Genomic DNA, 57671 nt, shown 5'->3' with positions numbered 1-57671 from the left:
CATTACATGACATGACGATGTGTAATAACGCAGGTGCTCTATATGGAGGGTTAATATTTGCAGAACAATCTATCAGAAAAGTAAGTTTAGATCATGCATATACAATTAAAAATAATACTAATATGAAAATTGTTGGTGTTTTTCAAAACCAACCAATTGATTATGTGAAGTATGTTATTAAATCAATTGGTATCAGACATATTCAACTTCATGGCCATGAAACTGAGGAGTACATTCTATCTTTAAAATCATACAACCCTGAATTGGTTATATGGAAAGCATATGGAATCGCTAATAATTTTCCCAGACTTATGAGATCTATTGACACACATGTTTTAGATAATAGGGTTGGGGAAAAATTAGGTGGTACAGGAAAACCATTTCAATGGAAACTAATCCCAAAAAAAACAGATCTATCAAAAATAATTATTTCGGGAGGTCTATCAATTGATAACATTAGACAAGCATTAGCGTTGGGAGCTAAAGGTCTTGATTTTAATTCAAAGCTAGAAAAAATGCCAGGTGTAAAAGATATATCAAAGGTTAGTGAAGTGTTTCATATAATTAAACAGGGGTTAAATTAAAGAGTTTTCTTGTATATTATTCCTAGTTGGAATCAGAAAGAATATCGAAGAGAACTCTTCTTTATTTTATAATTGAGATTGAAGATAGTTTTCAATACCAATTTTATCAATCAGGCGAAGATGTTGTTGTAACCAAAAAATATGGTCAGTTTCTGTATCATTCAGCAGCTCAACTAAAATATTTCTAGAAACATAATCATTTTCTTTTTCACACAAGGAGATCCCCTTTCTTAAGTTTTCTGCAACTAAATATTCCCCATCGAGATCATTTTGTAGCATCTCAACTGGTTTTGTTGAAATATTAACTTTTTCTCTGGAAATAGTATCAGGCTCTCCACCAAGAAAAATAATTCTTTCAATTAACTGTTTAGAGTGAGCAAGTTCTTCTTCATGCTCATGTAACAATTTTTCATGTAATTTAGAAAGTCCAAGATCATCATAAATTTTAGCATGCGCTAAATATTGGTCCATTGAAGTTAATTCAAGTGTCAATTGAGAATTTAAAAAATCAATTACAGACTTTTTACCATTCATTTTATTTCTCCATCATTGATTGTTGATAGTTTTTAATATTTATATTACCAATTAGTTCTTGTTGAACAATGAGCCAATCATAATACTCTTCTTCTTCTTCTAAAATTTTTTCTATAATATCTCTAGAAACAAAATCTTTTGCATCTTCACAAGCTTGGATAACTTGCTTAAGTAGAGTAAGTTCTGAATTTTCTAATTCAAGATCTGCTTGAATAATTTCTTCAGTATCTTCTCCAATATTGACTTTATTTAAAAGTTGTAGGTTAGGCAGACCCCCTAGAAATAAAATTCTTTCTATTAATCTATCAGCTTGTTTCATATCTAAAATGGATTTTTTATATTCCTTAGAATTTAAGCCTTCAAGACCCCAGTGTTTAAAAATTCTAGCGTGGAGAAAATATTGATTAATAGACGTTAATTCAACAGTTAATATTTTATTAAGTGCTATAATTATATTTTGATTTTCAGTCATATCACACCTTTAATAATGAGAATGATTTTCATTGTTTTTTCTATATAAATTAATTAGTTATTTAAATCATTATAGTATAATTTTATCTATAAAACTATTTAATAAAACAGATTTATTTTTTTATTGTGGTTTTTCTAAAAAAATTCAGTATATTAATTATTTTAATTATTAGCTAACAAATATGAACGCATTAATCGAGTTTATACCTTTAATTATATTTTTGTTTTTTTCAAATTATATGATATTTACACTGCAACTATAGCCCTTATTATAGTTACGTCACTTCAATTATTAATAACATGGTTTATCACTAAAAAAGTTAAGAAAGCTCTTTTATTTAGCTTGATTGCTCTTGTAATTCTTGGTGGCCTGACGATTTTTTATAAAGAACCAAAGTTTTTAGCTTGGAAGTTATCTGTTGTTTATTTTGTTTTCAGTATAGGTTTATTCTTCTCCGCACTTTTTAACCATAATCTGATTAAGAAAATGTTAGCAAAAGAATATTCTTTGGAAAAAAAACAATGGGATACACTTTCTAATATTTGGTCTATTTACTTCTTAATTGGCTCTATCCTGAATTTAATAATATTCTATAATTTTTCTTTGGATATTTGGGTTGATTTTAAAGTTTTTGGTTTTTTAATTTTAATGTTTATACCTATAGGAATAATGGTGTTCTGCATGACGAAGTGGCTAAAAAAGAAGGAGAAAAATTAAATGTATTACTCTATATATGCATTAGATGCCCCCAACAAAGAAGAAGATAGAGTTAAATTTAGGCCTGATCATATCAAACGTATCAATGAACTAAATGAATCCAAGAACCTACTGCTAGCAGGTCCAATATTAGATAAAGATCATTGCGAAAAAGATTCTAAATCAATTGGATCTATAATAATTGCTAAGTTTGATGATATCAAGTCAGCTAAAAATTGGATAAATAAAGATCCTTTTGTACTGAATGAAGTGTATGGAAGTGTAATAGTCAAACCATACTTAATTTCGGTTAAAAGTCACAATTTTTGAATTATTTTTTTTTTTGATAGATAAAGCCAAAATTACAATATATGATTAAATTGAAATTATTTAATAATTTAATGGCTTATCATGAAAAAGATATTTGTATTTCTATTCCTAGTATTCATGATTGGGGGTTGTTCAACCACCAATCAAAATGAATTAAATACACTAGCTCTCTATAGAAGTGCATCTCTTAATAACAGCAAGTCAGTTAGTTATAATTCATTGAAATTTATTAATGCTAAATCTTCAAAAAATCTAATTACACTAAACTTCTTATATTCTGGGGGGAACCCCAATTATGCAAAAAAATTTACCGAACAATACTCAAAAAGTTTCTGTCAAAATTTAAAATTAAAAGAAATTATTCAAAAAGGAATACAATATAGAATCCAAGTTTTAACAATGAATGGTCAAAAAATTTCAGTAAAATTTATTTCATCTTGTTAAGTTTTAATTTTTCTTTAGTATTTAACAGTTGTTCCATTATTATTTCTTTTTGCCAAAGTAAACCTATTTTTGGAGCACATTGAAAATTAAAATCTGCTCCTTTATAATTGAAAGACAAGACTAGTGAGTGTAGATACATTCTATCTTCATCCCCACTACCATAGATTTTATCTCCTATAATTTCAGCACCAATACTTTTTAATGCAACTCTTATCTGATGTGTTTTTCCAGTAAGTGGATAACAAAAATAATGTCTGTATTTATTGTTTGAAGCTCCGGCTGAAATAAATTTTGTTATTGCTGGATTTTGATAAGTTTTTTTAAGTATCCAAGATTTATTCCTACTTTTTGACATATCTCCTTTGATGATGCCCATTTTCTTTTTTATTTTTTTTTTACCTAATGCAATATATATTTTTTGAATGCCCTCATTTTTAAATAAGTAATAAAAATCCTGAGCAACCTTTTTACTTTTACCCAAAACCATCAAGCCAGATGTATCCTTATCTAATCGATGTAACAAATATATATCATTAAAATTTAAATATCTTTTAATACTCTCTAACAAAGAGTATTCATTACCTTCATAGTGAACGTTGACTCCAGGATGTTTATCAACAACAATAAAGTCCTCGTTTTGAAAAATTAAATTAAACACAGGAATTGATTTATTTATTTTTTATATAAAAGTCTATAATATATTATTTATTTATTTTTATGAAATTTATTTATAAGACTTCTGTATATGGAAAAAATTTATCAAGTAATTACTTGGCTTTCACTATTTTCTTATTGGCTTTTATTAGCATTTATTACCGTCCGTATCATTTTTAAAAGAAGAGAAGTGTCATCCGCTTTTGCTTGGTTACTTATTATATATATAATACCTCTATTCGGTTTGATAATTTATTTATTAATTGGCGAGCTTGGCCAGGGTTATATCCGTAATAGCAAAACAAAACTAATGTTTTTTCCTTACATTGAATGGTTCAGAAAATTAAAGGGAAAAAAAATAACAACTGATAACTTTCATCATGATTCTTCTTCTTTCATCAATAAATTATGCTTAAATAAATTATTTATACCAAGCCTAACTTACAACAACCTTGAAATTTTAAACCATCCAAACAATATATTGTCTTCCATTCTTAAAGATATTCGTCAATCGAAGTCATTTATCCACTTTGAGTTTTATATATGGTCAGCAGGTGGAGTAACCAATGTAATCGCACAAGAATTAATTAAGTCATCTAGCAGAGGTGTTAAAGTAAGAATTCTACTTGATGCTGCCGGATCGAGGAAATTTTTTAAAACAAAATGGCCACAAATATTCCAATCAAATAATATAGAAATAAAAGAAGCTCTTAAAGTACAACCTTTAAGGATGTTTTTTAGACGTCTTGATTATCGCCAACATAGAAAGATTATTGTTATTGATAATGAAATAGGTTACACCGGCTCCATGAATATGATTGATCCAAGATACTTTAAAAAAAGTAGCCATGTGGGGCAATGGATAGATTTAATGGTTCGAATGAAAGGACCAGCAGTTTACATTTTACATGCTATTCAATCATGGGACTGGGAAATCGAAACAAACCAACGTATTTTAAAGAAAGAAGATTTCATTCCAATAAATAAAGACTATCTTTCTTCAGTTCAAGTTATTCCATCAGGCCCGATGTTTGGAAGTATTATTTCGCAAGTATTAGTTCTAGCTATCCACAATGCTAGGAATGAAATTACTATTACTACACCCTATTTTGTGCCAAGTGATCGTATAATACATGCTTTAAAAACTGCTGGTGAAAGGTGCATAAAAGTTAATATCATTATTCCAAATAAAAATGATTCAATAATGGTGGAATGGGCAAGTCGTGCTTTTTTGAGGAATTATTAATGTCTGGTGTTCGTATCTTTCGTTATACTGAAGGGCTTTTACATACTAAATCAGTTGTAATTGATAACAATCTTTCACTAGTTGGTACAGTCAATATAGATGTGAGAAGTTTACAAATAAATGATGAATTGACACTGGCAATAGAAGATTCAGAATTTACCAAAAAATTAAATAGCATTCAGCAGGAATATATTAGAAATTCAATTGAAGTTTCAGAAAAATCTTGGAAAAAAAGAAGTTTTGGAAAAAAGGTTCTAGAACAATTTTTTTATTTATTTAGTCCGCTATTATAATAAATAAAGACCTATCAATTGTAGTTACTATTTAAATCACAAGAAAAATTTTTTGAGTTGGCGGTGAGAGAGGGATTCGAACCCTCGATACGTTTCCGTATACACGCTTTCCAGGCGTGCTCCTTCAGCCACTCGGACACCTCACCTAAATTTGAGCAATTAATATAAAACTATTTTATGATATCGTCAAATACAAATTTTAAAAAAAAAATCAAATGTTTTTATTTTAATCAATTTTTAAATTTTAACATTCTATCTAATGATATTAAAGCTTTAGGTATAAGGGCCTCATCAACAAAAACTTCATTAGAGTTAATATTAGTAGTTAAAGCTTCTTTTAATTTTTTTAATGTATTCATTGCCATCCAGGGACAGTGAGCACAACTCCTACAAGTAGCTCCATTACCAGCTGTAGGTGCTTCGATCAACTCTTTTTCAGGTACTGCTTTTTGCATTTTATAGAAAATACCCTTATCTGTTGCAATTATTAGTTGTTTTTGCATTAATGTTTTAGCTTTTTCTATAAGTTGACTGGTTGAACCTACTACATCAGCTAACTCCACAACACTTGCAGGGGACTCAGGGTGGACCAATACAGCAGCATCAGGGTATAAATATTTCATATCCTTTAGTAACTTTGATGAAAATTCATCGTGAACAATACATTCAGAGTCCCACAAAAGCATATCCGCTTTGGTTTGTTTTTGAATATATGACCCTAAGTGTCGATCTGGTCCCCAAATAATTTTTTTCCCTAATTGATCTAAATGTTCTATTATTTGGATTGCATTACTGGATGTAACAATCCAGTCAGCTCTTGCTTTAACTGCAGCTGATGTATTGGCATAAACAACAACCATTCTATCAGGATGTGAATCACAAAAGTCATTGAATTTTTTTGGTGGGCAACCTAAGTCTAAAGAACACTCAGCTTCTAATGTTGGCATAAGAATTTTCTTTTCAGGACTTAATATTTTAGCAGTCTCCCCCATAAATCGTACACCACAAATAACCATAGTCTTTGAAGGATGTTCTTTACCAAACTTTGCCATTTGAAGGGAGTCACCAATGAAACCATTAGTTTCATCTGTTAACTTTTGTATAATGGGATCTGTATAGTAGTGTGATATTAAAACCGCATTTTTATCTTTAAGTAAGATTTTAATTTCATTAATTACCTTTTCGGATTCTTTTTCCGATAGAGGTTTTTCCTTAGCTGGAAACTTATAATTTTCCAATACATTTAACATTACGATAGGACCACTAATTCAAATATAAAAGAAAATTATAAATTAAAAATAATTCATTGCAAATGAATTATTTACTTAAACCTAAGTCTTTTTTAGCTTTAATTGCAATATTTGACTGAGGGTAATTTTTAATTACTTCTCGAAGATATTTTTTTTCGGAAGTTTTATCTCCTTTTTGCTGGTATATCTGGGCAATACGATATGTTGCTTCAGGCGCTTTAGATGAACTTGAATCAGCAGCTACAATCTTAAAGTTAGTTAGCGACTTTGAAAACTTCTTATCAACATAATATAACTGCCCCAACCAAAAATGAGCATTAGTGTTATATTTAGAATTAGGGTATTTACTCAAAAAACTTTCCAATTTAGAAGTTGCTGTTTTAAAATCTTTCTTTTTTAAAATCAAATCAATTGCTTGATTGTACTCTGAAGCAGCTTGCAGTGAATTTGAGTAATCTTTACCAGCATTTTTGGGAGCTTGAGAGTTACTTGATTTGTTGTTGGCAGCAATTTCTTTTTGTTGCTGTATCAGCTGTTGGATTTGGAAATTATTTTCTTGTATTTGGCCCCTTAATTCATCAACTTCCCTTTGAAGTTCGTTAATATTTCGTTGCATTCTTAGCTGTAATTGTGCTTTAGAACTTACATAAGTATTGTTATTAGAAGGTTGATTGACTGACTCATTATTAGAGTCATCTGTTACTGAATAAACAGACTGAGTTGCGTTACTAGTATTATTTTTATTTGTATCGTAGGCAGAATAAACCGGTGCTGAATTAGCAACGGCAGAAACCGTTGCCGTTGCAGCAATACTTACGACAATCATTCTACGTAATATATGACTGCACATTTTAACTTTTCCTCTGATTATTTAATCTTAATTATAGACGATTTTTGCTCTTCTATTTTTTGCATAATCAGCGTCTGTATGCCCCTGAACTAGAGGTTTTTCTTCTCCATAACTGACAGTCGAAATTTGTGAAGCATTAACGCCAAGTGCTTCTAGATAATCGGCAACAGCTTGAGCTCTCTTTTCACCAAGAGCAATGTTATATTCAGGTGTTCCTCTTTGATCCGTATTTCCTTGAATTACAATTTTTGCATCAGGGTGATTCGTCAAATAATTTGCATTCAGTTCTAGCATTTTATTATAAGAAGGATCAACGACTGCATCATTAAATGCAAACCAAACCATTGATTCTTCATCTGTTAACGAACCATTTTCAACGTTTTGGGCAAACATTTCTTGCTCTTGTTTCAAAGGAGTAACCGAAGAGTCTTGACCAGCCCCAGTCATATCAGAGTCACTGCCTGTATTTCCTGTTGAACTACAAGCAGACAATACAGCCATAGGAACTACGATTGCGAGAGCTTTCATTAATTTATTCAATTTCATTTAATTTTCCTTTTGTTTTAATTAAGAATAAATATCATTTTCCAAATGGTGACCATGAAGGAAATTTAGCATTACCTGATGAATCTGGTAATCTAGCTGCAAAACGACCATCAATAGAAACCATTGATAAATCTTGTTGATTTCCATACGTAGCTGTATAAATAATCATGCTACCGTTGGGTGCTACTGTCGGAGATTGATCCAAAAAAGTACTAGTTAAAATAGCTGTAGCGCCAGTTTCAAGATTTTGTTTAACTAAGTGGTACCCATCATTAGTTTGTCTAATATTAATTAGAGTTTTACCATCTGGCGTAATACGACCATTCTGGTTTTTTCTACCTTCAAAAGTAAGTCGTTTAACATTACTACCAGAAACATCGATCTTATAAATTTGAGGGCTTCCTCCTCTATTTGAAGTAAATACAATAGAGTTTCCATCTGGACTCCAAGAAGGCTCACTGTTAACAGATCTACCTCTTGTTAGTTGTGTTAACTGGCCAGTCATTAAATTTTTGATATAAATTTCCGCATTACCAGTTTTTGAGAGAACTAACGCAAGTTTTGTTCCATCAGGAGAAAATGACGGAGCGGAATTAATGCCTCGTGCATCTGAAATAAGTACACGCTTTCCCGAATACATATTAACAATATAAATTTTTTCTTTATTATTTTCAAATGTAGAGTAAGCAATATCTTTTAAATTTGGTGACCAGCTTGGGGATAATATTGGCTCTGAAGATGTTAATAAGGTTTTTGGGTTGTAACCATCATAATCAGCAATATTTAAAAGCCATTTTTTGTTATTAGGTTGAGTAACATAAGCGATTTTTGTATTAAAAGCACCCTTTTCATTTAAAATCTTTTGATAAATAACATTTGAAATGGTATGTGCAGCTCTTCTTAAATCTTTATCTTGTACCCTATACAATCCCTGAGCAACAACACTATTACTTTTTGTTGATTTAACAGCATCTATCAACTTATAACTAATTGCATATTGGCCTGAAGAGTCACGTTCAATTTTCCCTACCAATATATCATTTACGCCCTTATCCAACCAAGCTTGACCATTTACATTCGAAGTGAAAGAAATTTTACTTGGAAAGTCTTGTTGTGAAAGTGGCGAAAATTTGCCACTTCTTTGAAGATCTGATGATATGATCTCTGATATATTTTGTGATAACCCTTGATTACCATCAAAACTATTAATGGCTATTGGCTGTGCGGTATCTTGCCCTTTCGTTATAGTTAAAGATAATTCAGCAAAAGCTGGCAAACAAAATACAAGTGGTAAAATTGATAACAATTTTATTAATTTTTTTTTCATTATTTAAACCTCAATAGTAATGTATTCTCACTAATTAGTCGATGGACTGAAATTCAAGGTCCAACCATTTTGAAACTCTTTTGATAGCTCTGCATCTTCGGGCATTGGGAATACTCCAACTTTCCTAATTGCAACCTGCGCATCTTGGCATAAATCCTGTGGCCCACTCTGCGGAATAGCACTAATAACTCGCCCTGAGGCACTCATCCTAAAGTTTAATGTACAAGTTTTGCCATTATAAGAAGGTCTTGTAATGAATTTAGCTTCTATTAATGCAATATATTTATCTCTATAGTAGGCAATAGTACTTTGTTTTTCACTTTTTTTAGCCGCACTTAATTGATTTTTTTCTGATGCTAAACCCTGAAAAACACTATCCAATTCTTTAGCTTTTGCTGCTGCTTCCTGCTTCGCTTTCTCTGCTGCTGCTTTTGCTGCAGCATCTTTCTTAGCTTTCTCTGCTGCTGCTTTCGCTGCTGCCTCCTGCTTCGCTTTCTCTGCTGCCGCTTTAGCTGCTGCCTCCTGCTTCGCTTTCTCTGCTGCCGCTTTAGCTGCTGCCTCCTGCTTCGCTTTCTCTGCTGCCGCTTTAGCTGCTGCCTCCTGCTTCGCTTTCTCTGCTGCCGCTTTAGCTGCTGCCTCCTGCTTCGCTTTCTCTGCTGCCGCTTTAGCTGCTGCCTCCTGCTTCGCTTTCTCTGCTGCCGCTTTAGCTGCTGCCTCCTGCTTCGCTTTCTCCGCTGCCGCTTTAGCTGCTGCCTCCTGCTTCGCTTTCTCTGCTGCCGCTTTAGCTGCTGCCTCCTGCTTTGCTTTCTCTGCTGCCGCTTTAGCTGCTGCCTCCTGCTTTGCTTTTTCTTCAGCTAGCTTTGCCATTTCTTCTTGTTTTGACTTCTCATCTACAACTTTACCAGCCTGCTCAGGCTTTTTATTTTGTTTATTTTTCATCAATGCAAGTTGTTGTTCTATTATTTTAGGATCAACAACCACAGCCTTTATGGAAGATGGTGGGGTTGTATTTTTAAAAACAGGTTTATAAATCAGTAAGGCTAACAATAAAGCATGAATCAATATTGAAATAACAAAAGCAAGTTTAAAATTTTTTAGTTTCATATAATTATGCTTTTTTATTAATTAAATCTGTCATTAAACCAACTTGTTTAACTCCAACTTGCCTTAACTCATCCATAACAGTAACAATATCTGCGTATTGAGCTTCAGAGTCTCCACCAACTAAAACAGTAGAATCTGGCTTTTCGGCAAGTACTTGCTTAACTTTGTTATATATTTCATTTTTTGTTAAGTCTCTTTCTACTGGTTCATTATCAATGCTTAAACCGACGCTACCATTTTTCGTCACCTCAACGATTATAAAAGAAGCATCACTTTTGTTTCCGGAAAGCTCAGCCGCAGTTTTTGCAGTTTCTGTTTTAGGCAAATTAACATCCACACCTTGTGTAACGTATGGAGCTGTAACCATAAAAATAATAAGTAAAACAAGCATTACATCAATATATGGAACCACATTAATTTCAGCAGTGAGCTTTCTTTTTTTTCTCTTAAAAGACATTTCTTTATTCCTCAGTATTTAAAGAAGATTGTCTATGTAAAATACTTGAAAACTCTTCCATAAATGTCTCGTATAAATGCTCAATTTTCGATACTTTATTTGTTAACCTATTGTAAAACATTACAGCTGGGATCGCTGCAAACAGACCCATTGCAGTTGCTACTAAGGCCTCTGCAATACCAGGGGCAACCATTGACAAGGTAGCTTGCTTAACTGAACCTAGAGCTATAAATGAGTGCATTATACCCCAGACGGTTCCAAATAAACCTATATATGGACTTATAGAACCAACTGTTGCTAAAAAGGGTAAATTATTTTCAAGGGCATCTACTTCTTTAGAATAACTAATTCTCATAGCTCTTGTTGTTCCCTCTAAAACATATTCTGGGTTTTTGTTATGAGTTCTATGTAATCGTGCATACTCTTTAAAACCAGCGTAAAATATTTTTTCAGATCCTTGGATTTTATCTTTTTTTATTTGCGCTTCTTTAAATAAAGAAGAAAGTTCAATTCCAGACCAAAATCTTTCCTCAAAATTTTCTGTATTTTTTTTTGTTTTTTTCAAAAAAGCTGTTCTTTGTATAATTACAGTCCAAGAAAAAATAGATAAGGCTAATAGTAATAACATTACAATTTGAACAAGGTGACTTGCCTGTAAAAAAAGTTGAAGAATGGATGTATCTGAATTCACTTATTTATCTCCTGTAAAATTTGTTCAGGTATTCTTAATGGTTTTAAATTTTTAGTATGAACACATGCTATCGTAATATTTGCTTTACACAAAACTTTATTATCAGAATTAACTAAAATCTGACAAAAATTAACACTTGTCTTTTTTTTATAAAGGATATCAGTAAAAACTATTAATTCATCTTCAAAAAATGCTGGTTTCAAAAAGAAAGATCTGCCTTTGCTACTACAAAACAAATTTCATTTTTTAAAAGATCTTTTTGATATATGTTTTTATCTTGTAAATATACAGTACGTGCTCTTTCAAAAAACTTCAGATAATTTGAGTGATAAACTAATCCTGTAGCATCAGTATCATCATAAAAAATTTTAAATTTGTACTCATGTTTCATGGAAAAATTAGGATTATATCTTTTTATTTATAATACATAATGTATGTAAAACATCAATCATTGATTCTTGTTTGATAACGCAAATAAATTATTTTTTTTAAATTGGGTAATGCCAAATTCAGTAATAATTCGTCCTCTAGGTGTTCTTTGTATAAATCCTTTTTGTATTAAAAAAGGTTCAATAACATCTTCTATGGTTTCCTTAGCTTCTCCAATTGCGGTAGCTAAATTATCTAAGCCAACAGGTCCAAAATTGAACTTTTCGATAATAACAGATATTAATTTTCGGTCTAAATAATCAAAACCCAAATCATCAACGTCTAATAAATTTAACGAATCATTAGCGGTTTCTTCATTAATACAACTTCTTTGACCGACCTCAATGTAGTCTCTTACTCTTCTTAGTAACCGATTGCAGATTCTTGGTGTGCCGCGAGACCGTCTTGCAATTTCATAAGCACCATCTTCATCAATATTAACATTTAAAGACTTTGCATTATTAATTAAAATATTTTTTAAATCTACAGTATTATAAAACTCTAAGCGCTGTGTTATTCCAAATCTATCCCTTAAAGGAGAAGTTAACGCACCTGCTTTTGTTGTAGCACCTATCAAAGTAAATGGAGGTAAATCAATTTTTATGGATCGTGCAGCTGGTCCCTCACCAATTAAAATATCTAACTGAAAATCCTCCATTGCAGGATATAATATTTCCTCAATGTTAGGTGAAAGCCTATGAATCTCGTCAATAAATAAAATGTCATTTTCTTCAAGATTTGTTAATAAAGCAGCTAAATCTCCCTGTTTTTCGATAACAGGGCCTGATGTGGTTTTGAGATTTACTCCCATTTCATTTGCAATTATATGAGATAATGTTGTTTTTCCTAGGCCTGGAGGACCGAATATTAAGACATGATCAAGTGAGTCTCCCCTGTTTTTAGCTGCCTCAATAAAAACAGCCATTTGTTTTTTTACTGGTTCTTGTCCTACATAATCTTTTAGAAATTTAGGTCGTATAGCCTTATCAATGACCCTGTCGTTATCTTGTTCATTATCATCAACATTAAAAACTCTATCTATTTCCAACATAACTGAACACCCTATCAGTTTATCATACTTTTAAGTGCATATTTTATTGTGTCTTCTAAACTAAAATCTTGTTTAAAAATATTCTTGACGGTCTTTCTCGAATCAGTTTCTCGATATCCTAAAGAAACCAAAGCATTAACAGCTTCAGACTCAATATTAGAATTGTTTTCAGAGAGACTAACATCATAATTTAATCCAGCTAATTCTGTATTGAAATCTTCAAGTTTATCTGCAAGCTCAACAATTAACCTATCAGCTGTTCGTTTACCAATACCTGGTATTTTTAATAACTGTTTTGTATTTTTTTCAGAAATAGCAATACAAAATTCTGAGGCATTCATGGATGACAAAATAGCTAAACCAAGTTTAGGCCCAACTCCATTTGCTTTAATTACCTCGCAAAAAAGAGATTTTTCCAAAGATGTTAAAAATCCATATAAAAGTTGAGCATCCTCCCTAACCACATAATGAGTAAAAAGACTCACTTCTTCAGAAACCTGTGGTAAATTGTAGAAGTTAGTCATAGGTATTGAAATCTCATAACCGATTCCATTAACATCTAAAATAATATTAGGGGGGGTTTTACTCAGTAATTTACCTCGAATCTGGCTTATCATTTACTCATCCTGAACTTTATTGGAATTAATAGGTTAACTTATAGCTGTTTAAATATCCAGTAAAAATTCTATCTAAGTTCGGATATTATGAGCACAACAAATTGATATTGCTAAGGCATCAGAAGCATCTATTTGCAATTTCCCTTGTATATTCAAGAGATAGCAAACCATATGTTTTACCTGTTCTTTAGACGCTGAACCCTTGCCAACCACATGCTGCTTAATTGTGCGTGGTGCAAACTCTAAAACATCTAAGTTTTGATTTTTTGCCGCAGCTATTGCAGAGCCTCTTGCTTGACCTAATTTTAGTGCTGATCCTGGGTTTTTCCCCATAAAAACATTTTCTATTGCACAAATATGAGGCCTAAACTCCAAAATTACAGCTGTTAAGTCCTGAAAAATTTCTCCAATTTTTGAAGGAATGTCAGAAGAAGTGGTCTTAATGCAACCACTTCCTAAATAATTTAATTTATTTTTATGAAAACTAATGACCCCGTATCCAGTAACTCTAGAGCCAGGGTCTATGCCTAACACAATCATTATAGTTTTTCTGCTACTTCTTCCGATACATCACCATTATGATATACTTCTTGAACATCATCTAAGTCTTCTAATGCGTCAATTAATCTTAATAATTTTGGTGCAGTATCGATGTCTAGTTCTGCTTTTGTAGAGGGCATAAGAGTTACTTCGGCATTCTCTGATTTAAACCCTGCTTCATCTAAAGCATCTTTCACTGAACCAAAATCTTCAGGCGTGGTTATAACATCAATAGTTTTATCATCATAAACTTCCACATCATCTGCACCAGATTCAATAGCAACTTCCATAATTAAATCTTCATCCACATCATTAGAATAATTAATTACTCCTTTTTTTGTGAATAAATAACTAACACTTCCATCTGTTCCAAGATTACCTCCAGCTTTACTAAATGCATGCCTAACCCCAGATACAGTTCGATTTCTATTATCAGTCATGGTTTCTACCATCACTGCGGTCCCACCTGGTCCATAACCTTCGTAAATTACTGTTTCAAGGTTTTCATCACCGTCTCCACCTGCACCTCGTTTGATTGCACGGTTAACTGTATCCCTGGTCATATTGTTAGATAAAGCTTTATCAACAGCAGCCCGTAGTCTTGGATTATTTTCAACTTCAGGTCCACCTTCTTTAGTAGCAACAACAATTTCACGTATTAATTTTGTGAATATTTTCCCTCTTTTTGCATCTTGTGCTGCTTTTCTGTGTTTAATATTGGCCCATTTACTATGTCCCGCCATAATTCACCTCAAATTTATTCAACTGTTATCGAAAGATCCTTTAATACATTTATATCTACTGAAGATGGAGCATTCATCATTAAATCTGATGCGGAAGTGGTTTTTGGAAATGCGATAACATCTCTAATGTTATTAGTTCCAACTAATAACATCACCAATCTATCTAAACCAAAAGCTATACCACCATGAGCTGGTGCTCCGTACGATAATGCTTCGAGTAAAAACCCAAACTTATCTTGTTGTTCATCTTCATCTAAATGTAATAACTTAAAAATTGCGGCTTGTATCTCTTGTGAATGAATTCTTACTGATCCACCACCCACTTCATAGCCATTAATTACCATGTCATAAGAGTTTGAGAGTAATTCTAGAGGATTCTCTAGTATTTTATCTACACTTGTTTCTTTTGGACTTGTAAAGGGATGATGCATTGCTTGAAGATTCCCATCTTCAGAAGTTTCAAACATTGGAAAATCAACTACCCAAAGTGGTTGCCACTCATCTAAGCGTATTAAATTTAAATCGTTACCTATTTTATTTCGTAATTCGCCTAGAATATTTAATACATTTGATTTTTTATCTACACTTATAAATAAAATATCGCCATCTTCAGCATCACAAGCTTTTATTATATTATTAAGTATTTCATCTGTTAAAAACTTTTTAATGGAAGATTGGATTCCATTTAATCCATCTTTAATGTTATTTAACTTTATCCAAATTAATCCTTTAGATTTGAATGTTTTTGCGTAAGCAATATAATTATCTATTTCTTTTCTTGAAAGTTTACTTCCATTAGGAATACATAAACCTTTAACATAGTTTTCATCACTCAAAGATTCTTGAATAATACCAAGTGAACATGAAGATAATGATCTTTTAAAATCAATAATTTTCAATGGATTCCTTAAATCAGGTTTATCGCTACCATATGTTTCCATAACATAATCATATGTATAAACTGGAAATTGAGGTAATTCAATATCTAAAGTTTGAGTCCACAATCTTCTTACTAATGACTCCGCAATATTTCTTATTTCTGCAGATGTTAAGAAGGATGTTTCAATATCGACCTGAGTAAACTCAGGCTGCCTATCAGCTCTTAGATCTTCATCTCTAAAACATTTTACAATTTGATAATATTTATCAAATCCAGCAACCATCAAGAGTTGTTTATAAATCTGTGGTGATTGAGGTAAAGCATAAAAATCCCCTGGGTGGACTCTACTTGGAACTAAGTAATCCCTAGCACCTTCTGGTGTAGATTTTGATAACACTGGGGTTTCTATATCTAAAAAGTCATGCTCTTCTAGAAAATTTCTAATTATAGATGTAATTCGAGAACGTGCCTTTAATTTTTGAGACATCTCAGTTCTTCTCAAATCTAAATATCTATACTTAAGACGCTGCTCTTCAGAATTATTTTGATTAAAATCAAGTGGCAAGTTATCAGCAGAGCTGATAACTTTTAAAGTATTTGCATTTATCTCAATTTCACCAGTTGTGATTTTATGATTTATTTGTTGCTGTGGCCTTAAACGAACATGCCCTTTTATCTCTAAACAAAACTCATTTCTAATCTTAGATAAATCATCATTTGTTTCAATATGTTCAGGATCAATTACAACTTGAACAATACCCTCACGGTCTCTCAAGTCAATAAAAATCAAGCCTCCCAAATCTCTTCTTTTTTGCACCCATCCATTAAGGGTAATAAATTGATCTTTATGAGATGTATCAAGACGACCACAGTATTGCTTATACATAATTTAATTCCTATAACTCGCTATTTTGAAAGTCATTATAAACGATAAAGAGAAAGAATAAATAAAAAAAAACCAGCCATTGGCTGGTTTTTCAAAAAATTTTTAAGTCTTTATTAAAGCTTAGTTACATTAGCAGCTTGAGGACCTTTTTGACCTTGCTCTAACTCAAAAGATACTTTTTGACCTTCATTTAAAGTTTTGAAGCCTTCAGATTGAATAGAACGAAAATGTACGAAAACATCTGCATCACCATTATCTTGAGTAATAAAGCCAAAACCTTTACTTTCGTTAAACCATTTTACTGTTCCAGTCATTTTAGACATATTTAGTCTCCTATTTTTTACTATAAAATTTGTACGTTCAAGCCAAACTTAGAATTATTTATAACTAACTAACATTTATGATTCAAAGCTTCTTACTTTATACTATTTATAATAAAAACTCGAAGTATTTACTAAATCTCAATCATGTAGCAGATAAATAGGTCTGATTATCAGGCCGTTAAACAAGTAAAGTATATCATTTATTTTTACAAATTTATACCTTAAAGTTTAAAAAAATTAATTATTCATGTGAAATATATTCTTTAGTTCTTTGATCTTGAGGCGATTCAAAAAAATCTTTAGTATTTCTGTACTCAATAATTTCACCTTTTATCATAAAACAAGTTTCGTCCGCTACTCGCATAGCTTGTCGTAAATTATGAGTAACTAAAATTACAGTATATTTATTTTTTAGATTAACTAAAAGTTTTTCAATTTTTTTTGTAGATGCTGGATCTAAAGCAGAAGTTGGCTCATCAAGAAGCAGTACATCAGGTTCAGTAGCCAAAGTTCTAGCAATACAAAGTCTTTGCTGCTGTCCACCGGACAAGCCTGTGGCTGGTTTATGAAGCTTATCCTTAACTTCATCCCATAATGCAGCATCTTTCAAATGTTCTTCAATCTTCTCTTGATGCAAATTTTTAGGGACTCCGGCCATCTTAAGAGCAAACGTTATATTTTTTAAAATGCTCATTGGAAAAGGCGTCGGCTTTTGGAAAACCATCCCTACTTTAGCTCTTAAGGAGTTAATATCAGTTCCTCGTTCTAAGATATTGTCCCCAAATAGTGATATTTCTCCCTTTGCTTTTTGTCCAGGGTGTAATTCATAAATTCGATTAAAAGTTCTAAGTAAAGTGGATTTACCAGATCCAGATGGGCCAATTAACCCAGTAATTTGTTTTTCTTTGATGTCAAGATTAATACCAAAGAGCGATTGAATTTCACCATAATAGAAATCTAATCCACTAACTTTAATTGCTGTTTCCATTTTAATGACCTTCTTTTTTTCTTAATAATGAACGACTAATCATACTACTAGCTAATACGAAAATAGTAATTAATAATGCACCGCCCCAAGCTAATTGATTCCAGTCATCATAGGGACTCAATGCATATTCATAAATTGTAACAGGTAAATTAGCCATAGGTTTTGATAAACTCAGTGATGGAAATTGAGAGTTTAAAACAGTAAATAACAATGGGGCTGTTTCACCAGTGATTCTTGCCATCGCTAGAATAACTGAGGTAACTAAACCAGAGCGAGCAGCTCTATATACAATGAATATGGTAACTTTCCAACGAGGTGCTCCTAGTGCACTAGCTGATTCGCGTAATTGCATAGGTACTAAAGATAGTGCATCCTCACTAGCTCGCATAATAATTGGTAAAGCTATAATAGCAAGCGCGACCGCACCTGCATACGCAGAGTAATGCCCAAAAGGAATTACAATGATACTATAAACAAATAGACCAACGATAATTGAAGGGATACTCAATAAACTATCATTAAAGAGTCTAATATATTTTGCAAGCTTTGTTCCCTGTCCAAACTCCACAAGCCAAGTTGCACCCAATATTCCTATAGGAGTAGCAATCAATAAAGATAAGCCGGTTAAGATTAAGCTCCCATATATGGCATTACTTAACCCACCATTTGAACCAGTTGATGCAGTTGGAGTCGTTAAAACACTCCAGCTTAGTCCAGACAAACCCTTCGAAACTAAAGTCCAAAAAATAGAGAACAAGGGACTTAAACAAATAATAACTCCAACAACACAAAAAAGAATATAAATAGAGTTAGATACATTACGTTTCAAATTCATTTTAGTGATCCTCAGAATACTTAGCCAAAATAAATCTTGAAAGTAAGATAACAGCTATAGTTATAACGAACAATAAAAACCCGGTTGCCATTAAAGCATTTGCATGAACTGCACTTGTAGCTTCTGCAAACTCATTCGCAATGGAAGAGGCAATAGTTGTAGCAGGCATTAATATTTGTGTTGGTAAAACATGAGCATTACCAATGACGAATGTGACCGCCATTGTTTCCCCAAGTGCTCTACCTAAACCAAGCATAGAAGAACCTAAAACACCAGATTTAATATATGGAAACAATACTTTTGATGCAACTTCATATCGAGTGGATCCTAATCCAAAAGCAGCTTCTTTCAATTGCATCGGTACACTATTAAGCAGTTCTATAATCATTGCAGTCATAATTGGAATAATCATTATGGCAAGAACCAACCCAGCAGTCAGCATGCCAATGCCAATAGGAGGTCCTTGAAAAAAAGAACCTATTAAAGGTATTGAGCCTAAAACATTATTTACGAAAGGACAGATATAATCTCGCATAAATGGAACAAAAACTATCAATCCCCAAAAACCAAATATAATACTTGGTATTCCTGCTAACATATCAATTAATCCGCGCAGCAGAATTGCCAGCTTTCGTGGTGCTAGTTCACTACAAAAAAAAGCACATAATATACTTAATGGCACAGCAAATACAATTGCAATTACGGCACTTATTAATGTTCCCGCAATTGCAGTCAAAGCTCCAAATTGTTTAGCTGGTGGATTCCAATCAGTACTAATTATAAAGTCCCAACTTAGAATGTTTTTACTATTTAAATAGATAGAAATTACTATTGCAATGAGTAAAATAAGTGACACAAAAGATAATGTTTTGGTCAAAGAATAGAAATATGAAGTGCCAGAACCCTTTCGAATTCTGGCATCTTTTTTTGAAATACTATATGTTGACATTAAATGCCCAACTCCAATATTAAAATTTTAATAACGCTATTTATTTTGTTACAGGCCATGAAGTTTCAATTTTACCATAAACAGCATCAGGGATTGGGATATAGTCTAATTGTTTAGCAAGCTCTTGTCCATTCTTATATGACCATTTGAAGAAATTAAGTGCATCAGTAGCTTTAGAGTTAGCAGATACTTTTTTACCATTTTCATCTTTGTAATGAACTAAACAAAAAGTAGACATTGCCATTGGCCATGATTGTGCACCTGGTTGATCAGTTAAGATCATGTCATAACCTTTCTTAGCTGCATCTTCCCAATTAGCATTTGAAGCAGCCGCTGAAAATGTTTCAAATTTTGGTGTTACGACCTTGCCATCTTTATTTTTCATGCTGGTTACTGTTAATTTATTTTGAAGAGCGTATGCATATTCAACATAACCAATTGAACCTGGTAAAGTTTTAACATACTGAGCAACACCAGCATTCCCTTTACCACCCAAACCAGTAGGCCATTGTATTGCTGAGTCAACCCCAGGTTTCCAGTTTGATACTTTTGATAAGTAATTGGTAAAGTTGTAGGTTGTACCTGAACCATCCGAACGATGAACAACAGTAATAGCAAGATCAGGTAATTTAACACCTTTGTTTAGTTTAGCAATTTTAGGGTCATTCCACTTTTTGATGTCTCCCTGAAAAATAGCAGAAAGAGTTGGTCCATCAAGAACTAATTTTCCTGTTTCAACACCTGGAATGTTAAAAATAGCGACAATCCCACCCATTACCATTGGAAACTGCACCAACTTGTGATCATTTAACCACTTAAGAGGTTTGGGCTCATCTGAACATGCAAAATCAACAGTACCACTATCACCAGCAGTAATTTGTCTTAATCCACCACCTGAACCTATTGCAGCATAGTTTACTTTGTTACCAGTTGCTTTATTATACGCTTCTGCCCACTTGTATAGTGCAGGTGCAATCGCACTCGAACCAGCACCGCTAATAGTAGATGCTGCAAAAGCACTTGAAGAAACACATATTCCAGCAATTACAGGAACAAGCAAGGAAAGTTTAGTTTTCATGTTTTTACCTATTTAATTAAAATTATCACCAATCAATTGAGTATATAATCACACTATATTATTACACTTTTATTTCAACTTTGTTACAGTTTTGAGACACCGAAATTCATTATAATGTTGTTTTTGTTTTTTTATGATAAAAAAACACTTTTTATGTTATAATTTTTTTTTTTAAATTTATATAAACAATGAAAACCGACAAGTTATATTCTAAATATATTGAAAATATTAAAGACTTTACTTTTGATGAACAGGTAGCTGAGGTATTTTCAGATATGGCTGTTAGATCCATACCTGGTTATCGTGAAATCATAAAGGGTACTGCTGAACTATCTAAATATTATGCAAGTGAACATTCATCATTATATGATTTGGGTTGCTCTTTAGGCGATGTTTTATTAAGTATTGATAAGGTTTTAGATGTTAAAAATGTAAAATTGATTGGTATTGATAACTCTCCTTCAATGTGTGCAAAGTGCAAACTTCATATTTCCAGTTTCAAAACTTCAAATGATATTTTAATCATTAATGAAGATATACAACTTTCAAGTATAACTAATGCATCAGTAGTCATACTAAATTTTACTTTACAGTTTTTAAAACCCTCAGTAAGAGATGAATTAATCCAAAAAATATTTAACTCTCTTATCCCAGGAGGTGTTTTAATTTTATCTGAAAAGTTTAAATTCGAATCACCTTCAATCAATCAAATTCTAACCTTATTACACCATGATTTTAAAAAACGAAATGGTTATAGTGATCTTGAAATTAGTCAAAAAAGAAACGCGATCGAAAATATTATGAAAACTGATACAAAAAATCAACATTATACAAGATTGGCAAAGGCAGGATTTAGTAATATCGAGATCTGGTATAATAATCTCAACTTTGGTTCATTCTTGGCAATTAAATAATTTTTTAAGAACATATATTAATATAAAATTTCTTTTAACAGTAGGTTTATAATTAATGCAATATTTTAAATCTTTTTACAATTATATTTTAAATGAAAAAGAACTATCTGTTTGGATAAAAGATATCCCTTCTCTTTTAATTCACTGGGAAGAAACTAAAAACAGTGACTTTGAATCATGGAAAAAAATAATAAAAAAAATACCCATTATTCAATCGCCTTTAACAGAATTAAAAAATCAAGTAGCACTGACTAATCTAAGTGAATGTATTAACAAAGAAGACATCTTAAAGCTAGAATCTTTATTAAAAAAACTCAGCCCCTGGAGAAAAGGGCCTTTTACATTTGGACCTATCAAAATTAATACAGAATGGAGATCTGATTGGAAATGGAAGCGAATTATTCGACATATAGCTCCTCTCAAAAATAGAAAAGTATTAGATGTTGGCTGTGGTAACGGATATTATATGTGGCGTATGCTTGGAGAAGAAGCTAGATCAATTATTGGCGTAGACCCTTCTCAATTATTTTTTTCACAATTTAATGCTTCAAAAAAACTTCTTGGTATCAATAATGATATTTATTTTATACCACTGCCTTTTGAAAAAATACCACCTGCTAATTGTTTTGATACTGTCTTCAGCATGGGAGTACTTTATCATAGAGTCTCGCCTATTGAACATTTATCCCAACTTCGTGACCAGTTAAGGCCAGGAGGTGAATTGGTTCTTGAAACTATGGTTGTACCAGGTGATGAGACAACTGTTCTTGTTCCTAAAGGAAGATACGCACAAATGAGAAATGTATATTTTTTTCCATCCTCAAAAGCATTAGTGGTCTGGTTAGAAAAGTGTAAATTTACTAATATTAAAATTGTCAATGAAAGTGACACAACCATTGAGGAACAGAGACAAACAGATTGGATGAAATACAATTCCTTAGATTCATTTTTAAATTCCAATCAAAATTTAACAGTTGAAGGTTATCCCCCTCCAAGAAGGGTAATAATAACAGCAAATAGACCTTAACTTTTCACGCAGCTTATATAAAAAATCCTGCAAGTTTGAAACTAAATATTTTTAATCACAATTATAAAGTAGTTATTTAGCTTACTTAATGATAAAATTTACTAGTATATTGCTAAGTTCATTACTAAATTTAGAAATGAAATATCTAGTTTTTTAATTAAATACATATAATTGATAATAAATGAAACCTTTTGGGACAAAAATAAATGAATATTAACAAGATAAGTATAGCTTTAGCTCTAATATCTTCATCCATCTTGGCAAGTTGTTCAAATCAAAGCAACATCGATCAAATTACTCAACAAAATAACAAGTTAAATGAAAAACTTTCAGCTCTAAATAGTAAGATTGATACCCAAACAACAAAAATAAATGTATTAAATAATAAAGTTAATCAACTGAATCGGAATATAGATAAGAATCAAAAAATTTTTAAATCAAACACTAATTTAGCTTCGCAAAAAAAGGAAACACGAGCTATTGGTAATACCACCAAAACTTTAAAATTAGATAATAAAATTATACTAGGTCAAGTTGAGTGGGTTTGGTTGAGAGATATTAAAGTTTATTTGAAAGCTAGAGTCGATTCAGGCGCAAAAACATCATCTTTAAATGCATTAAATCTTACTACTTTTGAAAGAGACGGTAAAAATTGGGTTTCATTTAATGTATTGAAAGATAATGCAAAATCCAAAATAGAAGCTCCTGTTGCACGATGGGTTAAAATTAAACAATCCTCAGCTTCGGGTAAACAAAGAAGACCAGTAGTAGACTTATGGATACAAATTGGAGACTCAAAAGAAAAGGTTGAATTTACGTTGACAGATCGTTCTCATTTAGAATTTCCCATGCTTCTTGGAAGACAATATATTAAAGATATAGCTGTAGTCGACGTTAGTAAAAAATTCATTCAACCAAAAATTACTGAAGCAAAATAAAGATTTCCCTTAATAATTGTGAAGTAACTCTAGGTTAATGGTTTTGTGCTTTGTCACAGACTACTGAATAATTCGGAATTACTTTATTATTTTAATTAACTTACATTATACAGAGCTTAGAATGATATCTAGAACTCCTTTTTATATATTTATATTATTTTTAATCATTATTGGTATTTCCTTAACTTGGCTTAGACACAACTTATATGGTGTACCACTTTTACCTAATACTGATAGTGACTTATGGGATATTGAAGCTAAAGTAGAGCTAATTGCAGATGGTGGACCAACAAAAGTTATTTTGAATATTCCTCAACAACAAAAAAACTATACAATAATAGATGAATCTACTTCATCGCCTGGCTTTGGTAGTTCGTTTAGTGTTGACAAAGAAAATAATAACAAAACTGTTGAATGGAACACCAGAGAAGCCTCAAAAAAACAAGTTCTTTATTATAAGGTTCAAATATTAGCCGACCCATATGCAATTCACCCAAGCCAACCAAAGCCACAGGATAATTTTCCTGAAGTTAACTTTGAAGGTGTAGAAAAAAATGCAGCTCAAGAACTAATCGACTCTGCACAAAAATTCTCTTCTGATCCTACAAGTTTAGCAAGAGAATTAATTAAATTATTAAATGAAAAATCTAATCAAAGTGCTTCGTTACTTCTTAAAAATCATTCAAAACCTAAACTATTGACTGATTTACTTTCCCTCAGTAATGTTCATGCTCACATCATTGGTGTTTTAGCTCTTGAAGATGGTAGAAGAAATCAATCAGTTGTACCTATGTTAGAAGTATGGAATAACTCCAGTTGGCAGCTTCTTGATATACAAACTGGTGATTTAGGTAAACCAAATAATTATTTAATTTGGAACAATGCAAATCAAAGCTTATTAGACGTAATTGGCGGTCACAGTAGTAATGTCAGTTTTTCAATGATCTCAAGAGATATTAGTGCTTCAAATGCAACACAATTAAAAGTAAAGTCTGATAACTTATTAAACTTTTCTATTCATAGTTTACCAATTGAAGAGCAAACAATGTTCAAGACTATATTATTGGTTCCAATTGGTGCTCTATTAGTTGTATTTTTAAGATTAATTATTGGAATAAAAACTTCGGGTACATTCATGCCAGTTTTGATAGCTTTGGCTTTTGTTCAAACTACCCTTCTTGTAGGTGTTATAGGCTTTTTATTACTCGTGGGAACTGGATTAATCATCCGAAGCTATCTTTCTAAACTCAACCTACTTTTAGTAGCCAGGATATCATCGGTCATAATTATCGTAATCATGATTATGGCTTTATTTACTATCGTAGCCTATAAAGTTGGTTTAGTTGAAGGACTTTCAATTTCATACTTCCCAATGATCATTTTATCCTGGACTATCGAAAGAATGTCAATTTTATGGGAAGAAGAAGGTTCAAAAGAAGTATTAATCCAAGGAGGAGGTTCTCTTTTTACAGCAATTTTAGTTTATCTTGCAATGACCAATGAGTATGTAAGATACCTAACCTTTAATTTTATTGGTTCTCAGTTTATTATTTTAGCAATTATCCTAATTTTAGGTAACTATACTGGTTATCGTTTAAGTGAATTGAAAAGATTTAACCACTTAATTAAAGGAGATTAATTTAATGTTTTTTTCAAAGCTTGCATCTCCAAAAAAATTAAATGCTAAAGGTATTATGGGTATGAATCAGCGAAACATAAATTACATAGGTAAATATAACAATCGTAATAAATACCCTTTAGTTGATAATAAATTAAAAACAAAGATGATTGCAGAAAAGTATGGGGCTAATGTCCCAGAACTTATCGGTGTGATTGAAAGTCAATCACAAGTCAAAAATATTCACAATATGGTAGAAAACGAAGGTGGATTTGTCATCAAGCCATCTCAGGGATCTGGTGGGAAAGGAATTTTAGTAATTACCTCCCACAATAATGGCAGCTATGTTAAACCTTCTGGCCAAATCATAAGTTTAAAAGATGTGGAAAGACATATAACTAATACTCTTGCAGGATTGTTTTCTCTAGGTGGTAAAAATGACGTTGCCATGATTGAAAAAATTATATCCTTTGATGATACTTTCAATAACTATAGCTATGAAGGAGTACCTGATGTACGAGTAATTATTTTTCAAGGATATCCTGTTATGGCTATGGTTAGATTATCAACTGCAGAGTCTGATGGAAAAGCAAACTTACACCAAGGAGCAATAGGGGTTGGTATTGATATAGCAACAGGTAAAGCAGTTAAAGGTGTCCAATTTAACACTCCTGTATTAACTCATCCAGATACAAACCAAATTTTAAATCAGTTATCAATACCCAATTGGAATGAACTTTTGTATATAGCATCAAGTGCATGGGAGATGACTGGTTTGGGTTATTTGGGTGCTGATATGGTATTAGATAAAGAAAGAGGACCAATGGTTCTCGAGTTAAATGCAAGACCAGGTTTAGCCATTCAAATAGCCAATGGTGCAGGCCTTCTTCCAAGATTAAGATTTATTGAACATAAAGGCTATGACTTTGAGCACAAATCTATAAAAGAAAGGGTAGCTTGGTCTCAAGAGCACTTTAGACACAATTAACATTATTTTCTAAAGTGATTGAGATCATATTTGTTTATATTAATAAATGACCTTTTTTAATGAGTGACTAAAGTTATGAATACCATTATTTAATTTATACTTTTATATGCTTTTAAGTGATAAACATAACATTTTAATTAACTCTGCTGGAAGTAATTTAGGAAGAGCAATTGCAATGCACTTTTGTTCAATTGGATGCAATGTTATATTGCTCGATAAAGATATTAAAAAGCTCCAGAAAACTTATGATTTTTGTAATACTATTTCCAATAAACTTATTAAAATTCATAATGATTCTAATCAAAGTATTACTAAAAATATTGGAAAATATTTAAGTAAATTTAAATGTGTTCATATATGCATTAATTGTTTTTGCATCACTACCCTTCCCAAAAAATATACTGTTAATTCAATAAACTATTTTTGCAAAAAATTCACTAATACTTTAGCATCTAATTTCAACTTAATTCAAAGCTTTAAAAAGAACTTAAATCGTAAAAATGAAAGTGGTATTATTATAAATATACCTCAATTCCAACCTCAAAATGTTTGTTTTGAGTTATCGCTGGCAATTAGTGAAGATATGACTAAGAGTTGGTTGTCCGAACTAGAAAATGAAAATATTCGAATTGATTCAATCATTAGTCAAAAATTTGGTATTAACAGTAAAGATAAATTATCAATTCAGTCAAATATCATAAATAATATTGATTACATAATTTTAAATGATTATATTAACGGTAGAGTAATTAAAATATAACGAATTGTTGAGCTAAAAAAAATGGAATTTGGAATTTTTGTGAAGTTTTTTGTCAGTTTAATCGCTGTTGTAAATCCTGTTGGTATTATGCCTGTTTTTGTTACACTTACTCAACATATGGATGAATCAGAAAGAATTAGAACTGCTTTAGTAGCTAATCTGGCTATGTTTATTATTCTTTGTTTGTCATTAGTAGTCGGCAAATATTTTCTAGAAATGTTTTCAATATCCATCAACTCTTTTAAAATTGCAGGAGGAATGATACTCCTTATGATTGCATTTTCAATGATATCAGGAAAGATTGGAGAAGATAAACAAAACAAACAAGAACAAAATGAATCAAAAATTAAAGAGCAAATTGGTATCGTACCTCTAGCTCTTCCCCTACTAGCTGGTCCAGGCGCTATAAGTGCAACTATTGTTTATGGTACAAAAAATCCCGGAATTTTTAATATTTTAGCAACAACTCTCACTCTTGGAATTTTTGCTATCACATGTTGGATATTATTTAGAACCTCTCACCTAATAGTTAAGTTTCTCGGGCAAACTGGTATTAATGTTATAACTAGAATCATGGGAATAGTGTTAGCCTCAATGGGTATAGAAATGATTATACAAGGAATTAAACTTTTACTGCCAGGATTAGGTTAACTATGAATAATAGTGAACGCAGAAAACTACTCTACGATATTATCTTTGGTACAGACACAAAGTTTGGTAAACTCTTTGATGTTATTTTAATTAGTCTCATATTAGCTTCATATTTACTTTTAATGGCAGGATCAGTTAAGGCTATTGAGACAAAATATAACCAAATAATAATTGCTTTTGAGTGGGCCTTTACCATCATCTTTACAGTTGAGTATTTAACTCGAATTTATTGCTCACCAAGACCATTAAAATATATTACAAGTTTTTATGGTATCGTTGATTTAATAGCCACGATGCCATTATATATAGCATTATTATTTCCTTCAGCTCATTACCTTTTGATTATCAGACTCGTTCGAGTATTAAGAATTTTCAGAATACTTCGTTTAAATAATTATTTAAAAGATTCTAATATACTTTTAAGTTCAATTAATAACTCCAAAAGAAAAATACTTGTCTTTTTTTTAGCAATGCTTATTTTTGTTATTGTTTTAGGAACACTAATTTATATTGTAGAAGGTCCTAAAAATGGTTTCAATAATCTATTTATTAGTGTCTATTGGGCAATCGTTACCATGACAACCGTTGGTTACGGCGACTTAGTGCCTCATACAGTTTTAGGTAAAGGTATAGCTGCATTTACTATGCTTCTAGGTTATTGCACTCTTGTTGTTACTACAGGTATTGTATCTGCACAATTCATAAGTGATGCAAAAAACAGAACATCTTCTAACAACATTAAATGCCCAAACTGCGGTCAAGTAGATCACAATGAACAAGCGATATTCTGTTTTAATTGCGGAGCCGAGTTGCCTTCATTAAAAAAATAGAGATATAAATTTACTTATCTTTAATTTTCCATGATGTGCCATTTGAGGAGTCTTCCAAGATAACACCCAATTCATTAAGCTTATCTCTTGCCATATCAGCTTTAGCCCAGTTTTTCTCTTTTCTAGCCTCATTTCTTGATTTAATTAACTCTTCAACCTGTTCTCTTAAAGAAGCCGAATTTAAATTATTAAAATACTCTTCTGGTTTTAGATTCAATATACCTAAAATTTTACAAAGTTTCATAAGCTCTGAAGCTAGAGATGTGGCTTTTTCTATATCTGTCTCTTTAGATTTATTAATTTCTTTGACTAAATCAAATATAACGGCTAATGCTTCAGGGGTATTGAAATCATCATTCATTGCATCATTAAATCTTTCGCCAAAGCTAGTATGTTCAGGATAGCTGCTTTGATTTTCAAAATTAATCCCAACTAATGCATTGTATATTCTATCCAATGCTGATTTAGCTTGGTTTAAATTTTCTTTAGAATAATTCAATCTACTTCTATAGTGAGATGTTGAAAGAAAATAACGAACAACCTCAGGATCATATTCTTTAAGAACATCCCTAATCGTGAAGAAGTTGTTTAGCGATTTAGACATTTTCTCTTTATCAACCATGACCATTCCAGTATGTAGCCAATAATTACAGAATTTAGTTTCATTGGCACAACAAGACTGTGCAATTTCATTTTCATGATGAGGAAACTTTAAATCTGAGCCACCGCCATGAATATCAAAATGTTTTCCTAATAAACCCTCTGTCATCACTGAACACTCTATATGCCAACCTGGCCTCCCCTTACCCCATGGTGAGTCCCATGATGGCTCATTTTCTTTTGACATTTTCCAAAGAACAAAATCAGCTGGGTTATCTTTATCTTCTTGTTTTTGTATTGATCTTATATTTTCTAACTCTTCAACTTTTTGTCCAGATAACATACCGTAGTTACTAAAAGAATTTACTCTAAACAAAACATCACCAGACTTTGCTATATATGCATTATTTTTTTCAATTAATTTAGAGATCATATTAATCATAGGTTCTATAAATTCGGTAGCTTTCGGCTCAGCACTAGGTTTTTTAATGTTGAGTGCTAGAAAATCATCGTCCATATATTCAATATTTTCATCAACTAGCTGTTTCCATTCAATTCCTTTTTCAATAGATCTTTTTATAATCTTGTCTTCAATATCAGTAATATTTCGTACATAATTAACTTTGTATCCAATAGAGCGAAGATAGTTTACAATAATATCAAATGATATATAAGTACGCGCATGACCAATATGACAAAAATCGTAAACTGTTACTCCACAAACATATATTCCTATTTCTTTATCTTTAATCGGTTTGAAAATTTCTTTTATTTTAGTGAGGGAGTTATAGACCTTTAACATATTTTTGGCTTACCATTTATTTATTTTCGTTATCATCAAAATAAGTTATAATTGCGAAATCAATTAAACTTTATTTACTAGTTTTTGTAAGCATAACAAAACTTATTCGTCTTTAAAACTAAAACTGAACAGTTAATAGGAAAAAATATATGGTAACTTTACACACTAATTTTGGTGACATTAAAATTAAATTATTTACAGACAAAGCACCTACCACATGCGAAAACTTTTTATCTTATTGTAAAGAAGGATTTTACAATAACACTATCTTTCACAGAGTTATTAATGGCTTCATGATTCAAGGCGGAGGCATGAATAGTGGTTTAGAAGAAAAAAGCACTAAAGCACCTATTAAAAATGAAGCAAATAATGGATTAAGTAATAAAGTTGGTACCATTGCAATGGCAAGAACAATGGATCCTCATTCAGCATCTTCACAATTTTTTATAAATGTAAATGATAATGATTTTCTGGATTTTAAATCTGAAACTTCTGATGGCTGGGGATACTGTGTTTTCGGTGAAGTTGTAGAAGGCATGGAAGTTGTAAATAAAATTAAAGAAGTAGAAACAAGTAATTCAGGATATGTTCATCAAGATGTTCCAGTAAATGATGTAACAATCAATAACGTAAGCGTAAATTAATTTTTTTTCAATATGAATAGTACTTATTTCATATCTGACCTACATTTGAGTTCGAATAGGAATGATATATCCCTGTGTTTTCTTGACCTGCTTAATGACATCAAGATTAATGCAGATCATGTAGATGCTTTATTCATATTAGGGGATCTTTTTAATTATTGGCTTGGCGATGATAATAAAGAAACACTTGTTTTAACTATAAAAAAAGAAATAAGCACATTAACAAAATTAAATATACCAGTCTATTTTATACATGGTAACAGAGATTTTTTAATAGGAAATCTCTTTGCCAAAGAGACTGGAGTCACAATATTAAATGAACAAAGTGTAATAAACCTTTACGGAGTTGATACGTTGATTCTCCATGGTGATGAAATGTGTCTCAATGATAAAACATATCAAGTTTTCAGGAAGTTTATTAGATCTTATTTTATAAGAAAACTTTCATCTATTACTCCTATTTCATTAAAAAAGAGAATAGCTAGTATTATAAGAAAATTTAGCAAAAACCATAATAAATTAAAAAGTATGGAAATCATGGATGTTTCTGAAAACGCTGTAAAAGACATGTTTACAAAATATAATGTAACACAAATGATTCATGGACACACCCATCGTCCTCACATCCATGTCTACAATGAAAATAGTGTCTCGAGAAAAAGATTTGTTTTAGGTGACTGGGATAAATCTGGTTTCGTATTAAAATTTCAAGAAAATGGTTCATATTCTATTTCTACTCTCCCCTTCAAAAATACTTGCTCTTAAATCAAATTTCTGCTACGTTAAAAAAATAAAGAGGAATATTTTATGAACAATTTCAAATTAAACAATCATCATCATCATCCTGATTAATCTTTCGGGATGATTTGTTATACCTGGAAGATTTTTGAATTCTTCCAGTTTAAAAAAAGCCTTGGAAGAATTCCAAGGCTTTTTTTTTACTGGAGAATTTTATGGAACAAAGACTAAAAATAGCAATACAAAAAAAAGGGCGATTATTTGACTCATCAATTAATTTACTAAAAAAGAGTGGTCTTAACTTTGGCTCAATAAAAGATAAATTAATATTAAAATGTGAAAATGCTCCTATTGATATACTTTTATTACGTAATAATGATATTGCTGACTTATTAATGGATGGTGTCATTGATCTTGGTATCATTGGTTTAAATGAACTTAGAGAATGTGAATTAAGAAGAAGAAAAGAAAAAAAACCAAACAAATTTAAATTATTAAGAAAATTAAATTTTGGCCATTGTCGATTATCAATAGCTATTCCAAAAGATAAAGACTTTGAAGATACCACCATACTAAACAACTCAAGGATTGCTACATCCTACCCCTTTATTCTAGAGGATTTTGCTCTTAAAAATAATATTAAAATCAATACAACCTATTTAAATGGTTCTGTTGAACTCGCCCCAAAAGCAAAATTATCAGACTACATTTGCGACTTAGTTTCAACAGGGATGACTCTTGAGCAAAATGACCTAAAAGAAGTCGTAGAAATTTTTTCATCCACAGCTGCATTAGTTCAAAGTAACACGTCAAACCAACAACATGAATTATTAATTGAGATGTTAATTCCGAGAGTGAATGGCATTATTAAAGCAAGTTACACAAAATATATCATGCTGCATGCTCCAAAAAATAATTTAAATGAAATTATTAATTTATTACCAGGAAAAGATTATCCCACAATACTTCCACATGGCAGCGATAAAAATAAAATCATTATTCATTCAGTTTGTAATGAGCAAATATTTTGGGAAACCATGGAAAACCTAAGAGAGCTAGGTGCAAACTCTATCCTAGTAGTACCCATTGAAAAGATTTTGGAATAAGAAATGAAACTTAAAATAAAAAATGTAAAAGAAATAAACAATCTAAGATTTAATATACAATCTGATAAAGAGTTATCAAAAAAGGTAAAATCCATTATTAAAGATGTAAAAAATGATGGCGATAAAGCTCTTATTAAATTTAACAAAAATTTTGACAATTATAAATCTGAAGAATTGAAGTTATCTCAATCCGAAATAAATAAAATCATAAAGAACATCGGTTTAGAGTCTAAAAATGCTATCGATGAAGCTTATAAAAATATATATTTATTTCATAAAAAACAAATGATAAATATTGAGCCAACAACTATTGTTGAAGGAGTAATATGCCAAAAAATCAGTTTACCTATTGATTCAGTTGGAATTTATGTCCCGAAAAAACTTGTATCTTCTGTTTTAATGCAAGCAATACCTGCACAAATCGCTAATTGTCCAGAAATAAGCTTGATTACACCCCCACCAGTTTCAAACGAAATCATTTATGCAGCTTACATTTGTGGCGTTCATAATATATTTAGAGTTGGTGGAGCTCAGGGAATAGCTGCATTAGCCTATGGAACGTCAAGCATCAAACCTGTAAATAAAATATTTGGTCCTGGTAATGCTTATGTCACTGAAGCAAAGCAAAGAGTAATCAAGTCTGGTGTCGCAATTGATTTTCCTGCAGGTCCGTCTGAAGTTGCTATTATTGCAGATGAATATGCAAATCCAAGATTCATTGCAGCTGATTTATTGAGTCAAATTGAACATGGAGAAAAATCAATATCAGTTCTTTTCTGTGAATGCCAAAAAATTATCAAAAGAGTGGATGATGAAATAAGATCACAAATTAAAGATTTATCAAATTATAAGCTTATTCAAAAGTTAATTAAAAACATAAAACTCATACATACAGATAGTCTATCTGAAAGTATTAGCTATAGTAACTTCTTTGCACCAGAGCACCTAATAATACAAACTAAAAATCCAAGAAAAGTTTTACAAGAAATTAAAAACGCTGGCTCGATATTTTTAGGTGAGTATTCTCCAGAGTCAGCAGGTGATTACGCATCAGGAACCAATCATGTTTTACCTACATATGGTTATGCTAAAACTTATTCTGGATTGGGTGTCATGGATTTCATGAAACAAGTATCCGTCCAAGAAATTACTAAGTGCGGTCTAAAGCGATTATCCAAAACAATTCAAAAACTGGCATCAATTGAGAACTTACCTGCCCATAATGCTGCTGTGCAAATAAGAATTGGAGATAAACAATGAATGATAATTTAAACAAATTTATCAGGAAACATCTTCTTGATTTAGTGCCCTATGAATCAGCGAGAAATATCATGAATGAGTCACAATCTACTGATATTAATCTAGACGCTAATGAAAACCCTTATAGCATATCTGGTGATTTCTCATATATGAATAGATACCCTGAGCCTCAGCCCCAAAATTTAATATTAGAATATGCTGCTTACAATCAAAATAAAATAAATAAAGATAATATTCTAGTCACTAGAGGGGCGGATGAAGGCATAGAAATAATCATTAAAAGTTTTTGTGAGCCCCAAATAGATAAAGTTATGACCTTTCCTCCAACTTATGGAATGTATGAAGTTTCATCAAAGTTAAATAATGTTCAGGTAATACAAATACCTCTTGATAAAAACTTTGAAATCAACGTAGATCTGTTATTCAAACATAATGAAGTTCCTAAATTAATTTTCATTTGTAACCCTAACAACCCCACTGGAAATTTAATTTCAAGAAAAACTATTGAAAAAATTATTTCTCATTTTAATGATTCTTTAATAGTTGTAGACGAGGCTTATATTGATTTCAATTTTAAAAATACTTCTTTAGATTTAATCAAAAAATATAATAATTTAATTATTTTAAGAACGTTGTCAAAAGCATTTTCTCTTGCAGGAATTAGATGTGGCTTCATTATTTCAAACCTACAAATGATTAATTTCTTAAAAAAAGTAATTGCACCATACCCTATTCCCCTACCCGTTAGCCAAATTGCTCTGAATGCCTTAAGTAATTATAAAACAAATAATTATAATCAAAACCTTATTTTATTGGAAAAAAACAAAAAATTTATTTTTGAGTCTCTTGCATCTCAGAATGAAATTGTATGCTATCAATCAGACACAAATTTCATTTTAATTAAAAGTAAAAATGCTCAAGAAATCTATAAATATATGGTAGCAAATAAAATTATTACAAGATTAATCAAGCATTATTCCGATTATCTAAGAGTTACAGTTGGCTCTGAGCATGAGTGTAAATCTTTTGTTCATAATATTAAAATCTTCTTGGAGAAACTTAAAAATGAAAATTAAATACTTATTTATTGATAGGGATGGAACAATAATAGAAGAGCCTAAAATAGATAAACAAGTCGATTCAATTGATAAATTAAAATTTGAAGAAAATGTTTTTTATTTTTTAAAACAAGCTATACGTTTTGGTTATAAGCTAGTAATGGTATCAAATCAAGATGGTCTGGGAACAGCTAATTTCCCAAAAGAAAATTTTTTAAAGCCACACAACTTAATGTTAGAACTACTTAAATCACAAAATATATATTTTGAAGATATACTGATTTGCCCTCATTATGAAAGTGATGATTGCTCATGTAGAAAACCCAAAATCGGACTTTTGATGCAATATTTGATTAAACAAAAAATTGATCTTAATAATTCTTTCGTTATTGGGGATAGAGATAGTGACCTTAAACTTGCTGAAAATTTAGGAATAAAAGGCATAAAATATTGTTCTAAACAAAATAATTGGGATCAAATTTCAGAACATGTTTTTTACCATAATAGAGTTAGTAATCTAACTAGAACAACTAATGAAACTAACATATGTGCAAGTATTAATTTAGATTTATTCAAAAAGCCAAAAATTAATACAAGTATTCCATTTTTAGATCATATGTTGGAGCAAGTTGCGATACATGGGGGTTTTTTTCTATCGCTCAGTGCGAAAGGTGACTTGCATATCGATGATCACCATACAGTAGAAGATATTGCTATTACTTTTGGGAAATGTTTAAGACAAGCTTTAGGCGACAAAAAAAATATATCTCGTTATGGCTTTTGTTTACCAATGGATGAATCTATTTCTCATTGCTCTATTGATCTATCAGGAAGACCCTCCCTAAAATTTAATGGCACATTTTCCAGAGATAGTATTGGTGGGATAGCTACAGAAATGTTTAAACACTTCTTTTATTCTTTATCTTATAGTTTAAAAGCATCAATACATATTAAATTTGAGGGAGAAAATGAACACCATAAAGTTGAAGCAATATTTAAGGCATTTGGGAAATGCTTAAAACAAGCAATTCAAAGAGATATAAATATTGTAAGTTCAAGTAAAGGTATTCTAGAGTAAGGAAAAAGTATGATTTCAATTATAAAAACTGGCACTGGAAATATTGCGTCACTATATAATGCTATATTAAAGCACACAAATGATAAAATATGTATAACAAACAATTCTGAAGTTATAAAAAAATCCACTCATGTTTTCTTACCTGGGGTTGGTGCCGCAAATGCTACAATGCAAAATATAAAAGTGTATGACTTATTGGATACGATTAAAAAATTACAAGTCCCAACTTTAGGGATTTGTTTGGGTATGCAAATACTCTGCTCTCAATCTTCTGAAAATTCTGAAGATAGTCCTACAACAGGGATAAATATTTTTAATGCGAACGTTAATTATCTAAAAAAATCTAATTTGCCTCTACCACATATGGGATGGAATAAAGTATTTTTTCAATTTGAAAGTCCTTTATTTAAAAATGTTCCTAATGGTAGTTATCAATACTTTATTCATAGTTATAGAGTGCCAATTATCAAAGAAACATCTGGTATATCTATATATTCGGAAGAATTCTCAGCCTCTATTGAGCAAAATAACTTTTTTGGGGTTCAGTTTCACCCTGAAAAGTCAGGTGAAATTGGTTCCAAAATAATAAAAAATTTTTTAAATACTTAAAAAGGAAAAATTATGATTATACCCGCAATAGATATTTATAAAGGAAAAGTGGTTAGATTAAGGCAAGGAAAATTTAATGAAATATCCTATTATGATAGCAATCCTAGGGATCTAATTGAAAAATACTCTCAATTGAACAGTAAACTTATTCATATTGTCGACTTAAGTGGAGCTGAAAACACTCAAAACCATCAAAGAGATTTAATAACTTCTTTCTCAAGTATTTCAAAATCACCGATCCAATTTGGTGGTGGTATAAGGCAAAAAGAAGATATTAATACTCTTTTAAACAATGGTATAAACAAAATTGTACTTGGCTCTAAAGCTATTAATGATAGAGAATTTTTAAAAGATTGTATCAAAGAATTTGGAAAGGAAAAAATCACACTTGCCGTTGATGTTTTTTATGATCAAGTAAAAGATAGTTATTTTTTAGCAACAAACGGATGGAAGAATAAAACTAAAATAAATATTTTTAATTTTTTATCAGAATGTGTTTCTTTTAATGTTAAAAATGTACTTTGTACCGATATTTCACGAGATGGAATGATGGAGGGTCCTAATCTTAGACTATACAAAGAGTTAGTTCTTAAGTATCCTCAAATTATTTTTCAAGCATCAGGCGGCACAAGCTCGGTGAAGGACTTATCCAATTTAAAAACTGTCGGCATTGAAAATGTTATAGTAGGAAAAGCGCTCTTAGATGGGAACATACCTTCCAAGAACATATCAGGAGAAAGTATCCAATGTTAACTAAAAGAATTATCCCATGTCTTGATGTTCGTGATGGTCGCGTGGTTAAAGGTGTTAATTTTAAAAATCATACTATAGTTGGAGATATTTCAGAGTTAGCATCCAAGTATTCAAATGAAGGTGCTGATGAATTAGTTTTTTATGATATAACAGCTTCAACGGAAAATAGGACTGTACCAAAAAAATGGATTAAAGAGATTGCATCTATTATAAATATTCCTTTTTGTGTGGCTGGAGGAATACAAACCGTCAAAGATGCAATCCAAATTTTGGAATTAGGCGCAGACAAAATATCTATTAACTCTCCAGCTCTTAAAAATCCAGATTTAATTAATGAACTAGTTAAAAATTTAGGCCAACAATGTGTTGTTATTGGAATAGACTCTTTTTGGAATGCTATGAATAATGATTATTATGCCTGTAAATTTACTGGAAAAGAAGACAAAACAATCATTACAAAAAGAACTGTCCTTAGTTGGGCTAAAGAAGTTGAGTCTAGAGGAGCTGGAGAAATTGTAATTAATACAATGAATAGTGACGGAACTAAATTGGGGTTTGATATTGATCAAATTAATCAAATAACATCAGATTTAACTATTCCTTGTATAGCATCTGGGGGAGCAGGAAATATGAAGCACTTTGCTGATGTCTTTGAAAAAACACGGGTAACTGGAGCTTTAGCTGCATCAGTTTTCCATAAAAATATAGTTAATATAAAAGAATTAAAATTGTTTCTTTCAAATCAAAATATATGTGTACGACAATAAATCAAAAAATACTGTAGCTAAAGGTAATATAATGAAAATTGAGAAAATCATGAACTTTAATATTAATGATATTAATTGGAAAAAAGTACAAAACCTTATCCCTTGTATTATTCAAGATGATAATGACGGAACAGTTTTAATGCATGGTTATATGAATGTTGAAGCACTCAAAGTATCAATCCAAACTGAAAAAGTTACATTTTATTCAAGAACAAAAAAAGATTATGGACTAAGGGAGAATCATCTAAAAACTATCTTAATATTAATAAAATTTTATTGGATTGTGATAATGACACCCTACTCTTTTTAGTGACTCCTGAAGGCAACACCTGTCACCTGGATAGAAAATCATGCTTTAATTATGATTTGAACGGTAAATCAAATTTTATTTATAAATTAGAAACTATTATTGAAAATAGAATTAAAAATGATTCAAAAAACTCATATAGTAATAATTTATTGAAGCAAAAAATCAATAGAGTTGCTCAAAAGGTTGGTGAAGAAGGAGTTGAAGTAGCCCTTGCTGCACTTTCTTCTGATATAGAAGACATCAAAGAAGAATCTGCAGATTTGATTTATCACCTTCTATTATTATTAAGAAAGAAAGAAATTCCATTTGCAGAAATTGAGCAAGTATTAATAAAAAGGAATAAAGTTTAAAGTTAACTTTTTCTGAAAGCCTCTCTGTAATGCTTTCTGCAGAGAGAAATATATTTTTCATTACCGCCAATATCAATTTGAGAACCTTCTCTTATTGGCGTACCATCTTCAGTCTGTCTTAAAACCATGTTAGCCTTTCTTCCACAAAAACATATGGTTTTAAGTTCAACTAATTTATCTGACCAAGCTAACAAATATTGACTACCTTCAAACAACTCTCCCTGAAAATCGGTTCTAAGTCCATAACACAATACAGGTATATCTAACATATCTACAACATTTGATAATTGAAGCACTTGAGACTTAGTTAGAAATTGACTTTCATCAATTAATAAGCAATCTAATTTAAAGTCTTTTTCACTGATTGACTTGTAAAAATCAGTGTTTTTGTCAAATGTAAATGCTTTTTCAGAGAGTCCAATTCTAGAAGACACTTTACTTTCACCAAAACGTGTGTCTATTTTTGCTGTATAAATAAGTGAATTTAACCCTCTTTCTTTGTAATTAAAAGAAGCTTGTAGTAAGTTAGTAGATTTTCCAGCATTCATAGTGGAATAATAAAAATATAATTGTGCCAAGAATCTTTCCTCTAAAACTTATAAAAAGTATTGCTTATATTCATCAATAAAACTCATTTCTTCTTTTGGCAACTGCAAATAAAAGCCTCTTTCAGCTAGTTCTTTTTTTAACTCTTCTAAGTTTACTTGAGCAAGGCTTTTCCTTTTCTCTAAATTAACTGCCATAACAAAGTTTATACTTTTAAATGTTGCCTTTAATTTTTCAGGTAAAGATTCAAAGTTATCTTTTTTTGGAATATAAAGATACATTCCATCTTTTTTTGGATTTTTGTAAATATAACAAAACATAATAATAACCTATTTTTAATTTATACGAAAAACAAACATATAAATATAAATGCAAATCAATTTTAAAAATCGTAAAATCATATTTGTGAAGTTTACATAAATAAATTATGAATTAAAAGTTAGAAATTAATTTGCTATTATCTATATACTCTAATTTAGATGTCTAGTATTTAAACTAAACTATTGTTTGCAAAACTTTGACTTTATAATTCACTATGAAATAATAAGTCAATTGTTTTTTATTTGTTAAAAAAGTTTATAAAATTTAACATATTTATCATAAAAATCATTTTTTTTAAAATTTTCGATATATGTAGTGAATTGTCTCATTGAAAAATTATTTATAAAATGAGACTATATTAATCATGGAAAATTTAAATCAAGTAATTCAATAATGTCGAATAATATTGAGCTTAAAGGAAGTAGTTTTACCTTATCTGTTATCCACCTACATGACAACGATTTAGATAAAGCTATCCAAAACTTAAATCACAAAGTTCAACAAGCACCTTCTTTTTTTTCATCTGCACCAGTTGTAATCAATATATCCAAAATAAAACAAAGTGTTGATTTTAATTTATTAAAAAAAGAAATCTTTTCAACTGGTTTGGTTCCCGTTGGTATAACGGGATGCTCACAACCCGAACTAATAGAAAATGCTAGACAATCAGGTTTTGCTATCATGAATGCTGGAAGACAAATAGTTAATCATCATGATGAAAAACCACACCAAGAAAATAATCAAACTGAAACAAGTAATAAAGAACATTCAAAAACAAAAATTATTAAGACCCCAGTTCGGTCTGGTCAACAAATTTATGCCCAAGATTGTGATCTTGTCGTGATGAATAATGTTAGTGCAGGTGCTGAAATTATCTCTGATGGAAATATCCACATTTATGGAACATTAAGAGGAAGAGCAATTGCCGGTGCACAGGGTAATCAAGAGTCTATAATATTTTGTAATAATCTAAAACCTGAATTAATTTCAATTGCAGGTAATTATTGGCTAAGTGAAAATATAGCCAAAGACTATTGGGCGCAACCAACATTAACTACATTACAAAATAATAATTTAAATATTCAATTATTAGTATAAAAATATAAGGAAACATTCAATGTCAAGAATTATTGTCGTTACATCAGGAAAAGGTGGGGTTGGCAAAACCACGTCTAGCGCTTCAATAGCGTCAGCTCTTTCAATGAAAGGAAAAAAAACCGTTGTTATAGATTTTGATATTGGACTTCGAAATTTAGATTTAATTATGGGATGCGAAAGAAGAGTTGTATATGATTTTGTAAACGTAATAAATGAAGAAGCAAAACTTTCTCAAGCTCTTATTAAAGATAAAAGATTAGAAAACTTATTCATTTTACCAGCCTCACAAACTCGTGATAAAGATGCTTTAACAAAAGATGGTGTTGCAAAGGTCTTAAATGAACTTAAAAAAATGAACTTTGATTTTATAATTTGTGACTCTCCTGCTGGCATTGAGGCTGGTGCACTTATGGCGTTATATTTTGCTGATGATGCCATTGTTACAACAAACCCAGAAGTTTCTTCAGTTCGAGATTCAGATAGAATTTTAGGTATTTTAGACTCAAAATCAAAAAGAGCTGAAAATGGTGAAGCACCGGTTAAACAACATTTATTATTAACGCGATATAACCCATCTAGAGTAACGAATGGTGATATGCTTAGTGTAAAAGATGTAGAAGAAATTCTTCACATACCTTTATTGGGTGTTATTCCAGAAAGCCAAACAGTTTTAAACTCATCAAATAAAGGTGAACCAGTTGTTTTCGACGAACACTCAAATGCTGGCCTAGCATATATGGATACAGTTGATAGATTATTGGGTGAAGATAAGGCATTTAGATTCCTTGATGAAGAAAAAAAGGATTCCTTAAAAGATTATTTGGAGGATAATTTTATATGTCATTACTAGAATTTTTTAGAGCAAAAAAAAAGACATCTGCAAATATTGCAAAAGAACGCCTGCAAATTATAGTTGCAGAAAGAAGGTCTGGCTCAACATCTGCGCCAACATATTTGCCACAATTGAAAAGAGATATTTTGGAAGTGATTCGAAATTATGTTGAAATTTCACCTGAACAAGTATCAGTTAATCTTGACCATAAAGATGAAGAGCTGGCTGTTTTAGAGCTAAATGTAACTTTGCCGGATGACAAGTAAGTCGTAAATTAGTTTTGCTCTAAAATATTTCTCACACTTTTATAAACAATATCAAACCTCCAACTTTGAATTAATACTGGGAGGTTTGTTTGATCATATTCATCTAACCACGCCCACTCAATCAACTGTTTTATCATTTTTTTAGAAAAAAGAGCCTCTCTAGGAATTTCAAATTCTAAGCTTAATTCAATTAATCTTTTTAAAATTTCTTTATGAGTTTTTTTATATTTTGGGGTATCATCAATTTTCAAAATTTTATTAGGGTATTTGCTAACACAAACATCTTTCATTTTAGAAAGAATAGTAATTAAATGTTTTCCATGATGTTTCATTTCATTTAAATTCAAACCACATTTTTTAATTGATTAATAGAGAAGCTTTCAAGTTTAATAATTTTAAATAATAACTCTTCTCTTAAGATAAAGTTTACTGCAATATTTCTTTTTATTGCTTCTTCAACTCTCCATTTAGCTAATTTTTGTAATAAAAATAATTCAAAGGGTTGAAGCTTCCATAAGCCATTAAATTTAAGATATTCAACATCAGAGTTATGAGTTTGTTTTTTAGCTTCAAGAAGCCTATTGCATTCTATCAAAATTAAACCGTCTAATTTTCTTTCAATTGATAAATGATTTAATCTCTGATAAATGGGGTATAAATAATAAACATCACTTGCAGCATACCTTAGCTGACTTTCACTTAATGGTCTATGTAACCAGTTTGATCGACTTTCACTTTTATCAATATCAATGTTTAATAACTGTGAACACAGTTTAGAAAAACCTACTGATAAACCTAAACCAAGAAAAACTGCCATTATTTGTGTATCAACTATATTAGTAATGTCATAAGGAGATAAATGCACAATAATATCCAGATCTTCTGATGATGAATGAAATACTTTTTTGATATCAGGATTACTTAAAGTTAACCAAAGTAAATCTAAATTTTTAATTTTAATAGCATCAAAAATATATAAATTTTTTCCATCAAAAATCTGTAAAATACTCAAGGATGCAAAAAAAGTTCTAGTTTTAACGAACTCCGTATCAATCATTAAAATAGGTGCATCTCTCAAAAGTAAGCAGGACTTTTCAAGTTCTAGTTCATTTTCAATTAAAGTATATGAAATCATTTTTAAAATACTTAAACAATTTTATTTCTAATATAAAGAGCTTCTAATTCAGTCGCTGATTTATAATTTCCGTTAAGAAAACTTATGTATCCCAAGTTTATTAAATCTTCTGCATCTGGATAAAAAATTTCAGCATTATGAATTGATGTTAAATTATTGTGGAGCTCTTCGTATGCATCCCAACCATTACCGACTAAAATTGCCTCACTTTTATATTTTAGAACAAACTCGAGAGCTTCATGAGGATCAATAACTCTCTCATCTAAAATAGACTCAAGGTTATTAGTAGTTTTTGCTTTATGAAATAAAGAAAAATATACTTGGTTCATCCTAGCGTCCATTGCTGCAAAAATATATTTTGAATTATGTGTCTTTAAAGCAGAATAAGACATAACCTCCAAGGAAGATAAACTTACAACAGGTATATTTAAACCAAAAGCTATGCCTTTTGCGACTCCTAAAGCAACTCTAATACCTGTAAAACTGCCAGGACCAGAGCCGACACATACTAAATTTAAATCAGAAATAGAAATATTAAACTGTTTTAATAATTTATCTATATATGGCAAGATTTTTAAAGTGTGTTCTCTAGGTGTCGGTATGTTTATTTTATTTATTTTTTGACCCACCTTTAATGCCACTGAGCATACTTCTGTTGAAGTATCCAAACCCAAAATATTCATTTTTAATATCTCCTTTAACATGATGTAAAATAAAATTTTCAACTTTATCAATTGACCTTGTTTTCTTCAAGGGCGGCAAACTCTTTAGAAAAATAGAACCGTAAGACTTGCATACTATTCTATTATCACAAATTATTAAAGTACCTTTATCTTCTTTATCCCTGATAAGGCGTCCTACTCCTTGTTTTAGAGATATTACGGCTTCAGGAAGTTGAAGTGCTGAAAATGAGTCGATATTTTGTTTCTTTAAATATTTAATTTTTGCTTTAAGTAATGGGTCATCTGGAGCTGAAAATGGAAGCTTTTCGATAATAACGCAACTCAATAAATCACCTTTGATATCAACGCCCTCCCAAAATGAACTTGTTCCAATTAGTATTGCGTCTCCTAATCTCTTGAAATCTTCTAATAAAGCTTTCCTAGACTTATCGCCTTGTTTTAAAATTGGGAAACTCAGTACTTTGCTAAATTCATCATATAATTTATTAACTACAAAGTGAGATGTACAAAGAAAAAAACATCTACCATTATTAACTTTGATCACATTACTTAGGAGCTCAACAAGTCTTTCTGCTTTATTACTATCGTTAACTTCCGGTAAACAACGAGGAACACACAGGAGAGCTTGGTGTTCATAATCAAAGGGACTATTGAATGTCTTTTCTTTATAAGGGGAAAGTCCGAGCTTTTTATTAAAATATTCAAACGTTTCATTCACTGAAATTGTAGCTGATGTGTAAATCCAAGCCGCATCTTTAATTCCTATCATTTCTTGGTATTGACGAGAAATATCTAAAGGTGTCATGTTAAATTTAAAATAATTTTTAGATTTAACTTCGATCCAATAAGAAATATCTGAATCTAAGGCACTTTTAAAATTTTTCAGAAATAATTTTAATTTAGTTAACCTCTCAAAGATCAAATCTAGTTCATCACTTCTATCTAAAGAAATTTTTACAACTTCATATGCAAAATTGATACTATCTATTAACTGGTTAAATGCATCTTGGACAGGTTTTTCATGAACTAAAGCATCCCACTCTTTTTTAAAAGAGTAACCAGTAAATGACTCTAATAGTTTATCTTTAGCATTAGATATTTTTAATGATACAATCTTCAACTGTTTAATATCTCTAAGCTCATTTAAGTAGATATCCTTAATATCCTGAATTAAAAAGCTTAGATTCCCTGATGAAAAACTATCGCCAAAATATTGCAGTGCAATATCCGGTAATTGATGAGCCTCATCAAAAATCATAACATCTGGATCTGGTAGAATCTCCCCAAAACCACTATCTTTTAAAGAAAGATCTGAAAAGAACAAATGATGATTAATAACAATAATGTCGGACTTAGCCGCTTTGTCTCTTGCTTTAACTACAAAACATTTATCATAAAAGTCACACTTTCTACCTAAACAATTATCATTATTTGACGTAATAAGAGGAATTAATTTACTATCTTCCGCAATATCAGAAAAATTACTTAACTCACCGGTAGTAGTTTCTCGTGACCATTTTTTCAACTTTGATATTATTTCAAAATTATAAGAGCTTGTATTTTTGTCATTAAAAAAATCCGATTGACAATGAAGGTTTTGTTCTACTCTATGTAAACACAAGTAATTTTTTCTTCCTTTTAGAAGTGATATAATCAGTTCTTTGTCAACAATTTGTTTTAACGCATTAATATCTTTGTAAAATAATTGTTCCTGTAAAGTAATTGAACCAGTAGATATTATTACCTTTTTTTCTGACAAGATTGAAGGAACCAAATATGCAAAGGTTTTTCCTGTGCCAGTACCTGCTTCAACAACGAGCACACTTTTATCTGAGATTGCTTCCATAATTGCTTCAGACATCTCTAGTTGTTCATTACGAAGTTGATAACCTTCAATAAGATCAGAAAGTTTTCCACTCTCACCAAAATATTTTTTTAACATTAAATTCTTAATTAACTTTTTTTATACTATGAATCAATATAATGATATAATAAATTATTTTTTCTTATCTTAAAATATTAATATAAGTATTTTGCTTCAGATAAATGCAGTGGAGTTTAATGTGAGCATTCAATCAATCTTAAATGAAAAAGTCACAAGCGCAATTCATCAAGCCGGTATTCAGGAAGAGTTTAATCCTGCAGTTAGAGCTTCAACCAAACCTCAATTTGGCGATTATCAAGTTAATGGTCTTATGGGAATTGCTAAACGTCATAAAATTAACCCTCGTGAATTAGCCACAAACGTTCTTACCCATTTAGACTTAGATAATATAGCGGAAAAAGTTGAAATTGCTGGTCCAGGATTTTTAAATATCTTTTTAAAAAATGAATGGCTAAGCTCGCACATTTCTTCTTTAGTTCAGGAAAATACTATTAAGATGACGGATCAGAAAAAGCAAACAATTGTTGTTGATTACTCCGCGCCTAACATTGCTAAAGAAATGCACGTTGGTCATTTGAGAACAACTATAATTGGTGATTGCTTAGTGAAAGTTCTTGATTATCTTGGGCATAATGTTATTCGAGCAAATCATATAGGTGATTGGGGCACTCCATTTGGGATGTTAATTGCGCATTTAGAAGACATTGAAAGTAACGCAAAAAACCATCAGCAGCTATCAGATCTTGATATGTTTTATAAAGAGGCCCAAAAAAAATTTAAAGAAAATGAAGAGTTTGCAAATAAAGCTCGTAAGTACGTATCTGAACTTCATAATGGAAATAAAAAAATAATTTCACAATGGAAAAAACTTATTGACATCACAATGTCTCAAAATCAAACTTTATATAACCGATTAAATATTTCTCTTAGTCAAGAAAATATCATGGGTGAATCATTTTACAATCATATGTTACCAGGAATTGTAAATGATCTTTTATCAAAAAATATAGCTACTAAGGACCAAGGTGCCACTGTTGTATTTCTTGAAGAGTTCAAAAATAGAGATGGAAATCCTATGGGAGTTATCATACAAAAAAAAGACGGAGCTTACTTGTATACAACAACTGACATTGCATGCCTAAAGTATAGATATGAAACATTGAAAGCAGATCGTATCCTTTATTGTATTGATGCTAGACAAAACCAACATTTACAACAAATTTGGGCTATCTCAAAAAAAGCAAATTATATTTCAGAAGATGTTTCCCTAGAACATATTCAAAACGGAATGGTTTTAGGTGATGATGGTAAACCATTTAAAACTAGAAGTGGAAAAACTGTTAAACTTCTTTCATTAATTGATGAATCTGAATCAAGAGCTTATAAACTTATAAAAGAAAAAAATCCTACATTAAGTGACGCTGAAATAACTCAAATGGCTAAGTTAATCGGAGGTGCTTCAATAAAATATGCTGAGCTTTCGAAAAGTCGAACAACAGATTATATTTTTAACTTTGATAATATGCTTTCATTTACAGGAAATACAGCACCGTATTTACTTTACGCATATACAAGAATTCAATCGATTTTATCTAAATCAAACCTTAACAACTCACTAGAACAAAAGTATAAGTTTATCATTACAAATAACATTGAAAAACAAATTGCTCTTCAAGTTGCTCAGTTTGAGGACGTAGTTAAAACTGTTGCTAAAGATGGAACTCCTCATATTCTTTGTAGTTATTTATTTAATTTATCTGGATTATTCTCATCTTTCTACGAATCTAATCCAATTCTACAAGAGAGTGAAGAAATTAAAAATAGCCGACTTTTGTTAGTTCAAATCGTCTCAATTGTTATGAAAACCAGTTTAGAGCTTTTAGGTATAGAATCCTTAAACAAAATGTAATTCATTAACCACTTTCCAACTCACCAATTAATTTTTGTTTAATTGGTGATGTTTGAGCATAAAACTTTTTCCTATTCTGAACTTGTTGTTTAATCATTTTACTAACTCTATACGGATCTAAATGTTTATTGTGTTTTAAAATTTCAAAATGCAAATGTGGTCCTGTTGATATTCCAGTATTTCCTGACAGTCCAATTAATTGTCCCTTTTTAACACGCTGTCCTTTTTTTACAATTCTTTTGTGTAAATGTAAATATTTAGTGATATACCCACCAGTATGCTTTATAGAAATTATATTCCCGCTATATCGATTTTTATGGGACGCAATAACTATTCCATGTCCAACACTATGTATTCTTGTACCAGTTGGCATGGCATAATCAATTCCTCTATGAGGTGTAATGCGTTTAGTTACAGGATGAAGTCTTCTGGGATTAAAATGAGAAGAAATCCTATATAATTTTTTTGTTGGGTATGGTAAAAATTTAGCAAGGTTTCTAAAACCTTTTTCATTGTAAAATTGATTGTTATATTTAAAAGCAAATATTTTGGTATTATTTTGCTCATATAATACAGCTTTTACTCTCGAAGAAATGATATTTTTTTTTAAAATCTCCTCTTCCATTAATACTATAAATTGATCATTTTTCTTAACATCTTTACTTAAATTTATTTTATGAGAAAGAGCCTGACCTATTTCATGAATTTGTGTTGCATTTAGGCCTGTTTTTATAGCAGATTGGTAAAAGTTGTTTTCAATATAACCTTTAACATACCTATCAACTTTAACCCCCCTTTTCACAATTTTTCGATATTGATAATAATTATTTTTCCACTCAAAATTATCTATTTCAGACTGATTATGATAAATATTAAATTCAATAATTTTTGAGTTTTGGGAAGACTGTTTCCATTCAATTAATTGTCCTGGATAAATTTTTTTATTAACTGGTAACTTATCTTTAATTAGATTTAAATCTCGTATGGGTAAACCAAATTTCATAAAAACTTTTTGTAAGCTATCGCCCGCATTTAAAGTATACGTAATATATTCATTAGCCTGACCATCAAAGTCATTTGATAAGTTTTCTAAATTATCCAATTGTTCTATGTTGTCAAAACTCTTATTTTTATCAATTTGAAGTTTTATTTCTGTAATTTGTTTTTTTGGAAATTTTTCACTCTCATATTTTAAATGTATTAATAAGATTAATATTAAAAAAAAACCTAATGTAAATAAGAAAACTTTATATTTGTTTAACATAAATTAAATTTATTTAGATAATAATTTTAAGTATTAAAACAAGAGCTATATTTGCAAGGTAAGAATTGAAATTTAGTTAAGTAAATCAAAATATAAAGAAAATACTTATTGAAAAATCTTATGGATAGATTTGATTAAGGCAGATCTCTCTGCCTTTTTTAAGTCAATGTTAATTTAAAAAACATTAGGATTTTAGTGCAGAACCAATTTCAGCCAAACTTTTTACAATTGTAACTCCAGCACTTTCTAATGCATTGAATTTATCTTCAGCAGTTCCTTTACCACCAGATATAATAGCTCCTGCATGTCCCATTCTTTTACCGGGAGGAGCTGTAACTCCAGCTATATATGCAACAACTGGTTTTGTTACATTATCTTTAATATATTCGGCAGCTTCTTCTTCACTTGTTCCACCAATTTCGCCAATCATCACTATAGATTTGGTTTTAGGGTCCTTCTCAAACATTTCAAGAATATCAATAAAGTTTGATCCTGGTATTGGATCTCCCCCAATACCTACACATGTGGACTGTCCAAGACCTTCATCGGTAGTTTGTTTTACGGCTTCATAAGTAAGAGTACCTGAACGAGAAACAATACCTACTTCTCCAGGTAAATGAATATGACCAGGCATAATTCCAATCTTACATTCACCAGGCGTAATAATTCCAGGACAATTAGGTCCAATCATTCTCACTTTAGACTCATCTAATTTAACCTTTATTTCTAACATATCTAAAGTTGGGATACCTTCGGTGATTGTAACAATTAATTTGATACCAGCATCTATTGCTTCTAAAATAGCATCTTTGCAAAATGGTGCAGGAACATATATTACAGACGCTGTAGCTTGCGTACTATCAACTGCTTCTTTAACGGTGTTAAAAACAGGTAAACCTAAATGTGATGAGCCACCTTTACCAGGAGATACGCCACCAACCATTTTTGTACCATAAGCAATAGCTTGCTCAGAATGGAATGTACCTTGCCCACCCGTAAAACCTTGACATATAACTTTTGTGTTTTTATCAATTAGAATTGACATATTTTAAATCCTCGCTGCTTTCACAGCATTGACCGCTGCATTTGTTAAAGAATCTGCTGCAATAATATTTAAATTACTTTCAGCAAGCTTTTTAGAACCTAAATCAGCATTATTCCCTTCCAATCTAACAATAACAGGAACTTTTACTCCAACTTCTTTAATAGCGCCAATAATGCCATCTGCAATCAAGTCACATCTGACTATGCCTCCAAAAATATTAACTAAGACAGCTTTAACATTTTCATCCGACAAAATAATTTTAAATGCTTCTGTAACTCTTTCTTTTGTTGCACCACCGCCAACATCAAGAAAATTTGCAGGCTTACCGCCATGAAGATTAACAATATCCATGGTACCCATTGCCAGCCCTGCTCCATTAACCATACAACCAATATCACCATCTAAGGCAACATAATTCAACTCCCATTGGCTTGCGTGCGCTTCTCTTTCATCCTCTTGAGTCAAATCTCTCATTTCCTTCATCAAGGGTTGACGATATAGAGCATTACTATCAATATTTATCTTTCCATCTAAGCACATTAAATCTCCAGATTTTGTTAGGATAAGTGGATTAATTTCTAACAATGCAAAATCATATTCAGAAAACATTTTGCCTAAACCCATGAAGATATTAACAAACTGTTTGATTTGTTTTCCATCCAAACCTAATTTAAAAGCAAGAGCACGCCCCTGATATGGTTGTGGACCAACAAGCGGATCAATAGCTTCTTTATAAATTAATTCTGGTGTTTCTTCTGCCACTTTTTCTATATCAACACCACCTTCAGTCGAAGCCATAAAAACTATTCTTTGAGAGCTACGATCGATCACTGCACCTAAATATAATTCCTGTGCGATTTCAGAAGCTGATTCAACTAAAATTTTGGATACTGGTTGACCTTTCTCATCAGTTTGATAAGTAACAAGATTTTTTCCAAGCCAATGCTGCGCAAAATCTTTTACTTCTTCTCTAGTTTTACAAAGTTTAACTCCACCAGATTTCCCTCTTCCACCTGCATGAACTTGACATTTAACAACCCACATATTTCCATCTATTTTTCCAGAGGCTTCATATGCCTCTTGTGCTGTACTACAAGCAAAATTTTCTGGAATGGGCAAATTAAATTTTTGAAATAATTGCTTTGCTTGATATTCATGTAAATTCATATTTTATTCCTGTATAAATTTATTTTAAATTAAACATCTAATAATAAACGTCTTGGATCTTCTAGTAACTCTTTAATTGTTAATAAAAAACCAACAGATTCTTTACCATCAATAAGTCTGTGATCATAGGATAAAGCAAGATACATCATTGGCAAAATGACTACTTCACCATCAATTGCCATAGGCCTATCTTGAATTTTATGCATACCTAATATAGCAGCTTGAGGAGGATTAATAATAGGAGTAGACATCAACGAGCCAAATACACCACCATTAGTTATAGTGAAATTGCCACCTGTTAACTCCTCTACTGTCAGTTTACCATCTCTCCCTTTTAGTGCTAATTCTTTAATATTTTTTTCAATTTGAGAAACACTTAATAAATCACAATCTTTCAATACAGGTGTTACCAATCCTCTCGGTGTTGATACAGCAATACTAATATCAAAATAATTGTGATAAACAATATCATTTCCATCAATGGAAGCATTCACTTCAGGGAAACGTTTGAGAGCCTCGACAACTGCTTTGACATAAAATGACATAAAACCAAGTCTAATTCCGTGACGTTCTTCAAATATATCTTTATATTGTTTTCTCAATTCCATAATTGGCTTCATGTTAACCTCATTAAAAGTTGTTAACATAGCGGTACTATTTTTAGCTTCCAGTAACCTCTCTGCAACACGCTTTCTCAAACGTGTCATAGGTACTCTTTTTTCACTTCTAAAATCAGTCGCTGCTTTAAAAGTTTGCTCGGTCTCTGTTTTAGATTCATTTTGAGATTTATTCAAATAATTGTGAATATCTTCACTAGAAATTCTGCCACCTACACCAGTTGCTTGAACTTGATCTATATTGATATTGTGTTCAGCAATTAATCTTCTAACAGAAGGACTTAATCCCTTATCATCAGTTTTATCAGAAGGTTGAATAGAGTCTGTATTTGAATCTTTAATATCACTTTCATAACTATTTTCTTTAGAAGCTGTGGTGTTAGTCGCATCAGTGTTAATAATTGCTATGAGCTGCTTACTTAGCACAGTACTTCCTTCAGATTCAACAATAGATTCAATTGTTCCTTGGTTAGGCGAAGGTACTTCCAAAACCACTTTATCTGTTTCTATATCAACAATAACTTCGTCTCTCTCTACAAAGTCACCTACTTTTTTATGCCAAGTTGCTACTGTTGCATCAGCAACTGATTCAGGTAAATCGGGAACCAAAATTTCTAAGGCCATTTATATGACTCCTTTTTTTAAAAACTAAATAATTAAGATAAATTTAATGCATCTTCAATAAGTGCTTCTTGTTGCTTTAAATGGACACTGAGATAACCAACCGCCGGTGATGCAGACGCAGGACGGCCAGCATAAGATAATTCTGCTTTTTCAGGTATTACTGACCTAAAATTGTGTTGGCTAGAATACCAAGCTCCTTGGTTTTGAGGCTCTTCTTGACACCACACATAACTATTAACATGCTTATATTCTTGGAGAATCTCTAATAATTTCTTATAAGGAAATGGATAAAGTTGTTCAATTCTGATAATAGCGACTTTATAGTTTTTTGTTTTCTCTCTCTTATCAATCAAGTCATAATATACTTTACCTGAGCACAAGATGATCTTTTCAACATTTGCAGCTAAAATCTTTTCATCGACCTCTCCAATTGCACTCTCAAAAGAACCATTCCCTAATTCATCAATAGATGAGATACACTGGGGATGTCTCAATAAAGATTTTGGTGACATTATTACTAATGGTCTTCTCATAGTTCTAATCACCTGCCTTCTCAATACATGATAAATTTGAGCTGGTGTTGATGGAACAACTACCTGAATATTCTGTTCAGCACACAGTTGTAAGAATCTTTCTAGTCTTGCAGAGGAATGCTCTGGACCTTGGCCTTCATAACCATGTGGCAATAACATTGTAAGACCACACATACGACCCCATTTTTGTTCACCAGAACTAATAAATTGATCTATTACTACTTGAGCTCCATTAGCAAAATCGCCAAACTGAGCTTCCCAAATAGTTAATCCATTTGGCTCAGCTGTTGCGTAGCCATATTCAAATGCTAGAACTGCTTCCTCAGATAGGACTGAGTCGTAAATATAAAACTTTCCTTGATTATCACTAATGTGCTGTAATGGGATATATTCCTTACTTGAATCTTGATCATGAATAACTGCATGTCTATGAAAAAACGTGCCTCGTCCAGAATCTTGGCCTGTAATTCTAATTTGATATTGATCATTAACAAGAGTTGCATAAGCAAGTGTCTCGGCCATCCCCCAATCTAGAGGCATGTTCTCCTCTATCATTTTTTGTCTAATGTTATAAAGTTTGAGAACTCTATTATGTAATTTTATTGAGTCAGGGTATGAATTCACTTTTTTTGCAAGTTCTTTTAATACATTGATATCTAAATGACTCTCCCACTCCTCATCCCACTCATGACTAAGATATTTTGACCAATTCGAATTTTGATTATTCATTGGACGCCATTCTTTAACAACACACTCACCTTTATCCAATAAATCACGGTATTCGTTTACAAGAGACGTTGGAACAAATTGTTCAATAGTATTGTTTTTAAGAAGTTTTTCAGCGTATAGTTGTCGAGTTGTGGCATGTTTTTTTATGATTTTATACATAAGTGGCTGTGTTGCGCTGGGTTCATCACTTTCATTATGCCCGTGCCTTCGATAACAAACCAAATCAATAACAACATCACGATTAAATTTATCTCGGTAATTTACCGCTAACCTTGAAACAAATGCTACCGCTTCAGGATCGTCAGCGTTAACATGAAAAATAGGAGCCTGAACCATTTTTGCAATATCTGTACAGTAAGGTGTTGAGCGTGTATCTTCAGGTCTAGATGTGGTGAATCCGACTTGATTATTGACAACAATTCTTATTGTACCACCAACTTTATAACCTCTGGTTTGAGACATATTAAACGTTTCAGCAACCACACCCTGGCCTGCAATAGCAGAATCTCCATGGATAGTTATTGGAAGAACTTTTTCACCTAAAAGATCTCCATATCTCTCTTCCCTAGCTCTTGCAGAACCCATTACAACAGGATTAACAATTTCTAAGTGCGATGGGTTAAATGCCAATGCTAGATGAATATTTCCGCTGGGTGTATGAAAGTCTGCAGAGAAGCCTTGGTGGTATTTTACATCACCTGTTCCCCAAGTATCACCATGCTTACCACTAAACTCGTCAAATAGGTCTTGCGTCTTTTTGCCTATAACATTAACTAACATATTAAGCCTACCGCGATGAGCCATACCAATTACAACTTCTTTCACACCCTTGGTACCGCTAAATCGAATAATTTCTTTGATCATAGGGATTAATGAATCACCACCTTCTAAAGAAAATCTTTTCGAACCTGGAAACTTAGCACCTAAATATTTTTCCATTCCTTCTGCAGCAGTTAAATCATACAAAAAATTTATTTTTTCATCTTGCGTAAAATTAGATGTACCTAATGACAGTTCAAGATTTTTTTGTATCCATTTTTTTTCTTCGATATTGTTAATGTGCATATATTCAGCACCGATTGATTCACAATAAATTTGCTTCAATGCCGAATATATATCTCTTAATTTTAATTTATCTTTACTTAATCCCAGAACAGAACCCACATCAAAGCTTTCATCCAATGCATCAGCTAAATTGTGATGATATAAACTCAATTCTGGTACTTTGTCTATTTCTTTAAGGTTAAGTGGATCAAGTTTAGCTTCCTTGTGTCCATATAATCTAAATGAATTAATAAGCTGAAGGACTCTAACTTCTTTTGCCTGTTTATCTGGATCCTTAACAACACTGTAAGGGTTTGTTGTTTCTTTTGCTAAACTTCTGAAATAATCACGTATTTTAGAGTGGTTTACTTCTTGTGATATTTCAGTTTGCGGAAGAGATTGAAAAACTTGCTTCCATTCATCTGAAATATTATTAGGATCATTGAGAAAACTTTCATAAATTTCTTCAATGTAAGCCCCATTGTTACCTGAAAAATAAGAGCTCTCCATCCATTTTTTCAATGAATTATTTTGCATATAATATCCTTCTTATTTAGAGGTCTAAAGTGATTTTTCTAATAACATTGATTTTATTTTTCCAATTGCTTTGGTTGGATTCAAACCCTTTGGACAAACATTTACACAGTTCATAATTCCATGACATCTAAAAACACTAAAAGCATCATCAAGTTCTTGAAGTCTTTCATTTTTAGCTGTGTCTCGGCTATCAATTAGCCAACGATATGACGCTAATAAACCTGCTGGTCCAACAAATTTATCCGGATTCCACCAAAAAGAAGGACAAGATGTAGAACAACAGGCACACATAATACATTCATATAAACCATCTAGATGCGCTCTTTCTTCAGGAGTTTGAATATTTTCTTTAGGTTCTTCATTGTTACTATCATTAATTAAATATGGTTTTATTCTTTCATAATTTTTATAAAATTGCTCCATATCAACTACAAGATCACGTACTACAGGTAAACCTGGTAATGGTCTTATGACTATTTTACCTTTCTTAGATAACGAAGATACTGGCGTTATGCATGCAAGCCCATTAGTTCCATTTAAATTCATCCCATCAGAACCACAGACCCCCTCTCTACATGAGCGTCTAAAAGATAAAGTTGGATCTTGACTTTTCAAAAGAATAAGAGCATCAAGTACCATCATATCAGAGCCTTCAGCTATATCTAAACTATACTCCTGCATATAAGGCTTGTTATCTTTATCTGGATCATATCTATAAATTGAAAAATTAACATTCATATTCTATTTTCCTCTAATAAGTTCTTGCTTTGGGCGGAAAAGCTTCGCGTTTTTCAGGAGATTGATTCACTTCTCTAGTCTTCATTGATTCTTCAGTAGGATCATATATGGAATGAACTAACCAGTTTTCATCGTCTCTTTCAGGGTAATCAAAACGAGAATGGGCACCACGACTTTCTGTTCTAAAATTTGCTGATACTGCAGTTGCATAAGCAGTTTCCATTAAATTATCCAATTCTAAACACTCAATACGTTGAGTATTAAATTCACTGGACTTATCATCTAAACTAGCATACTTTAATCTCTCTTTAATTTCATTGAGTTCAGCTAGCCCCTCCATCATTGCTTTTCCTTCTCTAAAAACAGAAAAATTGTTCTGCATACAGGTTTGCAAGTCTTTCCTTATTTGATATGGATTTTCTCCATCTTTACTCTCATTCCATCTATTTAAACGTGATAAGGAAGCTTCAATATCCGAATCAGACGCATTTCTTGATTCTACTTGCGCAGCCAAAGCTTCGCCAAGATGAAGACCTGTGGCTCTTCCAAAAACAACTAAATCAAGTAAAGAGTTGCCACCTAGCCTATTTGCTCCATGCACTGAAACACAAGCTATTTCGCCACAGGCGAACAAACCATTTACGTTAACATCATTTCCATTAACATCGACTCCAATGGCCTGACCTGATACTTGAGTAGGAATACCTCCCATCATGTAGTGACACGTTGGTATAACTGGAATTGGTTCTTTAACCGGATCAACATGTGCAAATGTCTTGGACAATTCAGAAATACCAGGTAAACGAGAATCCAATACTTCCTTACCAAGATGATCCAATTTCAGTTTCAGATGAGGCCCCCAAGGTCCATCACATCCACGTCCCTCTCTTATTTCTAAAATCATTGACCTTGCAACTACGTCTCTACTAGCCAAATCCTTGGCGTTCGGGGCATACCTTTCCATAAATCGCTCACCATCTTTATTTAAAAGATATCCACCTTCACCTCTACAACCTTCAGTCACTAATACACCTGCGCCTGCAATACCCGTTGGGTGAAATTGCCACATTTCCATATCTTGAACAGGTACTCCTGCTCTTAAGGACATACCTACACCATCACCAGTATTAATGTGCGCATTCGTTGTTGAAGCATAAATTCTTCCAGCACCGCCAGTGGCTAATACTGTAGCTTTAGCTTTAAAATAATTAACTTCGCCTGTTTCTATACAAATTGCTGTTGCACCAACGACAACACCATCTTGATTTTTTACCAAATCTAAAGCGTACCATTCAGAAAAAATTGTTGTCTTATGTTTTATGTTTTGTTGATAAAGTGTATGAAGTAACGCATGGCCCGTTCTATCAGCACAGGCAGCTGTACGAGCTGCTTGCTCACCACCAAACTCTTTAGATTGACCACCAAACGGTCTTTGGTATATAGTTCCATTATCAAACCTTGAAAAAGGAAGACCCATTTTTTCAAGCTCTACTACAGATTTTGGTCCTTGATGACACATATATTCAATTGCAGCTTGGTCACCAATATAATCAGAACCTTTGACTGTATCATACATATGCCACTGCCAATCATCTTTGTGCGAATTACCCAATGCAACCGTTATCCCTCCTTGAGCCGAAACTGTATGCGAACGCGTTGGAAATACCTTTGACAATAGTGCACAAGACAAACCTTGTTCAGAAATTTGAAGAGCTGCTCTCATCCCAGCTCCACCAGCACCAATAACTATAGCGTCAAACTCTCTTACTGGAATATTCATTTAAGCTCCCCACAAAATAAAAAAACCATAAATCACGTAAATTAATAGAATTGTTACAACAAAAAATTGTAAAATTGCCCTCAATAAGGTGTTTTTGACATAATCTGTAAAAACTTGCCAAAGCCCAATCCAAGCATGAATAAGAATTGATATTAAGGTGATAATCGTAAACACTTTATTAAAATTACTTTCAAAAAAACTTTTCCACTGAATAAAGGAACCATCTGATTTAAATAACATAAACCCTACAATCCACAAGACATATAATACAATGATGACTGCAGTTGCACGTGTGAATACATAGTCTTGCACACCATTTC

The 57671-nt window shown here is 31.4% G+C and carries 63 protein-coding genes, 1 tRNA gene, 2 pseudogenes and 1 other annotated feature (2 of these 67 only partly in view); of the genes and pseudogenes, 28 read left to right on the top strand and 38 right to left on the bottom strand.

Annotated elements, in window-relative coordinates; genetic code table 11:
- A protein-coding gene (trpCF, locus tag CF386_RS06065) for a bifunctional indole-3-glycerol-phosphate synthase TrpC/phosphoribosylanthranilate isomerase TrpF (RefSeq protein ID WP_089073508.1) crosses the window boundary here: on the top strand, positions 1–584 show its end. The gene continues 793 nt to the left of window position 1, outside the view; 584 of the gene's 1377 nt are visible here — the last part of the coding sequence; its start codon lies beyond the left edge, outside the window; it ends in the stop codon at positions 582–584.
- A 66-nt stretch (positions 585–650) separates the two neighbouring features.
- On the opposite strand, the gene bfr (CF386_RS06060) is transcribed toward trpCF, so the two are convergent.
- Both bfr (CF386_RS06060) and bfr (CF386_RS06055) read right to left on the bottom strand, forming a co-directional pair.
- Positions 651–1118: a bacterioferritin gene (gene bfr, locus CF386_RS06060; RefSeq protein WP_089073507.1), complete on the bottom strand. Its 468-nt coding sequence runs from the start codon at positions 1116–1118 to the stop codon at positions 651–653.
- Between the two features lies 1 nt (position 1119).
- Positions 1120–1590, bottom strand: coding sequence for a bacterioferritin (bfr, locus tag CF386_RS06055; RefSeq protein WP_089073506.1), 471 nt, complete (start codon positions 1588–1590; stop codon positions 1120–1122).
- Positions 1591–1779: 189 nt separating this feature from the next.
- Between bfr (CF386_RS06055) and CF386_RS06050 the strand changes: the two genes are divergently transcribed.
- The 3 genes from CF386_RS06050 to gspS2 all read left to right on the top strand — a co-directional run bounded on the left by CF386_RS06050 (position 1780) and on the right by gspS2 (position 3060).
- Positions 1780–2307, top strand: a complete 528-nt coding sequence (locus CF386_RS06050) for an inner membrane-spanning protein YciB (protein WP_089073505.1) — start codon at positions 1780–1782, stop codon at positions 2305–2307.
- On the top strand, positions 2308–2616 hold the full coding sequence (locus CF386_RS06045; protein ID WP_089073504.1) for a YciI family protein: 309 nt from the start codon (positions 2308–2310) through the stop codon (positions 2614–2616). It abuts the gene before it with no gap.
- Between the two features lie 81 nt (positions 2617–2697).
- The gene (gene gspS2, locus CF386_RS06040; protein ID WP_089073503.1) at positions 2698–3060 is read left to right on the top strand and encodes a type II secretion system pilot lipoprotein GspS-beta; all 363 of its coding nucleotides are present in this window, start codon (positions 2698–2700) and stop codon (positions 3058–3060) included.
- Here the strand turns inward: gspS2 and CF386_RS06035 are convergent.
- Positions 3044–3718 (bottom strand): TIGR01621 family pseudouridine synthase, encoded by a 675-nt coding sequence (locus CF386_RS06035; protein ID WP_158522310.1) that lies wholly within the window; start codon positions 3716–3718, stop codon positions 3044–3046. The genes gspS2 and CF386_RS06035 overlap by 17 nt on opposite strands.
- 87 nt (positions 3719–3805) lie before the next feature.
- On the opposite strand from CF386_RS06035, the pseudogene cls reads away from it, so the two are divergent.
- Positions 3806–5253, top strand: a pseudogene (gene cls, locus CF386_RS06030) (cardiolipin synthase).
- 58 nt (positions 5254–5311) lie between these two features.
- Here the strand turns inward: cls and CF386_RS06025 are convergent.
- From CF386_RS06025 to pstS, 20 genes are all read right to left on the bottom strand, one after another.
- Positions 5312–5399 (bottom strand) — tRNA-Ser (locus CF386_RS06025).
- An 84-nt stretch (positions 5400–5483) separates the two neighbouring features.
- Positions 5484–6503, bottom strand: coding sequence for a quinolinate synthase NadA (gene nadA, locus CF386_RS06020; protein ID WP_089073501.1), 1020 nt, complete (start codon positions 6501–6503; stop codon positions 5484–5486).
- 67 nt (positions 6504–6570) lie between these two features.
- Entirely contained in the window at positions 6571–7353 is a 783-nt protein-coding gene (ybgF, locus tag CF386_RS06015; RefSeq protein ID WP_089073500.1) for a tol-pal system protein YbgF, read from the bottom strand.
- Between the two features lie 27 nt (positions 7354–7380).
- Complete coding sequence (gene pal, locus CF386_RS06010; protein WP_089073499.1) at positions 7381–7899, bottom strand: peptidoglycan-associated lipoprotein Pal; 519 nt, start codon at positions 7897–7899, stop codon at positions 7381–7383.
- A 34-nt stretch (positions 7900–7933) separates the two neighbouring features.
- Positions 7934–9226, bottom strand: coding sequence for a Tol-Pal system beta propeller repeat protein TolB (tolB, locus tag CF386_RS06005; protein ID WP_089073498.1), 1293 nt, complete (start codon positions 9224–9226; stop codon positions 7934–7936).
- A 30-nt stretch (positions 9227–9256) separates the two neighbouring features.
- The gene (gene tolA, locus CF386_RS06000; protein ID WP_089073497.1) at positions 9257–10330 is read right to left on the bottom strand and encodes a cell envelope integrity protein TolA; all 1074 of its coding nucleotides are present in this window, start codon (positions 10328–10330) and stop codon (positions 9257–9259) included.
- 4 nt (positions 10331–10334) lie between these two features.
- On the bottom strand, positions 10335–10787 hold the full coding sequence (tolR, locus tag CF386_RS05995; protein WP_089073496.1) for a protein TolR: 453 nt from the start codon (positions 10785–10787) through the stop codon (positions 10335–10337).
- A 4-nt stretch (positions 10788–10791) separates the two neighbouring features.
- A complete protein-coding gene (gene tolQ / locus CF386_RS05990) occupies positions 10792–11478 on the bottom strand; it encodes a protein TolQ (protein ID WP_089073495.1) in 687 nt (228 codons plus the stop codon).
- On the bottom strand, positions 11475–11681 hold the full coding sequence (locus CF386_RS13055; RefSeq protein WP_225971689.1) for a hotdog family protein: 207 nt from the start codon (positions 11679–11681) through the stop codon (positions 11475–11477). Before CF386_RS13055 ends, tolQ begins: the two co-directional genes overlap by 4 nt.
- On the bottom strand, positions 11678–11869 hold the full coding sequence (locus tag CF386_RS13050) for a hotdog family protein (RefSeq protein WP_225971688.1): 192 nt from the start codon (positions 11867–11869) through the stop codon (positions 11678–11680). Before CF386_RS13050 ends, CF386_RS13055 begins: the two co-directional genes overlap by 4 nt.
- 57 nt (positions 11870–11926) lie before the next feature.
- Positions 11927–12958 (bottom strand): Holliday junction branch migration DNA helicase RuvB, encoded by a 1032-nt coding sequence (ruvB, locus tag CF386_RS05980; protein WP_089073494.1) that lies wholly within the window; start codon positions 12956–12958, stop codon positions 11927–11929.
- A 14-nt stretch (positions 12959–12972) separates the two neighbouring features.
- Positions 12973–13575 (bottom strand): Holliday junction branch migration protein RuvA, encoded by a 603-nt coding sequence (gene ruvA / locus CF386_RS05975; protein ID WP_089073493.1) that lies wholly within the window; start codon positions 13573–13575, stop codon positions 12973–12975.
- Between the two features lie 72 nt (positions 13576–13647).
- The gene (gene ruvC / locus CF386_RS05970; protein ID WP_089073492.1) at positions 13648–14118 is read right to left on the bottom strand and encodes a crossover junction endodeoxyribonuclease RuvC; all 471 of its coding nucleotides are present in this window, start codon (positions 14116–14118) and stop codon (positions 13648–13650) included.
- Entirely contained in the window at positions 14115–14858 is a 744-nt protein-coding gene (locus CF386_RS05965) for a YebC/PmpR family DNA-binding transcriptional regulator (protein WP_089073491.1), read from the bottom strand. The genes ruvC and CF386_RS05965 overlap by 4 nt, the downstream gene beginning before the upstream one ends.
- 14 nt (positions 14859–14872) lie before the next feature.
- A complete protein-coding gene (gene aspS / locus CF386_RS05960; RefSeq protein WP_089073490.1) occupies positions 14873–16624 on the bottom strand; it encodes an aspartate--tRNA ligase in 1752 nt (583 codons plus the stop codon).
- A 113-nt stretch (positions 16625–16737) separates the two neighbouring features.
- Positions 16738–16947 (bottom strand): transcription antiterminator/RNA stability regulator CspE, encoded by a 210-nt coding sequence (gene cspE / locus CF386_RS05955; protein ID WP_089073489.1) that lies wholly within the window; start codon positions 16945–16947, stop codon positions 16738–16740.
- Between the two features lie 241 nt (positions 16948–17188).
- Positions 17189–17935 carry a phosphate ABC transporter ATP-binding protein PstB gene (gene pstB, locus CF386_RS05950; protein WP_089073488.1) on the bottom strand — a complete coding sequence of 249 codons (747 nt, stop codon included), beginning with the start codon at positions 17933–17935 and terminating at the stop codon, positions 17189–17191.
- A gap of 1 nt (position 17936) precedes the next feature.
- Entirely contained in the window at positions 17937–18770 is an 834-nt protein-coding gene (pstA, locus tag CF386_RS05945; protein WP_089073487.1) for a phosphate ABC transporter permease PstA, read from the bottom strand.
- A 1-nt stretch (position 18771) separates the two neighbouring features.
- Positions 18772–19719, bottom strand: coding sequence for a phosphate ABC transporter permease subunit PstC (gene pstC / locus CF386_RS05940; protein ID WP_089073486.1), 948 nt, complete (start codon positions 19717–19719; stop codon positions 18772–18774).
- A 40-nt stretch (positions 19720–19759) separates the two neighbouring features.
- Complete coding sequence (pstS, locus tag CF386_RS05935) at positions 19760–20797, bottom strand: phosphate ABC transporter substrate-binding protein PstS (RefSeq protein ID WP_089073485.1); 1038 nt, start codon at positions 20795–20797, stop codon at positions 19760–19762.
- 188 nt (positions 20798–20985) lie between these two features.
- On the opposite strand from pstS, the gene cmoA reads away from it, so the two are divergent.
- From cmoA to CF386_RS05895, 8 genes are all read left to right on the top strand, one after another.
- Positions 20986–21711, top strand: a complete 726-nt coding sequence (gene cmoA, locus CF386_RS05930; protein ID WP_089073484.1) for a carboxy-S-adenosyl-L-methionine synthase CmoA — start codon at positions 20986–20988, stop codon at positions 21709–21711.
- Between the two features lie 55 nt (positions 21712–21766).
- The gene (cmoB, locus tag CF386_RS05925; protein WP_089073483.1) at positions 21767–22738 is read left to right on the top strand and encodes a tRNA 5-methoxyuridine(34)/uridine 5-oxyacetic acid(34) synthase CmoB; all 972 of its coding nucleotides are present in this window, start codon (positions 21767–21769) and stop codon (positions 22736–22738) included.
- A gap of 206 nt (positions 22739–22944) precedes the next feature.
- Positions 22945–23676: a putative ATP-dependent zinc protease gene (locus tag CF386_RS05920; RefSeq protein WP_089073482.1), complete on the top strand. Its 732-nt coding sequence runs from the start codon at positions 22945–22947 to the stop codon at positions 23674–23676.
- Between the two features lie 121 nt (positions 23677–23797).
- Positions 23798–25315 (top strand): inactive transglutaminase family protein, encoded by a 1518-nt coding sequence (locus tag CF386_RS05915; protein WP_089073481.1) that lies wholly within the window; start codon positions 23798–23800, stop codon positions 25313–25315.
- A gap of 4 nt (positions 25316–25319) precedes the next feature.
- The gene (locus tag CF386_RS05910; protein ID WP_089073480.1) at positions 25320–26282 is read left to right on the top strand and encodes an alpha-L-glutamate ligase-like protein; all 963 of its coding nucleotides are present in this window, start codon (positions 25320–25322) and stop codon (positions 26280–26282) included.
- A gap of 106 nt (positions 26283–26388) precedes the next feature.
- On the top strand, positions 26389–27042 hold the full coding sequence (locus CF386_RS05905; RefSeq protein ID WP_089073479.1) for an SDR family NAD(P)-dependent oxidoreductase: 654 nt from the start codon (positions 26389–26391) through the stop codon (positions 27040–27042).
- A 21-nt stretch (positions 27043–27063) separates the two neighbouring features.
- Complete coding sequence (locus tag CF386_RS05900) at positions 27064–27693, top strand: YchE family NAAT transporter (protein WP_089073478.1); 630 nt, start codon at positions 27064–27066, stop codon at positions 27691–27693.
- A 2-nt stretch (positions 27694–27695) separates the two neighbouring features.
- Positions 27696–28523: an ion transporter gene (locus CF386_RS05895; protein WP_089073477.1), complete on the top strand. Its 828-nt coding sequence runs from the start codon at positions 27696–27698 to the stop codon at positions 28521–28523.
- A 10-nt stretch (positions 28524–28533) separates the two neighbouring features.
- Here CF386_RS05895 and cysS read toward each other — a convergent pair whose 3' ends face one another.
- Positions 28534–29925: a cysteine--tRNA ligase gene (cysS, locus tag CF386_RS05890; protein WP_089073476.1), complete on the bottom strand. Its 1392-nt coding sequence runs from the start codon at positions 29923–29925 to the stop codon at positions 28534–28536.
- A 149-nt stretch (positions 29926–30074) separates the two neighbouring features.
- Between cysS and CF386_RS05885 the strand changes: the two genes are divergently transcribed.
- The 11 genes from CF386_RS05885 (at position 30075) to hisE (ending at position 38598) form a co-directional block, all read left to right on the top strand.
- Positions 30075–30569: a peptidylprolyl isomerase gene (locus tag CF386_RS05885; RefSeq protein ID WP_089073475.1), complete on the top strand. Its 495-nt coding sequence runs from the start codon at positions 30075–30077 to the stop codon at positions 30567–30569.
- A gap of 12 nt (positions 30570–30581) precedes the next feature.
- Complete coding sequence (locus CF386_RS05880; protein WP_089073474.1) at positions 30582–31334, top strand: UDP-2,3-diacylglucosamine diphosphatase; 753 nt, start codon at positions 30582–30584, stop codon at positions 31332–31334.
- Between the two features lie 62 nt (positions 31335–31396).
- Positions 31397–31509, top strand: a sequence feature (His leader region).
- Positions 31510–31522: 13 nt separating this feature from the next.
- A complete protein-coding gene (gene hisG, locus CF386_RS05875) occupies positions 31523–32413 on the top strand; it encodes an ATP phosphoribosyltransferase (RefSeq protein ID WP_089073473.1) in 891 nt (296 codons plus the stop codon).
- A gap of 3 nt (positions 32414–32416) precedes the next feature.
- Complete coding sequence (hisD, locus tag CF386_RS05870) at positions 32417–33673, top strand: histidinol dehydrogenase (RefSeq protein WP_089073472.1); 1257 nt, start codon at positions 32417–32419, stop codon at positions 33671–33673.
- Positions 33670–34749, top strand: a complete 1080-nt coding sequence (hisC, locus tag CF386_RS05865; protein WP_089073471.1) for a histidinol-phosphate transaminase — start codon at positions 33670–33672, stop codon at positions 34747–34749. The genes hisD and hisC overlap by 4 nt, the downstream gene beginning before the upstream one ends.
- A complete protein-coding gene (gene hisB, locus CF386_RS05860; RefSeq protein WP_089073769.1) occupies positions 34739–35809 on the top strand; it encodes a bifunctional histidinol-phosphatase/imidazoleglycerol-phosphate dehydratase HisB in 1071 nt (356 codons plus the stop codon). The genes hisC and hisB overlap by 11 nt, the downstream gene beginning before the upstream one ends.
- 9 nt (positions 35810–35818) lie before the next feature.
- Positions 35819–36418, top strand: coding sequence for an imidazole glycerol phosphate synthase subunit HisH (gene hisH / locus CF386_RS05855; RefSeq protein WP_089073470.1), 600 nt, complete (start codon positions 35819–35821; stop codon positions 36416–36418).
- A gap of 12 nt (positions 36419–36430) precedes the next feature.
- On the top strand, positions 36431–37171 hold the full coding sequence (gene hisA, locus CF386_RS05850; RefSeq protein ID WP_089073469.1) for a 1-(5-phosphoribosyl)-5-[(5-phosphoribosylamino)methylideneamino]imidazole-4-carboxamide isomerase: 741 nt from the start codon (positions 36431–36433) through the stop codon (positions 37169–37171).
- Positions 37165–37938, top strand: a complete 774-nt coding sequence (gene hisF / locus CF386_RS05845; RefSeq protein WP_089073468.1) for an imidazole glycerol phosphate synthase subunit HisF — start codon at positions 37165–37167, stop codon at positions 37936–37938. The genes hisA and hisF overlap by 7 nt, the downstream gene beginning before the upstream one ends.
- A 31-nt stretch (positions 37939–37969) precedes the next feature.
- Complete coding sequence (locus tag CF386_RS13355; protein ID WP_264080461.1) at positions 37970–38248, top strand: phosphoribosyl-AMP cyclohydrolase; 279 nt, start codon at positions 37970–37972, stop codon at positions 38246–38248.
- A complete protein-coding gene (gene hisE, locus CF386_RS13040; RefSeq protein ID WP_318778975.1) occupies positions 38137–38598 on the top strand; it encodes a phosphoribosyl-ATP diphosphatase in 462 nt (153 codons plus the stop codon). The genes CF386_RS13355 and hisE overlap by 112 nt, the downstream gene beginning before the upstream one ends.
- A 2-nt stretch (positions 38599–38600) precedes the next feature.
- On the opposite strand, the gene CF386_RS05835 is transcribed toward hisE, so the two are convergent.
- Together CF386_RS05835 and CF386_RS05830 are read right to left on the bottom strand one after the other, a co-directional pair.
- A complete protein-coding gene (locus CF386_RS05835) occupies positions 38601–39176 on the bottom strand; it encodes a thymidine kinase (RefSeq protein WP_089073467.1) in 576 nt (191 codons plus the stop codon).
- Positions 39177–39194: 18 nt separating this feature from the next.
- On the bottom strand, positions 39195–39464 hold the full coding sequence (locus tag CF386_RS05830; RefSeq protein ID WP_089073466.1) for a YcgL domain-containing protein: 270 nt from the start codon (positions 39462–39464) through the stop codon (positions 39195–39197).
- Between the two features lie 394 nt (positions 39465–39858).
- On the opposite strand from CF386_RS05830, the gene minC reads away from it, so the two are divergent.
- The 3 genes and pseudogenes from minC (at position 39859) to minE (ending at position 41661) form a co-directional block, all read left to right on the top strand.
- Positions 39859–40563: a septum site-determining protein MinC gene (minC, locus tag CF386_RS05825; RefSeq protein WP_089073465.1), complete on the top strand. Its 705-nt coding sequence runs from the start codon at positions 39859–39861 to the stop codon at positions 40561–40563.
- A 19-nt stretch (positions 40564–40582) separates the two neighbouring features.
- A pseudogene (gene minD / locus CF386_RS05820) lies at positions 40583–41394 on the top strand (septum site-determining protein MinD).
- A 6-nt stretch (positions 41395–41400) separates the two neighbouring features.
- Positions 41401–41661, top strand: a complete 261-nt coding sequence (gene minE / locus CF386_RS05815; RefSeq protein ID WP_089073464.1) for a cell division topological specificity factor MinE — start codon at positions 41401–41403, stop codon at positions 41659–41661.
- Positions 41662–41669: 8 nt separating this feature from the next.
- On the opposite strand, the gene CF386_RS05810 is transcribed toward minE, so the two are convergent.
- Genes CF386_RS05810 through CF386_RS05795 form a run of 4 tightly spaced genes read right to left on the bottom strand, consistent with a single transcriptional unit; the run spans position 41670 to position 45421 of the window.
- Positions 41670–41993, bottom strand: coding sequence for a ribonuclease D (locus CF386_RS05810; protein ID WP_145955016.1), 324 nt, complete (start codon positions 41991–41993; stop codon positions 41670–41672).
- Positions 41994–42004: 11 nt separating this feature from the next.
- Positions 42005–42796, bottom strand: coding sequence for a ribonuclease D (locus tag CF386_RS05805; RefSeq protein WP_089073462.1), 792 nt, complete (start codon positions 42794–42796; stop codon positions 42005–42007).
- Between the two features lie 11 nt (positions 42797–42807).
- The gene (tsaB, locus tag CF386_RS05800; RefSeq protein ID WP_158522309.1) at positions 42808–43479 is read right to left on the bottom strand and encodes a tRNA (adenosine(37)-N6)-threonylcarbamoyltransferase complex dimerization subunit type 1 TsaB; all 672 of its coding nucleotides are present in this window, start codon (positions 43477–43479) and stop codon (positions 42808–42810) included.
- A complete protein-coding gene (locus CF386_RS05795) occupies positions 43406–45421 on the bottom strand; it encodes an ATP-dependent DNA helicase (protein WP_089073460.1) in 2016 nt (671 codons plus the stop codon). Before CF386_RS05795 ends, tsaB begins: the two co-directional genes overlap by 74 nt.
- A gap of 121 nt (positions 45422–45542) precedes the next feature.
- Between CF386_RS05795 and argS the strand changes: the two genes are divergently transcribed.
- Positions 45543–47273: an arginine--tRNA ligase gene (argS, locus tag CF386_RS05790; RefSeq protein WP_089073459.1), complete on the top strand. Its 1731-nt coding sequence runs from the start codon at positions 45543–45545 to the stop codon at positions 47271–47273.
- Positions 47274–47277: 4 nt separating this feature from the next.
- Here argS and CF386_RS05785 read toward each other — a convergent pair whose 3' ends face one another.
- From CF386_RS05785 to sdhD, 8 genes are all read right to left on the bottom strand, one after another.
- Positions 47278–48537 (bottom strand): peptidoglycan DD-metalloendopeptidase family protein, encoded by a 1260-nt coding sequence (locus CF386_RS05785; RefSeq protein ID WP_089073458.1) that lies wholly within the window; start codon positions 48535–48537, stop codon positions 47278–47280.
- 184 nt (positions 48538–48721) lie between these two features.
- On the bottom strand, positions 48722–49582 hold the full coding sequence (gene sucD, locus CF386_RS05780; RefSeq protein WP_089073457.1) for a succinate--CoA ligase subunit alpha: 861 nt from the start codon (positions 49580–49582) through the stop codon (positions 48722–48724).
- Between the two features lie 3 nt (positions 49583–49585).
- On the bottom strand, positions 49586–50749 hold the full coding sequence (gene sucC, locus CF386_RS05775) for an ADP-forming succinate--CoA ligase subunit beta (RefSeq protein ID WP_089073456.1): 1164 nt from the start codon (positions 50747–50749) through the stop codon (positions 49586–49588).
- A gap of 29 nt (positions 50750–50778) precedes the next feature.
- Positions 50779–51990, bottom strand: a complete 1212-nt coding sequence (gene odhB / locus CF386_RS05770) for a 2-oxoglutarate dehydrogenase complex dihydrolipoyllysine-residue succinyltransferase (protein WP_089073455.1) — start codon at positions 51988–51990, stop codon at positions 50779–50781.
- A 32-nt stretch (positions 51991–52022) separates the two neighbouring features.
- Positions 52023–54833 (bottom strand): 2-oxoglutarate dehydrogenase E1 component, encoded by a 2811-nt coding sequence (sucA, locus tag CF386_RS05765; protein WP_089073454.1) that lies wholly within the window; start codon positions 54831–54833, stop codon positions 52023–52025.
- A 24-nt stretch (positions 54834–54857) separates the two neighbouring features.
- Complete coding sequence (locus CF386_RS05760) at positions 54858–55571, bottom strand: succinate dehydrogenase iron-sulfur subunit (protein WP_089073453.1); 714 nt, start codon at positions 55569–55571, stop codon at positions 54858–54860.
- Positions 55572–55584: 13 nt separating this feature from the next.
- The gene (gene sdhA, locus CF386_RS05755) at positions 55585–57351 is read right to left on the bottom strand and encodes a succinate dehydrogenase flavoprotein subunit (protein ID WP_089073452.1); all 1767 of its coding nucleotides are present in this window, start codon (positions 57349–57351) and stop codon (positions 55585–55587) included.
- Positions 57352–57671, bottom strand: partial view of a succinate dehydrogenase, hydrophobic membrane anchor protein gene (sdhD, locus tag CF386_RS05750; RefSeq protein ID WP_089073451.1) — the 3' portion only. It continues 28 nt past the right edge of the window; 320 of the gene's 348 nt are visible here — the last part of the coding sequence; the start codon falls outside the window, past its right edge; the stop codon is at positions 57352–57354.

This window comes from Paraphotobacterium marinum, assembly GCF_002216855.1.
In the GTDB taxonomy this organism is placed as follows: Bacteria; Pseudomonadota; Gammaproteobacteria; order Enterobacterales; family Vibrionaceae; genus Paraphotobacterium; species Paraphotobacterium marinum.
Note: the sequence above shows the minus strand (reverse complement) of the source record. Positions and strands in the feature narration are given on the sequence as shown.

Excerpts from the sequence above, each read along its gene's own strand:
- ruvA (WP_089073493.1), bottom strand. The coding sequence starts at position 13,575 with ATGATAAGCCAGATTCGAGGTAAATTACTGAGTAAAACCCCCCCTAAT.
- hisC (WP_089073471.1), top strand. The coding sequence starts at position 33,670 with ATGAATGATAATTTAAACAAATTTATCAGGAAACATCTTCTTGATTTA.
- hisB (WP_089073769.1), top strand. The coding sequence starts at position 34,739 with ATGAAAATTAAATACTTATTTATTGATAGGGATGGAACAATAATAGAA.
- gspS2 (WP_089073503.1), top strand. The coding sequence starts at position 2,698 with ATGAAAAAGATATTTGTATTTCTATTCCTAGTATTCATGATTGGGGGT.
- CF386_RS06045 (WP_089073504.1), top strand. The coding sequence starts at position 2,308 with ATGTATTACTCTATATATGCATTAGATGCCCCCAACAAAGAAGAAGAT.
- cspE (WP_089073489.1), bottom strand. The coding sequence starts at position 16,947 with ATGTCTAAAATGACTGGAACAGTAAAATGGTTTAACGAAAGTAAAGGT.
- CF386_RS05905 (WP_089073479.1), top strand. The coding sequence starts at position 26,389 with ATGCTTTTAAGTGATAAACATAACATTTTAATTAACTCTGCTGGAAGT.
- CF386_RS13050 (WP_225971688.1), bottom strand. The coding sequence starts at position 11,869 with ATGAAACATGAGTACAAATTTAAAATTTTTTATGATGATACTGATGCT.
- aspS (WP_089073490.1), bottom strand. The coding sequence starts at position 16,624 with ATGTATAAGCAATACTGTGGTCGTCTTGATACATCTCATAAAGATCAA.
- hisH (WP_089073470.1), top strand. The coding sequence starts at position 35,819 with ATGATTTCAATTATAAAAACTGGCACTGGAAATATTGCGTCACTATAT.
- ybgF (WP_089073500.1), bottom strand. The coding sequence starts at position 7,353 with ATGTGCAGTCATATATTACGTAGAATGATTGTCGTAAGTATTGCTGCA.
- CF386_RS05900 (WP_089073478.1), top strand. The coding sequence starts at position 27,064 with ATGGAATTTGGAATTTTTGTGAAGTTTTTTGTCAGTTTAATCGCTGTT.
- pstC (WP_089073486.1), bottom strand. The coding sequence starts at position 19,719 with ATGTCAACATATAGTATTTCAAAAAAAGATGCCAGAATTCGAAAGGGT.
- pstA (WP_089073487.1), bottom strand. The coding sequence starts at position 18,770 with ATGAATTTGAAACGTAATGTATCTAACTCTATTTATATTCTTTTTTGT.
- sucA (WP_089073454.1), bottom strand. The coding sequence starts at position 54,833 with ATGCAAAATAATTCATTGAAAAAATGGATGGAGAGCTCTTATTTTTCA.
- CF386_RS05880 (WP_089073474.1), top strand. The coding sequence starts at position 30,582 with ATGAATAGTACTTATTTCATATCTGACCTACATTTGAGTTCGAATAGG.
- CF386_RS05965 (WP_089073491.1), bottom strand. The coding sequence starts at position 14,858 with ATGGCGGGACATAGTAAATGGGCCAATATTAAACACAGAAAAGCAGCA.
- sucC (WP_089073456.1), bottom strand. The coding sequence starts at position 50,749 with ATGAATTTACATGAATATCAAGCAAAGCAATTATTTCAAAAATTTAAT.
- CF386_RS05795 (WP_089073460.1), bottom strand. The coding sequence starts at position 45,421 with ATGTTAAAAAAATATTTTGGTGAGAGTGGAAAACTTTCTGATCTTATT.
- hisA (WP_089073469.1), top strand. The coding sequence starts at position 36,431 with ATGATTATACCCGCAATAGATATTTATAAAGGAAAAGTGGTTAGATTA.
- CF386_RS05805 (WP_089073462.1), bottom strand. The coding sequence starts at position 42,796 with ATGATTTCATATACTTTAATTGAAAATGAACTAGAACTTGAAAAGTCC.
- CF386_RS05885 (WP_089073475.1), top strand. The coding sequence starts at position 30,075 with ATGGTAACTTTACACACTAATTTTGGTGACATTAAAATTAAATTATTT.
- cysS (WP_089073476.1), bottom strand. The coding sequence starts at position 29,925 with ATGTTAAAGGTCTATAACTCCCTCACTAAAATAAAAGAAATTTTCAAA.
- sucD (WP_089073457.1), bottom strand. The coding sequence starts at position 49,582 with ATGTCAATTCTAATTGATAAAAACACAAAAGTTATATGTCAAGGTTTT.
- sdhA (WP_089073452.1), bottom strand. The coding sequence starts at position 57,351 with ATGAATATTCCAGTAAGAGAGTTTGACGCTATAGTTATTGGTGCTGGT.
- hisG (WP_089073473.1), top strand. The coding sequence starts at position 31,523 with ATGGAACAAAGACTAAAAATAGCAATACAAAAAAAAGGGCGATTATTT.
- CF386_RS05760 (WP_089073453.1), bottom strand. The coding sequence starts at position 55,571 with ATGAATGTTAATTTTTCAATTTATAGATATGATCCAGATAAAGATAAC.
- tolB (WP_089073498.1), bottom strand. The coding sequence starts at position 9,226 with ATGAAAAAAAAATTAATAAAATTGTTATCAATTTTACCACTTGTATTT.
- CF386_RS05910 (WP_089073480.1), top strand. The coding sequence starts at position 25,320 with ATGTTTTTTTCAAAGCTTGCATCTCCAAAAAAATTAAATGCTAAAGGT.
- hisD (WP_089073472.1), top strand. The coding sequence starts at position 32,417 with ATGAAACTTAAAATAAAAAATGTAAAAGAAATAAACAATCTAAGATTT.
- tolR (WP_089073496.1), bottom strand. The coding sequence starts at position 10,787 with ATGTCTTTTAAGAGAAAAAAAAGAAAGCTCACTGCTGAAATTAATGTG.
- CF386_RS05915 (WP_089073481.1), top strand. The coding sequence starts at position 23,798 with ATGATATCTAGAACTCCTTTTTATATATTTATATTATTTTTAATCATT.
- CF386_RS05810 (WP_145955016.1), bottom strand. The coding sequence starts at position 41,993 with ATGAAACATCATGGAAAACATTTAATTACTATTCTTTCTAAAATGAAA.
- pstB (WP_089073488.1), bottom strand. The coding sequence starts at position 17,935 with ATGGAAACAGCAATTAAAGTTAGTGGATTAGATTTCTATTATGGTGAA.
- CF386_RS05920 (WP_089073482.1), top strand. The coding sequence starts at position 22,945 with ATGAATATTAACAAGATAAGTATAGCTTTAGCTCTAATATCTTCATCC.
- bfr (WP_089073506.1), bottom strand. The coding sequence starts at position 1,590 with ATGACTGAAAATCAAAATATAATTATAGCACTTAATAAAATATTAACT.
- odhB (WP_089073455.1), bottom strand. The coding sequence starts at position 51,990 with ATGGCCTTAGAAATTTTGGTTCCCGATTTACCTGAATCAGTTGCTGAT.
- pstS (WP_089073485.1), bottom strand. The coding sequence starts at position 20,797 with ATGAAAACTAAACTTTCCTTGCTTGTTCCTGTAATTGCTGGAATATGT.
- hisF (WP_089073468.1), top strand. The coding sequence starts at position 37,165 with ATGTTAACTAAAAGAATTATCCCATGTCTTGATGTTCGTGATGGTCGC.
- CF386_RS05785 (WP_089073458.1), bottom strand. The coding sequence starts at position 48,537 with ATGTTAAACAAATATAAAGTTTTCTTATTTACATTAGGTTTTTTTTTA.
- cmoA (WP_089073484.1), top strand. The coding sequence starts at position 20,986 with ATGAAAACCGACAAGTTATATTCTAAATATATTGAAAATATTAAAGAC.
- tolA (WP_089073497.1), bottom strand. The coding sequence starts at position 10,330 with ATGAAACTAAAAAATTTTAAACTTGCTTTTGTTATTTCAATATTGATT.
- CF386_RS05830 (WP_089073466.1), bottom strand. The coding sequence starts at position 39,464 with ATGTTTTGTTATATTTACAAAAATCCAAAAAAAGATGGAATGTATCTT.
- minE (WP_089073464.1), top strand. The coding sequence starts at position 41,401 with ATGTCATTACTAGAATTTTTTAGAGCAAAAAAAAAGACATCTGCAAAT.
- CF386_RS05895 (WP_089073477.1), top strand. The coding sequence starts at position 27,696 with ATGAATAATAGTGAACGCAGAAAACTACTCTACGATATTATCTTTGGT.
- minC (WP_089073465.1), top strand. The coding sequence starts at position 39,859 with ATGTCGAATAATATTGAGCTTAAAGGAAGTAGTTTTACCTTATCTGTT.
- pal (WP_089073499.1), bottom strand. The coding sequence starts at position 7,899 with ATGAAATTGAATAAATTAATGAAAGCTCTCGCAATCGTAGTTCCTATG.
- tsaB (WP_158522309.1), bottom strand. The coding sequence starts at position 43,479 with ATGAATATTTTGGGTTTGGATACTTCAACAGAAGTATGCTCAGTGGCA.
- ruvB (WP_089073494.1), bottom strand. The coding sequence starts at position 12,958 with ATGTTGGAAATAGATAGAGTTTTTAATGTTGATGATAATGAACAAGAT.
- nadA (WP_089073501.1), bottom strand. The coding sequence starts at position 6,503 with ATGTTAAATGTATTGGAAAATTATAAGTTTCCAGCTAAGGAAAAACCT.
- cmoB (WP_089073483.1), top strand. The coding sequence starts at position 21,767 with ATGCAATATTTTAAATCTTTTTACAATTATATTTTAAATGAAAAAGAA.
- bfr (WP_089073507.1), bottom strand. The coding sequence starts at position 1,118 with ATGAATGGTAAAAAGTCTGTAATTGATTTTTTAAATTCTCAATTGACA.
- CF386_RS13355 (WP_264080461.1), top strand. The coding sequence starts at position 37,970 with ATGAAAATTGAGAAAATCATGAACTTTAATATTAATGATATTAATTGG.